Source organism: Mucilaginibacter litoreus, assembly GCF_042676805.1.
Lineage (GTDB): Bacteria > Bacteroidota > Bacteroidia > Sphingobacteriales > Sphingobacteriaceae > Mucilaginibacter > Mucilaginibacter litoreus.
In genome coordinates this window covers 115,344-173,014 of sequence record NZ_JBHTHZ010000003.1, presented here as the reverse complement: position 1 = coordinate 173,014, position 57,671 = coordinate 115,344, and the positions used below count along the sequence as shown (strand labels likewise).

Here is a 57,671-nt window from a genome sequence, read left to right as displayed (position 1 = left end):
TTTTAGCGGCACTAATGCCAAACACACCTATGTGGACTATAGCGAAGTGACTACCAACTATTCCACAGGTACTAATACGGTATTAGTGTACAATGGTAACCGCATGAACAATGCACCTGCCTGGATAGCAAATTCTGAACTTACTTATAAGCCAGCTTACATTAACGGTTTCCGGATCTCTGCCGAATGGCAGCACATCAACCATTACTACACCAATCCGGCTAATACAAAAAGCTATGGCGGATATGATCTGTTTAACGCCCGTACCGGTTTTGATGTAAAGAGCGGTCCGCTGAAAGGCGCAGGTATATGGTTTAATGTGCTGAATTTGACCAACAAGTTGTACGCTACCACTGTGATAAGTAATCAGTACGGCGATACTTACAATGCTGCTCCTCCGCGTATTTACTCGCTGGGTATCAGTTATTCATTTTCAAAATACTGAGCAAATGGCAACAGCAAAACAAAATTTTTATAAATGGCATCGGATACTGGGCTTAATAGCCCTTATCCCTGTTATGATGTGGACCCTGAGCGGCCTTTCGCATCCGTTTATGTCAAACTGGTTCAGACCAACTATCGCACAGGAAGTTTACAAACCCGAACCTTCTAAAATAAAGCCGTCGCTATCTTTAAAGCATGTTTTAGATAAAAATGGCATCAGCGAATTGATCAATTTTGGCTTGATTAACTTCAACAATCATACTTACTACCAGGTTTTAGGTACAGATAGTGTTTACAATTATTATTCCGCTAAAAATGGCGATCTGCTAAAAGATGGTGATAAATTATATGCCATCTATCTTGCACGGTACTTTACGCGGGATAGCACGTCAAAAGTAAAAGGCATTACCCTGCAAAAAGCTTTTGATGATCACTATCAGCCCATCAATCACCTGTTACCGGTTTGGAAAGTGGCCTTTGAGAGGCCCGATGGAATGGATGTTTATGTAGAAACAAGCCAAAGCCGCATGGGTACTTTTAACAACAATACCCGCAAAGTAATGCTTACCGTTTTTGAGCAGTTGCATACCTGGGATTTTTTAGCTGCTTTAGGCGGTGATAAATTCCGGCTGGTGGTGTTGCTTGTAGTAGTAAGCGTCCTGTTTTTATCGTTATTAAGCGGTTTAATAATCTATGGTCTATTCTGGAAAAAATTCAAAACTGCAACTCAAAACCGCCGACGCGATAACCGCAAAGACACCCGATTTGTGCACCGTTTTCACAGGCAGTTGGGCATTATTGTTTCGTTTGTGATGTTCACTTTTACGGTAAGCGCTGCTTTTCACATTATTGTGAAGCTGCACAATATTAAACCGCAAGAAAAAAGCTATAGGCAGGTATTAAAAAGCAGCGATCTCAGCTTTTCCAACCTGCAATTACCTGCCGATAGCATCAAATCTGTTGCGCTGGTAAAAATGGACGGCACTTCCTACTATCAGGTAAGTGATCTTAAAAAGAACATCAGCTATTACAACGCAACCACAGGTAATAGCTTAACAGATGGCGATGCGATGTATGCCCGGTACCTTGCAGGCTTTTACCGCGTAAGCGAACCGGCTATAGCTGAAAAAACACGGGGAACCGTTACTCAGATACGCCAGTTTGATAACGAGTATGGGTTTATCAACAAACGCCTGCCTGTACAAAAAGTAAGTTATTACAATGGCGAGAACTGGTACATAGAAACCACCACATCGCAGTTGGCTACAAAAGTTGCGGGGATAGACCGTGCTGAGGGTTTTTCTTTTATATTTTTGCATAAATACTTTGGTATGAGCTGGGCCGGGAAAAACGTGAGGGATATTGTAAGCATGCTTGCTGCATTAGGTGTGCTGGTGGTCTCGGTATTCGGCTTTGCCGCTTTCATAAAAAACAAATAACTATATGAGAAGATACATAATCGTTTTAGCCGCAATAATAAGCACGCTTAGTTTCGTGGCTTGTAATACATCAACAAATAAAAATTCAAAGGCTACAGAAGCCGCAAAGCCTAAAGGTAAATATTACTGCACCATGCATCCCGAGGTTACCTCTGATAAGCCCGGCACCTGCAGCAAATGCGGCATGGACCTGGTAGAGCGCGACACTACTAAATAACCAAAGCCCCCTAAAGCGGGGCTTTTCATTTTTACCCGGCGCTTACTTTACTACGTGCCAATGTGCTTAATTTAGCAAAAAACTAATTTTATGAAAGTTGAAATCTGGAGTGATGTAATGTGCCCATTCTGCTATATTGGCAAACGCCGTTTTGAGGATGCGCTACAACAATTTGCACATAATGACAAGGTAGAAGTGGAGTGGAAGAGCTTCCAGCTGAACCCCAATATGCAGACCGACCCATCAACAAATATTAATCAGTACCTGGCCGATGCCAAAGGCTGGACAATTGATTATGCCCGGCAGATGAACGCCCATGTGACCCAAATGGCTGCAGAAGTTGGATTAGAATATAATATGGACAACGCCGTTGTTGCCAATAGTTTTAAAGCCCATCGCTTTACCCACCTGGCTAAAAAACATGGCTTAGGCGCGCAAGCAGAAGAACAACTTTTTAAAGCCTATTTTACCAATGGTAAAAACATTGATGATACAGACACGCTGGCGGAGTTAGGCCAAACTATCGGCTTGAATACTGATGAAGTGAAGCAAGCGCTGGATTCAAACCAGTTTGCCGACGATGTGAGGCATGATATTGCCGAAGCACAATACCTGGGCATACAAGGCGTACCATTTTTTGTAATGAACGAAAAATATGCCGTATCCGGCGCACAGGCGGTACCGGTGTTTGTGCAAACACTTGATAAAGCTTTTGAAGAATGGAACGCCCAGCAAAACAAGCCAGGCATGACTATAATTGAGGGTGACACCTGCGATGTAAACGGCAAATGTTAACTACACAGGAAGCTTTTCATCACACCTGTAACTAATAATAGCTCAAATGCGTATAAAAACGTATTTGAATTAATGATGAAGACCCTGATTAAAAGCGCTTTTACTGTTTTATTTATTTCGATTTTTGTTGCTGGCTGCAAGTTAGATCCACCGGTTTATCCAGAAGGTACCGTCATCAATATCCCGGGCAGCAACAATGGCAATAATTCTGGCGATACAGATGTTATAGGCTTGCCTATAGGTGCTGTAGGTGCTGTAAAGGTGCAGGTAGATGGCGGAGATATTATGACTTATGATGGTAGTGCTTCATTTAACGTTACTGCCCCAGATGCAACCTCTGCAACCGGCTCTATCGCAGTACAGGCGCTAAAAGGAATCGAACCTATAATATTATCTATAGAAGCCTCAACTGCCGGCACTCAAGATCTCGCCTTTTTAGGCTTTAGTGTTTACTCTACCGTTAACGGGCCCGACGTTGAAAAAGGAAAAGTACAAATCACTTTACTAAACGCAACTGAGATTCAAGGCTCGTTTAAAACCAACGTAACTGATCTTCAAAATCAACCCCACCAGGTCATTGGCTCTTTCAACATAAAAAAATAAAGATAGGCTTACCTGTATTTTAAACATTTCATAATTTGTGTTACCTTTATCATATCATAGTGTCACAATAACACTATGATATGATCCCAATTTGGAAGCAACACCTATAACCTATAAATTTTCAAGGGGCACGCTGCGCGCAGCAGTAGGCATTATGTTTTTTATGGCCGGCATATGCTTTGCCAGTTGGGCATCACGCATAGCTACCATACAGCAAAACCTTGGCCTTAGCGATGCTGCCCTTGGCGGCGTGTTGTTTGCCTTACCGGTAGGGTTAATGTGTTCATTGCCATTTTCCGGATGGATAATTACTCGTATAGGCAGCCGCAACCTGCTAATAACCGCAGTAGTCACCTATGGCTGTGCGCTTGTTTTCCTGGGGATGTCGCAGAATACATTTCAGTTAATTTGCTGTTTGTTGCTTTTTGGCTTCTCCAGCAATGCTGTTAATATTTCAGTTAATACGCAGGCTGTAGCTGCTGAGGAGCTGTATCAGCGCCCTATTATGGCTTCCTTTCATGGTTTATGGAGCCTTGCCGGCTTTGCAGGCGCGGCAATAGGAACTTTTATGATAGGCAAGCAGATTATTCCATTGCATCACTTTGCACTGATATGGGTATTAATCGTGATTGCTACCCTGTTTTCATCTAAGTATTTAAAAAAAGATAAGCCAACGGAGTCGGGCCCGGTATTTGTAATGCCCGACAGATCTTTGATCAAACTTGGCATAATTGCTTTTTGCTCGATGATATGCGAGGGCGCTATGTTTGACTGGAGCGTTATTTACTTTAAAAAAGTGGTATTAGCACAAAGCGCATGGATGGGGGCTGGTTATACTGCATTTATGCTTACCATGGCAACCGGCCGTTTCATAGCAGATTGGTTTGCGCACCGTTTTGGCTTAAAGCGCACCTTACAACTCAGCGGCTTGTTAACTGCAAGCGGATTAATGATAGCTGTTTTGTTCCCTTACCTGTTAAGCGCGATGTTTGGCTTTTTGCTGGTTGGCTTTGGGGTATCTTCTGTTGTACCATTGGTTTACAGTGCGGCAGGCAAATCAAAAACTATGTCGCCGGGGGTTGCTCTTGCAGCAGTTTCAACAATAAGTTTTATGGGGTTTCTGTTTGGCCCGCCTGTTATAGGTTTTATAGCCGGAATAGCCACATTAAGGGCATCGTTTACACTAATAGCCCTAATGGGTATTTGTGTTACCATATTTTCTACAAAAGCTAAGATCTGATTCAGGCATTATTCAGATCGTTCTCATCCGGATTAAGTATGTACTCAAAATTCTCATATCCGTTATGAAAGTTGAACCTTAACCTCTCGGCTGGCAGACCAATATCCAGTGCTATTGCGGCAAGTGTTGCCGGGAGATTATCACGTATTAACTTCAGATCTGTTACATGCGGCATCTCTACATTAATGTCATCACCATTAGCTGTTATTTCCCAGCCCTTTAAATTTGCACCATTTAAAACATCAATCCACTTTTGCTGATATGCATTCATAACTTATAAATGTTTCTAATTACAACATGAAGCGAAACATTAAGTTTTAATTGGCTGAAGTTACACTGTGTTTAGCGTGAAATATATCTCCCGTACACCGCAAGTGGGGCCAGCCTGTTCTCGAACAAAATACGCGGGTTATTAAAAAACTTTCTAAAGTCAGCTTCACTTACCTGGCCCGGGTATGGTACGTAGTAATGATCTGGCCGCCCATTGCGCCAGGCCATTACATAAGATAATTTATGCCTGGAGATAGCAGGCAATAATACATTTGTCCACCAGTCAGCCTGCGGGATGCGTTCGTAACCGGTTTCGGCCAGGCAAACAAGTTTATGACTCTTTGATGCTATTGCATCTAAGATATCCAAACGCTTGTCAAGGTTTTTCTGATAATCGGCCACGCTGTTATAGCAATAATTATCAAAGCCTATAAAATCAACATACTCATCGCCCGGGTAACGCTGCATAAACTCTGCTTCGCTGTTAAAATCAGCCTCCGAAAATACGATCAACAGGTTATGCAATTGCTTTTTATTACGTATGTAGTCAATGGTAAAGCGCCACAATTCCTTAAACTCTTCTGGGGTACTGGTATTGGCGCACCACCAGAACCAATTGCCTGTAAGCTCATGAAAAGGACGGAATAAAATAGGGATCTGTTCGCCGTTATCGCCTTTCATATCTGCAAGCCATGCCGCGCCTTTATCCAGCCATTGAGTGTAAACCTGATGGTAAGCGCCGCCGGGCAATATTTCTTTTACTGTCCTCATAGAAGTATCCCAGGCACTTTTCCCATTAGCCGGGTTATCCATGTGCCAGCAAAAAGTGTTGATGCCTCCCCGTTCATAAGCTTCTTTCACCAGTTTTTTTTGGTATTTAAAAAGGATGCCATTGATATCTCTAACGCTATCGTGCTCTATTTTTGCCAGGTCCCAACCGTACATTGCAGGATATGATCCGGTAACACTTTTCACATCCGATTGACCATCTACATAACACCACCCTACACCGTAAGCCGTATCATCATGATGGCCAAATATAGCACCTGCGCCAACAAGACGTTGCATACTATTAAATAACTGCCTGGTTTCATGAGTCGCTTTTTTATCGCAGGGATTATATAGCTGTGCAGATGCAGAAGCACCATTAATCATTAATGTAACTGCTAAAAAAAAGGTGTAAATTTTCATTTAGTTTAGAATAGGTTGGCTTACAGCTACTTTACTTAAGCCGACAAGTACTTTATACTTTCAACCTCAAATATAACTTATAAACAGCACGATTGATATTATGCAACACATCAAAATATACGCTATAAATAAAACTATTGGAGATTAGTAGGGTTGAATCATCAACCTCATATAAAGAAATTAATTTACAGATACTTATAGTAATATATGGACTATCACTATTATAATTTACAAATGTGCACTATCTGTGTATCATTACTATCATAGTAAGGGGTATAAATAGTATTACAATAATACTGCATTGGGTTAAACTGCAAAGTTTGGTTTATTTGCTATTTGGTCAAAGCCACCCCACTACTGTAGGCAAAAGCATCTTGAAAAGCTTCAGTAAATTCGTTACTTAAAGCGGGAAGTTTATTAGCATGTTTCCGAAAGTAATGCCCGGCAACAGAGGTGATCAGCGCGGCAGCACCCCCTATTAACATTCCCTGTAACATGCTTTGCTTATTTTTTCTGTATACGGCCGCACCAGCAAACGCACCAGAAGCAAAATTAGCGGCGAGCCGATTTATATCCAGTTGATGTGATTTCTTTTCTACGGCACCATTATGCCTTTCAGCAGCAGATAACAGGCCACTGGCAATGGTTGTTACCGGCGAACAAACAAACTTTAAAACCGGGAAAGATATGGCAGCATAGTTGCCATCGTTATAGTAATTTCCTGCTATCACAGGTGCTGTCGCCGGTTTTATTCCTGCAACGGCTCCTAATCCTAATGTTTGCCAAACCGGCCTTCTGTAGCTACGCATAATGTTCTGGATCTATACCAAAACAACACCATTAAGCCGACTTGGTTTGTAAAAAGACTATTATGGCTTACAAGCCTTTTTTAATGCTATCCTGTTTAGCTTTCTCTTTCTTTTTAAAAAAGCCGCGCAGCAAAAAGTTATGTTGAACTGCCTCCAGGTCGTCATTTAATTTTACAGAGCTTTGCTGCAGATAATTAAGGGTACTTTTCACCTGGTTGGCCGCATGCGCATCATTTAACAAAACACCAAGGGCATTATCTGTAGTGTTTAGCTTATTACTGGCTTTGTTCAGGTTATCTGTAAGCGTAGTAGCATTATTAGCTGCCTGCTGCAATTGAGTAACTGATGCCCTTATGCGGTTAAATGTAACCGTATCAGTCAGCACATTATCGGCGAAGCCACCCTTGGTATTCATTTTTTGGCTAAAGCTGTTAAGTGATCCTGCCATTTGCGCGGCAGTTTGTGTAGCGGCCTGCAGGTTGCGCATAGTTTGCTTTAACTGGTTACCCATGGTACTGTCGGCAAGTAAGGCGCCAACGGTACCCTTACCGGCCAGTATCTGGTGGCTCAGGGATTTAAAATCGGTAGTAATAGCTAACAAATTCTGATTGTTTTGCTGCAGGGTTTTCATTACATCATCAGTAGACAATATCCTTTCTGATTGTAATATATCCCCATCTTGTACTATTGGTGCCTGCGGACTGCCACCATCAATTACAATGATCTTATTACCTATCAAACCGTCAGAACTAATGCGTGCTGCGGCGTTGCGGTGAATGTAGGGTTGGGTAGCGGCATCAATGCTCATTTCTACATCAACCTGCGAAGATTTGGTGAAAGTAATGTTTTTGATAGTGCCGATCTTAACACCCGAGAACCAAACGTTGTTTCCCTTTTTCAAGCCGGATACATCATTAAATACCGAGCTGATATGTATGCTTTTAACAAAGGTTTTTTGTGAACCACCAAGGGTAAGCACACCGAGTATAAACACGGCGACACCCAAAAACACAAATACACCTACTATTATTGATCTTCTGTTTTCTGCTGCATCCATTATATGCGTACTAAATCTATTCTATAAAATTATAATCATAAAAAGGTTTAACACGGGCATCGTCCGTGGCAAAAACCTCATCGAAAGTACCAACACGCTGAAACTGTCCATCTAAAAGCATGGCCACCCTGTCACCTACCATTTTGGCACATGTAAGGTCGTGGGTAATTACAATAGACGATGTATTGAAGCGCTGCTGCACCTCGTTGATCAGTTCGTTGATTTCTATACAGGTAATAGGGTCCAAACCTGCTGTTGGCTCATCATAAAGCATAATTTCAGGGTTCAGTATGAGTGTTCTTGCAATACCAATACGCTTACGTTGCCCGCCAGATAGCTCCGAAGGCATCTGGTTAATGGTTTGCGATAACCCTACTGCGTCTAAAACCGTATGTACAGCCTGGTCTATCTCTTTACGTGTTATGCCCTTACGATTGCGCACTAATGGAAATTCCAGGTTTTTCCGTACCGTCATGCTGTCATAAAGTGCGCTGTTCTGAAATGAAAAACCAATGCGTATACGCAAGGCTTCCATTTCACGCTCCGTTATTTGCGTTACTTCGTTACCCAAAACACTGATTGTTCCGGCATCCGGGTAAAGCAGGCCTGAGATTAGTTTAATGAGCACGGATTTGCCCGTGCCCGAGCGGCCTAAAACCACAAGGTTTTCTCCCTGGAAAAGGTCAAGGTCAATACCACGCAGTACATGGTAATCGCCAAATGACTTTTGCAGCCCCCTGATCTTGATCACTTCGTTACTAAAATCGATATATGCCTTTTGCTTTTCCATTTATTCTTAGCGGAACCATCCGGCTATTTGTACAATTAAAACCTCTTCAATAAAAACCAAAAACATAGCGGTTACTACTGCACCATTGGCGGCTTTGCCAACCCCTTCAGTTCCTTTGGTTGAATTATAGCCCTGGTAACAGCCTACAATGCCAATGGTAAAACCAAATATTATGGCTTTGCTTAATGACGCCCATATATCCACAAAGGTAATAGGCTCAAATGCCTGCTCAATAAAGGTAGCGTAGCTGGTACCTTCATTCTGGTTAATATTTAAAAACCCGCCTAAAAGCGCTATTAATGCTACGTAAGTGGCTAATAAAGGAATGGTAAACGTAGTGGCAATAACACGGGTACATACCAAAAATTTAAAGGGTTTGGTACCTGAAACTTCCATAGCGTCAATCTGTTCGGTAACCCGCATGGAGCCAAGTTCTGCACCGATGCTGGATCCCACCTTACCTGCCGCAATAAGCGCGGTAACCAATGGCGCCAATGCCTTCATTATGGCTATGGATACCAATGAAGGTAACCATGAGGTAGCGCCAAAATCTGTTAACGACGGGCGGCTTTGTTTAGTAAAAATCACCCCGATGATAAACCCGGTCAGCGTGATCAGTGTAAACGACTTAACACCAGTTTCATAACATTGCCGTACTATTTCTTTAAACTCGTAAGGTGGCAAAAAAACCTCCTTAAAAAACCGGAGAATAAAAGCGTAAATACGGTGCAGCATTAAAAAAAAGCCTGCTATACCACTTTTTGCTTTTGATAAGCGCGATGGAGATGGTGGAGATGTAGTTTCTGTGCTTTCCATTAATTCGGCAAAGGTATAACTTAACAAACATATAGATGAGCAGATATCTTAATTTGTTTTAAAAGATGTTCAGAGAAATGTAATAATTGCATATGTAACCTACTACACTTTTTTAAACAAAAAGCATTATGTTTAAGCAGTGATATGCGTGTAAGCCGTGCATAACTGCTGGGAACCGGGCACCTTACCCATTACCCATATATGCCATAAAGTTTGTTTTAAAAGCCAGAAATATTTTGCACGTATATTTAAGGCAGAATTTTATACCATACCTTCGCGTAATATGCAAAGTATTGAAGCCGATTAACAATGCGCGCACGGCAGGATATATTCTTTTTTTAATCGGTTTATAAATAATTTAAACAATTATAAATATTTTTGATTCCACGCTAAGTGAACTGAGGCAACTTGAAACAAGAGTTAACATATACTACCGATCCGGCATCTGCAATAAAAAGCGCAAAACATCAACTATTCGCCGGCTATGGTGCCATGTTACTTGGATACATCACCGAAGTTGTTAAAGATCGTTTGACGGCCGAGCGATACCTTGTAGATATTTTCAGTGGCTTAAAGCCTGAAGACCTGAATATTATTTTAGCTGAGGGCAACAATACGTATTGCAGCTTACTGCAACACGTTCGTAAAAAGCTTGCCTCATTTATAAATACTGTTAATGATTGCAGCCTCAACCCTCAGGATCCCTTAATAGCAGGTAACAGGTTTATTGACCTGATGAACAAAGAGGAGCAGTTTGTTTTTTGCAGTGTACATTATTATGGTAAAACAATTGCCGGTATAGCGGCAGAATTGAACAAGCCTGAAGCAGACGTAAAGCAAATTTTGAAACAATCATTCACCATAATCAGGAATAACCGTAAATGATACAGCAGTACATCAATAGCGGCATCTTAGAAGCTTATGTAACCGGCTCCGCTTCTCCCCAGGAGGTTGAAGAGCTGATGTACATGAGAGTTAAGTACCCGGAGGTGAATACAGCTCTTAACGAGTTGGAAACAGATATGGAGCTATTTGCGCGGCACATGGCCGTCCCTCCGCCTGAGCACATCTGGAATAAAATTTCTGATAATATTGAGGAGATCATCCTGCGCGATAGAAATTTTCCACAGCAGTTTAAAGAGCGCGAGGATAATAAATATAGTAATTTCAGCAAGCCGGATACCGGCCCCGATTATATTGAGGTTGAGGCGCAGTCTAACCACATGAAAGTTCACAAAGCCTGGAGATGGGTATTTGCGGCAGTATTTATACTCGGGAAAATATTTTTGGCGTTTGCTATATATTTTTATCTTGAAAACCGCCAGGCACAGCAGCAGATAAAGGAGCTGAAGACTGAAATGCAGCGCTTAAAACGTTGATACATTCCGGCAAATGAATGTTTAAACGCATTTAAAATCTTATTTTTTTAAATCTTTTTTGACATACAAAAGTTTATTGTAGAGGAGGGATAATAATATATGAAATCGTCAGATAGTAAAAAAGAAGAAGGAAAAGAGATAAAAAAAGAGCAGTCAAAAAAAGCCGGTGAACTTAAGACCGATTTTCCACTCAGCGAAAAAGATGAGGTAAAAAAAGCCGAAACTCGCATGAATCCGGATAAAAAGCAAACTTAACTGATTACTTTACCTTTTAATGAGCTGCTATTTTAACATCACTTGATACTACTGGTTGTTTGATATGTTTACTGCCCATTAACAATACTATTGAAGCTAATGCTGATGCTGCAAACATTAACACTGCCATTGGCAAGGCCGAGTTGCTTTTAAACAGACTAACACCTACAGATACTGCAGAACCTATACACATTTGAAAGGCCCCTAACAGGGATGATGCAATACCTGCATTTTTTTCAAATGGTGCCAGCGATAATGCAGAAGTGTTAGGGCTTATTATACCCACACAGCAAAGCACCATAAAAATCATCGCAATAGTGCCTGTTAAGCCGAAAATATGCTGAGCCGCGCCGGCAACAAACAGTAGGGATATAATTACCATTACTGTAAGGGCTACTTTAACTATCTGCTGGCTTTTGTATTTTGTAATCAAATAACTGTTTACCTGGCTCGAGCCAATAAACCCGATAGATAAAAACGCGAATATCCAGCCATACGCTTTGCTGCTTACCTTAAAAACATCCATAAATACAAGTGGCGAGGATGCTACGTAAGCAAATAAGCCGGAGAACGCTATACCGCCGCTAATTGCATACGTATAAAATTGTGGCTCCTTAATTACCGCTGCAAAGCCTTTTAAAATGGGTTTGGGCTTGAGCGATAAACTTTTATCAGGTTGATAACTATCTGGCAATAAAAAAAACACCGCTGCAAAAATACATACCGCTAAACCGGTTAGGATTATAAAGATAACCTGCCAGCCAACAGTATCTGTAACGTACCCGCCAACAGTGGGCGCTATCATGGGCGAGGCGCCTAAAACCAGTATCAATAGCGCAAACACTTTAGCGTTATCTTGTATAGGAAAAAGGTCGCGTACCATGGCCATGGCGGCTACTGCTGCCGCGCAACTGCCCACCGCCTGAAAAAAGCGCACTACGATCAACATATTGATATCCCTTGAAAAGCAGCAGGCTAATGACGAAATAGTGTACAATACCAACCCGGCGTATAATGGTGGTTTACGACCAAACCTATCCAGCAACGGGCCATAAAGCAATTGCCCGGCGGATATGCCTATAAAATAACTTGATAAGGATAATGCAACCCTTGCAGTACTGGTATGCATCTCCCGTGCTATCTCCGGGAATCCGGGCAGGTACATATCAATTGAGAAGGGGCCCAGCGCCGTTAACGAGCCAAGTATAAGTACTAATGTGGTATAGCGCTTTTTCGTCATCTTGTAACAAAGAAAAGCTTTTTATATTATACCAAGCAGTTAATAAGCTTTAACAGCGTTAAATTTTCAAACGGTTGACAAATCCATTGATATATTACTACTTTTAGGTGCGGCGTTTGGCCCAAGCCATTTATCAACCTTATAAATATAGTATGCTTGTAGTACTCATTTGTATAATACTGCTCATAATTTTGGTTAGCTGGGCAAAAGTAAATCCCTTTTTAGCTTTTCTGTTGGTTTCAATAGCTGCCGGGCTAATGCTGGGTATCCCGGTAAATAAGGTTACATCAGCAGTGCAAAAAGGCATGGGTGACATTCTTGGCGGGTTACTCATCATTATTTGCCTGGGTGCCATGCTGGGCAAACTGGTAGCTACAAGCGGCGCGGCTCAAAAAATTGCTGAAGTACTGGTGCAGGCAGTAGGTGAAAAATATATACAATGGGCACTGGTAGTTGCCGGCTTTATTATTGGCATACCCTTATTTTACGGGATAGGTTTTGTCCTGATGGTTCCGCTTATTTTTTCGGTTGTTTATAAGTACAAATTACCTGCTGTATTTATTGGCTTGCCCATGATCGCTTCGTTATCGGTAACGCATGGTTTTTTACCTCCACATCCATCGCCATCAGCATTAGTGGTGCTTTTTCATGCTAATATGGCCACCACCTTTGTTTATGGTTTGCTGATAGCTTTACCAACCATCGTGCTGGCCGGCCCGGTATTCGCACAAACTTTAAAACGCATTCCATCCCAACCGCTGGCCACTTTTCGGGCCGAAGAAAAACCGCAAGAACAATTGCCAAGTACATTTATAAGCTTTTTTACGGCTTTGCTCCCTGTAATGCTGCTCATGCTTACGGCTTTTTTTCCTTACCTGGGTATTAAAAACGCAGGAGCATTAAAAGCTATGGCTTTCCTGGGTGATCCATCTATTGTTATGCTCATAGCGCTTATTGTAGCTACTTATACGCTTGGAGTTAAACAAGGCACAAGCATGAGCAGCATTGCAGCCAGCTTTACCGATGCAGTTAAAGACATTGCCCTTATACTACTCATCATTGCAGGCTCAGGCGCTTTTAAAGAGGTACTTACCACAGGCGGTGTAAGTAATGAAATAGCCGATCAGTTAAAACAGTTCAATATGCCTCCGCTTGTTTTAGGCTGGGTAATTGCCGCAATTATACGCATAAGCCTCGGCTCTGCTACCGTTGCCGGGTTAACTGCTGCCGGTATTGTATCCGGGTTGGTAACAACAGGCAATGTAAACCCAAACTTAATGGTGCTTTCTATTGGGGCGGGCAGCCTGGCCTTTTCTCATGTAAACGACTCCGGCTTCTGGCTGTTTAAAGAATACTTTAACCTGAGTATTAAGGATACTTTCCGCTCGTGGTCTATGATGGAAAGCCTGGTATCTGTGATAGGGCTTGCAGGGGTGCTTATTATTAACCTTTTTGTTAAATAAGATGAAATTTTCACTTGTTATTGCTGCTATACTTGCAACCTTTAACCTGTTTGCGCAGGATAAACAAGGGCAACTTTTTCCTTCGTTCGATAGCACCAGGATCTATTATGAAGTAAGTGGTAATGGTTACCCGGTTATATTAGTACATGGCTTTACGGGTACCAGCCGGGGCTGGAAAAGGGGTACGCTTTACCCTGCATTGCTAAAACAAGGTTATCAGGTTATTATATTAGACCAGCGGGGTAACGGACAATCAGACAAACCCCATTCAGATACGGCTTACGCCAATGATGCTGAAGCCAAAGATATTATGGCCCTGGCAACAGCGCTCAAGTTAAAAAGCTACGATATAATAGGATACTCCCGCGGCTCTATTATCACATCAAGGGTTATGGTAACAGACAAGCGAGTACATAAAGCTGTAATGGGCGGTATGGGTGCCGACTATACTAACCCAAACTGGCCACGGCGTATACATGCCTATAAGGCACTTATGGGAGATACGAGCCTGCATGACGTAGATGAAATGATGGTGTGGATAGGCAAAAATAATTTTGATAACCTATCCCTGGCATTGCAGCAAAAATATCAGCCCTCAACCAGCCCGGCAGAACTTGCGAAGATAAAAATCCCCGTGTTACTGATTGACGGGAGCGAAGATAAAACCAACGGAGATGTAAGCATCCTCCAAAAGTTTATTCCCGGTGCAAAATATGCTGAAGTTCCGGGTGATCACAATAGTGCTCAAAACACCAAAGAATTTGCTGATGCAATTATCAATTTCCTAAAATAAAAAGATTGGCTTATTATTTGTATAGTGTGCATTATAAATGCAAATACTATGAGAAAGTTAACCATACTATGCAGCCTGATGTTAGCTTTATTAGTTACCATCAACTTTAATGCTGCAGCACAAGAAAAAAAAGGGATCAGCAAACAAGGTAAAGGCGCTATTATAGGGGGTGCAGGTGGCGCGGTAGCCGGTGCACTTATAGGTAAAAGTGTAGGAGGTGCAGTTATTGGCGGCGCAATAGGCGCAGGCGGTGGCTACATTATAGGTAATGAGGCACGTAAACGCGAAGAAAAAAGAAAACGGGAAGCCTATCTTGAACGCCGAAGGGCATGGAAACGGGCACATCCCGGCAAAGCATATCCTTATTAAAATAAAAAAACCCGCGATTGCGGGTTTTTTTATGCCCTTACTTCAACAAGTTTTGAACTTATTACTTCCTGCTTATATTAATGCATATTTACGGTATATGCAATGTGCTTATAAATCAGTATTTTTGTTGCCTGCCATTATGTTATCAATTACCGTATATAATTTTCAGCCTTTCCCACCGTTTAATGGCAATAAATATTGCAGCTACCCTTATTAATTAACTATTTAATATAAACCACTATAATGGTTAAACGCATATTAGTACTGGATGATAATCAGGACATACTTGATATTGTTCATGAAACCCTTACCTACGAAAACTTTGAAGTAAAAAGTACGGGTGAAGGGAACGATGTGATGCCCCTTGTTGAAGAATTTAATCCTAACCTCGTAATTTTAGATTACCGTGTGGCCGGCAGTAACGGCGGCGAAATTTGCCGTGAAATAAAGGCGCACCCCAAATTTGGCAATGTACCTGTAATTATATTTTCTGCATATGTAAACCACGCATCAGATTTATTTGCTTATGGTTGTGATGCGATAATCAATAAGCCATTTGATTTGAATGAGCTGGTTGAAAAAGTAAATAATCTGATAAAAAACTAATCGTAACAACAAGCAGGGATTAAGATGATTATTTTAGCGAATGCTTTTTAAATGGTCTGTTCTCTTATTCCTTGCTTTTATATCCATATCTACGGTGCCTGTAATGGCTCAAAGCCACTACACTACTACTGAATTTTTTGTACAGAACGGACCGTTGCAGTTACAGGTACGTAAAATTACCGAGAACATTTATTCATCACGTAAAAAGATTCCGATACTTTTAGTACACGGCGGCACTGGTGCTATTACTTCGTTTGACCTTGAAACTCCCGACGATGCTTCATTTGGCAAGGCTCTTTCTGATGCAGGCTTCGCGGTTTACCTGATGAACATCCGCGGCTGGGAACGCTCTACAGCGCCGGCCTACCCGCTTAACGATACAGCGTTGGTCGCAGGTTCATGCCAGGAGGCAGCTGCAGATATCGATGCTGTTGTCAGCTACATTTTAAAAGACAATCCCGGCAAAAAGATCAATCTATTCGGATGGGCCACGGGCGGGCATTGGGCATCTTACTACACTACGCTGCATAACGAAAAGGTTTCTCATTTAATAATATTGAATAGCCTGTACGGGGTAAAGTCACCGTGGATTTTTAACCAAGCATTTGCAGACCCTGTAGATTCTTTAAAATTCAATAATTCCATCCCTGTAATGCGTCAGTCTGATGAGCAGGCCATGATTAATATATGGGGCACTGGTACAAACGCCGATACAACTATAAAAGCAGACTCGGCGGTTATCAAATCATTTGCAAAAACCGCGGTAAGTTTTAACACTGAGCATTTGCTTAAGGTGCCCGGAGGTTTCAGGAAAGAAAGTTTTTACATGGCCAATGGAAAAAAGTATTGGGATGCTAAAGATATTGCAGTACCCACGCTGCTCATAAGGGGCGAAAATGACTTTTGGTCGCGCCCAATTGATTTGGAAACTTACTTTAACGAACTGCCTGCCGGCATTGTAAAAAAGAAAATAACCATGCCAAATGCCGGGCATTTTTTATTTCTGGATATATATGGTAACGGCCGCCGAAAGCTCATCATCGCCATTAACAACTTTGTGCGCAAAGACTTATAATAAAAAAGCCGGTACAACTAAATTGTACCGGCTTTTTATCTATCAGGAGAACTGATTATTTAACTTCTTCAAAGTCAACATCAGTTACGTTATCGGCATTGCCTGCCTGGTTGCCTGCGGCTTCTCCTGCATCAGCACCTGGCTGCTGACCAGCCTCTGCAGATGCTTTGTACATATCTTCAGAAGCGGCAGTCCATGCTGTGTTCAACTCAGCCTGTGCTGTTTCTATGTCTGAAAGATTTTTAGCAGAGTAAGCAGCTTTCAGTTTTTCCAAACCGGCTTCAATAGGCGCTTTTTTGTCAGCAGGTATCTTGTCTCCGTATTCTTTAAGCTGTTTCTCGGTAGAGAAGATCAAAGCATCAGCGCCGTTAAGTTTTTCAACTTCTTCTTTTGCTTTTTTATCAGCATCAGCATTAGCCTCTGCTTCTTCTTTCATCTTCTTGATCTCAGCATCGGTTAAGCCTGAAGAAGCTTCGATACGGATCTTTTGCTCTTTACCGGTAGCCTTATCTTTAGCAGATACGTGTAATATACCGTTAGCATCAATATCAAAAGTAACTTCGATCTGAGGTACGCCACGAGGTGCTGGTGGTATACCATCCAGGTGGAAACGGCCTATTGTACGGTTTTGTGAAGCCATTGGGCGCTCACCTTGTAATATATGTATCTCAACTGATGGCTGATTATCAGATGCGGTTGAAAAGGTTTCAGACTTTTTGGTTGGAATGGTTGTGTTTGATTCGATCAGCTTGGTCATTACACCACCCATAGTTTCAATACCTAATGAAAGCGGGGTAACATCTAACAATAACACATCTTTCACTTCGCCGGTTAATACCCCACCTTGTATTGCAGCACCTATAGCCACAACCTCATCTGGATTAACACCTTTTGAAGGAGCTTTACCAAAGAATTTCTGAACGGCATCCTGTATTGCAGGGATACGGGTTGAACCACCTACAAGGATGATCTCGTCGATATCTGATGCGCTGTAGCCTGCATTTTTCAAAGCAGTTTTACATGGATCGATAGTACGTTTGATCAGGCTATCTGCCAGTTGCTCAAATTTAGCACGGCTTAAAGTTTTAACCAGGTGCTTAGGACCTGATGCACCGGCTGTAATGTATGGCAGGTTGATCTCGGTTTGAGTAGAGCTTGATAATTCGATCTTAGCTTTCTCTGCAGATTCTTTTAAACGTTGCAGCGCCATTGGGTCCTGACGAAGATCAATACCTTCTTCGCTCTTAAACTCATCAGCCAGCCAGTCGATTATTACCTGGTCGAAGTCGTCACCACCAAGATGAGTATCACCGTCGGTTGATTTTACTTCGAAAACGCCATCGCCCAATTCCAGTACAGATACGTCATGCGTACCGCCACCGCAGTCGAACACTACGATCTTCATGTCCTTATGTGCTTTATCCAAGCCGTAAGCAAGGGCAGCAGCAGTAGGCTCGTTAATGATACGGCGAACTTTTAAACCTGCAATTTCACCGGCCTCTTTAGTAGCCTGGCGCTGCGCATCGTTAAAGTAAGCAGGCACGGTAATAACTGCTTCAGTAACTTCAGATCCGATGAAATCTTCAGCGGTTTTCTTCATTTTTTGAAGAATCATGGCAGAAATTTCCTGCGGAGTATATTTACGGTCGCCAATTTCAACACGTGGGGTGTTGTTATCGCCTTTTACCACATTATAAGGTACACGTTCAACTTCTTTTGTAACCTCGTTGAACTGGTTGCCCATAAAGCGTTTGATAGAATAAATAGTTTTTGTAGGGTTTGTAATAGCCTGGCGCTTTGCAGGATCACCTACTTTACGCTCGCCATCGTTTACAAAAGCTACAACGGATGGCGTAGTACGTTTTCCCTCGCTGTTAGCAATAACTACAGGCTCGTTACCTTCCATTACAGCTACACAGGAGTTTGTTGTTCCTAAGTCAATTCCAATTATTTTAGACATATTATGATTGATTATTTTTTAATTAGTGTTTGTTTCCTCCTGCTATTTATCAATGCCTGTGCCAATATATTTTTGGCAGATATTTATATAAAATGATGTCAGAGAGGTTACAAACAGTCATACACACCTTACTTTTCGGTGACAGGTTGGCAGGAAAAGTCTATGGTGATGGAGGCTAATAATTGCTTTGAGCTAAGAAACTTTTTTAAACCGGTTCTATCCAGTTACCATCGCTTTTGATGATATCTATTAGTTCATCCAGTGCATTATCGGTATTTACGTTTTTCTTTACCACTTCTTTACCACGGTAGAGCGTTATTTTATCCGGGCCTGAGCCAACATACCCGTAATCGGCATCAGCCATTTCGCCGGGGCCGTTAACAATACAGCCCATTATACCAATTTTTAAGCCTTTAAGATGGCTGGTCCTGCTGCGTATCATTTGGGTAGTGATCATCAGATCAAACAACGTGCGGCCGCAGCTTGGGCAGGATATGTATTCTGTTTTTGAAATGCGTGAGCGTGTGGCCTGTAAAATGCCAAAAGCAGTTGATGTAATTGGCGCCAGCGGCAGTTCGGGAGCATCTATCCATATCCCATCACCAAAACCATCAACAAGCAGCGCCCCTAAGTCTGTTGCCGCATAAAGTTGCAGGTTAGATGTGAGATTTGAGATTTGAGATATTAGATTTCCTTCGGACTTTCCGGCTTCCGACTCCTGGCTTTCAAATACATAGCTCCTTTTTACTATCACCGGCACATCAAGTTCCATTTCCTGCAGTTTCATAAAGAAGCTGCGCTGGTCGGCCATGCCATGCAATTCGTTTGTTTCCAGTACAAAAACCAGTGAGTGGTCGAGCGGTATCAAACCTAAGGCCTCGCTATCCAGGTCGGCATGTGTTATGCGTACCAGGTTAAGTGCCGATGAACGGTTGGCATCTGCCGCTACATATTCTGCAAGCGTAAATACCGGGTGGCAAAGCGTTTTATTGGCCAGCGCCAGCCATGTATTATAGTTATATAATTGCCTTAAGTTACCCGGCATATTGAATGAGGGCAAGCTATCGCCCATAAACACAAAATCTACCGATTGCTCGGCCATGTTGTATTTATCCAGTATCGGCGAATAAATATACCCGGCATCATTTAACACCGCCGGATCTTTTAAATTAGCCTTCGACAGATCCACCACCACCCTTGGTACCATATGCCCTCCTATGAAGGCATTGGCCTCGTAAGTTTCGCGTTTTCTGTATTCATATGGGGAGTGAGCTGAAAGACCAAAGTTGTAAGCTGGAAGTTCATCCTGTTTTACTTTAAGCTTTACGCTTTCAGCTTTTCGTTTAGTATATCTATTCACCAGCGCAATGGCAACGGGTGCTTCTGCTTCGGGCTCTTCGGTTAATGATACACGAACGGTATCGCCAAGGCCATCTTCCAGTAAAGTACCAATACCCACTGCCGATTTAATGCGGCCGTCTTCGCCGTCACCGGCTTCGGTAACACCAAGGTGCAAAGGGTAATTCATGCCTTCGGCCACCATGGTTTCCACCAGTAAACGATAGGCCTGTACCATCACCTGCGGGTTGCTGCTTTTCATGGAAACTACAAGGTTATAGTAGCCCAGGGTTTCGCACATGCGGATAAATTCCATAGCGCTTTCAACCATACCCTGTGGAGTATCGCCATAGCGGCTCATGATACGGTCGCTCAGCGAGCCGTGATTAGTGCCTATACGCATAGCGGTACCGTATTCTTTACAAACCTTTACAAGGGGCGCAAATTTTTGGAATATGCGCTCAAGTTCGGCACGGTACTCCAGGTCGGTATAATCTATCTGGTCAAACTTTTTCTTATCGGCATAGTTGCCGGGGTTAACGCGTACCTTTTCGACGATACGGGCTGCAACCTCTGCCGCATTTGGCGTGAAATGTATATCGGCAACCAAAGGCACATTGCAACCGCGCATACGCAATTGCTTTTTAATTTCGGCCAGGTTATTGGCTTCTTTAATGCTTGGCGCTGTGATCCGCACATATTCGCAACCGGCATCAACCATACGGATGGTTTGCTCAACCGTACCAATGGTATCCATGGTATCGGTAGTGGTCATGCTTTGTATACGTATAGGGTTACTGCCACCCATTGGTACATCACCAATGAAAACCTCGCGGGTCACAAAACGGGAATATTCTGTTAACGAGTTACAATAACGACCGGGCAGCATCTTAACGGCATCAGCATCCATACAGCGGTGGAATTAATTTATGCAAATTTACGAAAGATGTTTTTAACTGTGGTGATGTACGCAATTAATTAACTTTCCTGCATAGTTATTGCTTTCATTAATTTATATTAGGAAAATACCCAAGTATGAACACCATGAAGCAATTTCTGCTCATCATATTTCCTTTAATTGCGCTTTGCTCCTGCAATTCAGATCAGTCTGGTCAAAACCAAAAGCGGCTCAACCAGTCGCCTGCATTAATACAGCAATTCAAACCGGTTATCAATGGCGTTTGGGTTAAGAAAGATTACATCAAAAAAGTAAAGAAAAGCAAGTCGCCACTGGCTGCGGTTGAAAAAGGCAAAGGCATTACAGCGATGTATATTGATACTGCTAAACTAAAAGGAAGCAGTATAAGCATACCGGTTATTTGGAATAATCACGAAGGAAAAAACCTAACCCTGAAATTTGAGCCAGGTAGAAATACCACCACTATTGTTTTAGGGGATGATGAGCTAAGTTATAAGATCAAAAATAACGACACCACGCTTATCATCTATAACTACAATCCCCGGACCAATGAAACCAATTCTGCCCAGTACATCAGAGCTGCTGATAATAAACAGATGAACAACCCATCGTATGGTATGACTTATATGATTAACGAGGCCATTTTATCAGGTACGTATGAAGGGAAAGATGCAAATGGAAAACCCATTAAGGCAACCTTTTACGCGGATGGCAAAGTGACCGGGCTTGATAGGTTAAACACTTACCTGGTGCAAAACGACATGGTTTTAAATCCGGACCGAAGCCACGACGAAATCATATTTAATCCTGATAGTAAGGAGCAGAAGTCCTACTCATTTATCATACATAAAAAAACCCTCAACCTTTACGATGATTCGGAGCGTATCCAATCGAACAAACCCTCTTATACGCTAAAGAAAAAGCGCGGTGATTAACCGCGCTGTGTATTAAGATATTTGTAGATGGCTATCAGGTCCTCGTCACCAAAATTAGCGCTGGCAGCTTCAAAAGTTTTCAGGGCTGCTTCGCCAAGCGGTGTTGTAAGGCCAATATCACGCGATAACTTCAAGTCTTTAACTATATTTTTTAAACTGAAAGCTGCCTTAAAATTATTGCTGATGATTGACTCGCCTTTGAGTTTAGTGTAAGGGTTAGCTATTGCGGCATTCCCCAGCAAGTTCAACAAAGTGGCAGGTTCTATTCCGTTGTTTTTTGCTAATATCACCGCTTCTGCAAGGCCTTGTGTATAAAAGCTTAACAGGGTGTTTATGGCCAGCTTAGCCGCATTACCCGCGCCGGTTTGGCCTACATTAACAGCCATTTTACCCATTGTTTCCAGCATGGGTTTAACAGTTTCAAAAACTTCACCATCGCCGCCAACCATTATTACCAGCTGCGCAGTTTCAGCCTGCTTAACACTTCCCGATACCGGTGCATCCAGATATTTCAAACCAATTTCCTGGCATTTAGCAGCCATCTCTTTACTGATAGCAGGCGACACCGTACTCATGTTAACTATGATCTTGCCGACTGCTTCCGCATTAAGCAGGCCGTCCTCTCCTTCAAAAATATCGCGGATAGCCTTATCATCCGTCACCATGACTATGATTACATCTGTTTGCTGCAAAAGCTCCTTTGGGGTAGCGGCAGCGGAAGCGCCTTGTTCTTTTAAGCCGGCTTCTTTGTCTTTATTTCGATTGTATACGGTAAGCGGATAACCTGCTTTTAATAGTTGTTGCGACATGGGGTTACCCATCAAACCAAGGCCTATCCAGCCAATCTTTGTTTCGTTCATTTTTGTAGTTTTTATATTGGAAATTTCACGCCCGACAAGCGTTCGCATTCTTTCAAAAATCTCTCCTGCACATCCACCCTGCCTGCAGCCGGGTGAAACGTACGTACTTTTTTATGAAAAAAGTACCTGCCTGTAGTCATCGCCTCAAAATCCTCGCTTGTAGCCAGCCACACCTGCGTTTTTGGTGCCTCCTCTAAACTATCCGGGGCACCAGGCCCACCCATCTTTGTGGCAACCCATCCCGGCTCTATAGCGTTGGAGTAAACCCCGGGCCACTTGCGGGCCATGGCAAAGGCCAGGATAACATCGTGCAGTTTTGAGTCGGCGTAAGCATTATATCCGCTCCAGGGCCGCGTTTTCCATTCTAGGTCCTTTAATGTTTCGTCTCCTTCACGGTGCAAACCAGAGCTTAGATAGATCAGCCGTTTAGGTTTTTGGATAAGGCAGGTTAATATATATGGCGCCAGGCTGTTTACGGCAAATACATGCGGCAGACCGTCCGCAGTGTTTATACGCTCCCTTTCGCGGTAGCCTACACCCGCATTATGTATAACGGCATCAAACTTACCCAGCTTATTTACAGCGGTTGCAACTTGCTTAGTCTCAGCGATGCTGGATAAGTCGCCGCATACTACAGTTTCAGCACCTGGCACAGCCGCCATAGCTTCCTGCCCTCTATGCTTATTACGTGCGTGTAAAACCACCTGATGCCCCTCTTTAACCAGCAATTCGGCCGCCATACGGCCCAGCCCATCTGCCGACCCTGTAATAAATACCTTTGCCATGATAATTTTTATTTTATAACAAAGTTCACCGCAAAAGGTAAGCCTGTAATTAATAAAAGATAAAAATAAACAGCGTTATGACGTGATGGCAATAATTTGCTTGTCAAAATAATTTTTCACCAACAGGTTAATAAAGCGCTTAAGATAAGTTTCATTTAAAAATACGTTCGACCAGTTATCAAAACGCTGGGATTGTACGCCAAGATAAAAGAAATACAGGCTTACACCCAAGGCCGGCAGTAATCTTCGTTCTTCGGCGCTAATAGGCAATAGAGTTTCGTAACCGGCAAAAAAGCTTCGCAGCTTCTCATTACGTTCGTTTTCTGCCTTCTCGGTACTGTGCAATTGCAAAACATAGTAAGCTATATCAAGGCAAAGCCAGCCATTACCACAAAAATCAAAATCAAACAAAGTGATATCTCCTGCTTTGCTAATGTTGAAGTTATCAAACCATATATCCAGATGAACTGCACCTTTTCGCAAACTTGTAACATCGGCCTTATGCAACTCATTCAGCAGGTATAGTTGCGTAGATAACATCCATTGAAACTCGTCGCTTTCTTCGGGTAAAAATTGCTTTAAGTGCTTAAATGAATCTTGCAGCAAAACCTCTGGCGTATAAGTAACTCTGTCAAGTTGTAATCCCTGCACGGTTTGATGCATTTTAGCCATGGTCTGGCCTACTTTAAAATGCAGATCTGCCGAAAAGTTGAGATGTTTTTCGCCCTCTGCAAATGAAAATAACACACCATAACGCATACCCTCTGGCGCAGGTAAATATTGAATATAGCCCCCTTCAGCATCTGCAACCGGATAAGAAACCGGAACTGCGTTCCTGTGCAGCAAATTAAGCAGCCTTATCTCCTCTTCTATCTCTTTGGTAGTACGCCAGTTCAGACTATAAATTCTGAATACATACCGGCTATCGCCACTTGTAATTAAGTAACTGTGATTGATACCAGTTTTTAACAGTTTGCAGGTTACATTACTAAGGTTGAACTTTTGTTGTACAAACAAACCTACCGGGCCGGCAGAAAGAGTAGAATTACTTACAGGAAAGTTTTGCATAGCGTCAAGATTCAGATGGGCAAAGAAACAAAAACGTCATCACCCTTAAGGCAATGACGTTATAAAATACCAGACTCAGCTACAGATTATACCGCGTCTGATAGGGAGCTAAAAGTAAAATCGCGTATTTTCATAGGTGGTATCATGTAACTGCGGTAGCTTTCTACGCTTATGCTGCGTTCGGTTTTACCTAAGGCTTCCAGGTTATTCAGCATGATGACAGGGCTTTCGTTAAACCTGAAGTTTTTTACCGGGAACATGATTTTACCATTCTCAATATAAAATGTACCATCACGGGTGAGACCGGTCAGCAACAATGATTGCGGGTCGACCATACGAATGTACCAGAGTCTTGATACCAATATGCCACGTTCAGTACTTTTTATCAGGTCTTCCAGTGTAGCATCGCCACCCTCCATAATAATATTGCCCGGTCCAGGCAGCGGTTGTACGCCTTTCTTTTGAGCCCAGTAGCGTGAATATGACAGGTTTTTCACCACGCCTTTATCAATCCACAATGTTTTTTCACGGGGCAGGCCCTCGCCTGTCCACGTTGATGATGGCAGGTCAGGGTTGAACGGATCAGAATAAATGGTCACTTTCGGATCTACCAGTTGCTCACCCAAGCGGGTGCCACCACCTTTTTTGCTTAAAAAGCTGCGGCCTTCCTCGGCGCTGCGGGCATCAAAGCGAAACATATTCTCCATCATGTAAGTGCCTGCAACCGGCTCTAATATTACCGTGTACTTGCCAGGTTCCAAAGCTTTAGGATTGGCAGATGCATTGGCTTTCATACAGGCTACACGGGTAGCCGCTGCGGTGTCCAGCTTGGTAACGTCGGTAAACCCTTTTGCAGCATAGCCAGAAATGGTACCCGCTTCGTTACGTGTGGTAACCGAAAAAGTAACATCGCTGCTTTTATCATAAGCAAACAAGCCTTTAGAATTAGCCACAGCATAAAATCCTGTTGAGTTCTCTAAAAACCCTGCCGCATTCAGTTTAGCGTCTTTGGTGACCTGCAAGCTTTTACCTACCATTTCGGCGCGGCTTTCGGGCGTCAGGGCAGCGGTATTAGCATTATATCCGATAGATTCTTTGAAGTTTGAAGGCCCGAGCATGGGCATGTACTCCGGGTTTTCTGGCGCCAGTTGTGCCAGCTCTTCCGCCCGGCGGACAACACGTTCTAACGAGGCATCATCAAACTGGTCAATAGTGGCCGAGCCTGCTTTTTTGCCATAAACGGCTGTAACGCTCAGCCCATCTGTGCTAATGTCGCCTGCGGTTGATACAGCATTTAAAGCGTAACGTACGTTACCGCCTTCGCTTCCGCTCAGGCTTACCTCACACTCATCGGCTTTTGAGTAAGCCAATACTTTCTTTAATAAAGCTTGTGCTTGTTCTTTAGTATATATAGGCATATTCTTATCCGATCTTTCTTTTTGTGTTGATTACGTTAACACCATTAAACCTTGCTGTTGATGCACCATGCGATACCGCGCTGCTTTGGCTTGGCTGGCCTTTACCATCATTAAATGAGCCGCCGAGGCGATAGTCGCGTTCATCGCAAACCGCCACGCATGAGTTCCAGAACTCCTGATTATTAGCCTGATACGCCACATCGTTAAGCATACCGGCAATCTTGCCGTTCTTTATCTCGTAAAATAATTGGCCGCCAAACTGAAAGTTATAGCGTTGCTGGTCGATAGAGAAGGAGCCGTCGCCGATGATATAAATACCTTTTTCAACATTTTTGATCATATCGTCTACTGCCAGTGGCGTTTTGCCCGGCTGTAATGAAACATTCGGCATACGCTGAAACTGCACATCCTGCCAGCTTTGCGCGTAGCAACATCCCTGCGACTCGTTAAGACCAATGATATGCGCCTGATCACGAATAGCCTGGTAATTGACTAATACGCCATCCTTAATGATATCCCATTTTTTGCAGGCAACACCTTCATCATCGTACCCAACGGCGCCTAATGACCCCACCTGGGTTTTATCGCCTACAACATTTACGTTCTTACTGCCGAAATTAAATTTGCCCGATTTCCATTTATCCAAAGTAAGAAAACTGGTGCCTGCAAAGTTGGCTTCATAGCCCAGCACCCTGTCAAGCTCAGTAGGGTGGCCTACCGACTCATGGATGGTTAACCACAGGTGCGAAGGATCGAGCACCAGGTCGTATTTACCCGGTTCTACTGTTTTCGCCGTGATCTTTTCAGTAGCTTGTTTGGTGGCAAATTTTATATCCTCCATCATATCGTACCGCTTTTTGTACCGCGGCGTAATGCCGGCTACTTTTTCGCTATCAATCGGGCTAAGGTACTCGTAACCCATACCTACAGGCGAGCTTAGCGAACGGCGTGTCTGGAAAGAATTTGACGCGGAATCTATTTTGGTAACAGAAAACGACGGATAAAGGCGGTGTACATCCTGGTCGATATATGAGCCATCCGTAGAAGCAAAGTATTTTTGCTCGTTTACTGCAAATATCATGGAGTTAACAAAGTTTGCCCCGCCGGATATAGCTGAGGCATTTGCGCCCAACAATAGATCTACCTTTTCTTTGATAGGTACCTCGAAGGCATTTTTCTCAATAGGCGTTTTCCAGCTTACCTCGCCGTATCCTTTTTGTGGCGCCAGCTGAACAGGTGCACTGCCCAGCTTTGCATTAGCTTTTGCTACTGCTACCGCGCGTTGCGCTGTTTTGGCAATGCCTTCTTTAGTTACCTCGTTAGTAGCCGCGAAGCCCCAGCAACCATTTGCTATTACCCGTATACCAACACCAAACGACTCTGTATTCGCTACGTTAAGCACCCGGTTCTCGCGGGTAATAACAAACTGGTTAAGGTAACGGCCTATGCGCACATCAGCATAACTTGCGCCTGCAGATTTTGCAGCGTTAAGCCCCGCGTCAGCCAGTTGTTTTTTCATGCGGACATCAATGCCCTCCAGCGCCTGCTGCACATCAATGCTTTTACCAAAGCCTTTTAACGACGGCAACGCAAATGCGCCCGCGCCAAACCCGGTTAAATAAATAAAATCTCTTCTTCTCAAAGTTTGTCCTCCAATAAAAATTGCCCCATTATAAGGGAATGACGGATTAGTAAGATACTATGGTTATGAAAATTTAGTTTCCACCCAAAGGAAAGTACATGCTGCAAGCAACAGGATATAAAAATATATTTTAGGCACATCAATCAGAACTTTTTGATGTATCTGTTTTGTTACAATTGAATGTAAGGGGTGTGATGCTGCATATTTTTTAGTAGACGCAATCCGTTCCAAGGCCTGTACAGCTTTCCACTCCTGCTGCGGATAGGCGTACCAGTTTAATATCTGATCTCCGGTTTTCAGCGTTTGCCAGCCATATTGCTTTGGCTCATAATTAACCGACCACTGAAAAGGTATCGCCGGATTTTGTGCCGGCGCAAATTGCTCGTCGTTTATTTTTATTGGCAATACGGTATTTTGCCTGTATTGTATTTGAACTGGCGACTTTACAACCGGCAGATTGTTAAATGATAGCTCACTTTGTACATCAGTTTTTTTCTTAGATGCAGCGTTCAGCATAGTAGTCCAGACAGATGCATAATCTTTTTCGTTACCGGCCAGCATCCAGCTGTAAGTATTGTTAAGCGTTGTAAAAATCAATTTACCATAGCCTGCAATTGCAGTAGCCGCCAATATACGGTTGTTAGCTTTTAGCAAAGTTTGTACACCTTCCCTTTCAACCAGGTAAGCTGAGCCGGTAGTCAGCTTTGCAGATTTGCTTTGATCTCCACCAATAATAATGGCCGAAGGTGCCGGTTCTTTTCCCTGAATATTTTCTACCGTAAACTCTGACTGCAGCCAAGTCTTTTTGCCAGTGCTGTCTGCCCGGACAATTAAGCCAAGGCCGGCATCAGTAACCTGTTGTTTTAATGCGGCAGCCTCGGCATCACTCAGGTTTGATAATACTGAAAGGTCGCCAATTAATACGTCGAATTTGCTTAAAGAAGCTGATGACAGGCTGCTGATGGCTGTTTTTTGCAGATTAATGTATTCTGTATTGAATTTATTTTTACTGATGGCTGTCCGCTGTGCAACGCCGTAGCCATTTGTGCCGAGCCAGTTCTTTAAAAACTTTGTTTCAAAATCCGGCGAAGCCGAAAGTATTAATACATTGAGGGGCTTCGCAGGTATAACTTGTAACGGAATACTGCCTTGCAGCGCAGTATCTGCATAAAGCTGATAAATTAACTTACCCGTTGACTTAGGTATGGCCGATAATTTAAAGCTTTGCCGCGACTGTGCCGGAATAACAACCGAATCCAAAGGTGTTGCCAGGCCCTTTAAAACCAGCTTTACCTTTTGTGCCGACGTATTGTTATAAATCCCCTGCACGGTTAAAGCATCACCCGCTTTTAAAGATTCAGGCCAACTGGCGTGCGCGATGCCAGATGGCTCACTTGATGGGTGGAATGAAATAGGAGATTCTTTCAACTGCTCAAGTTCATGATAAGATAACCCGTAACCATAAACATGCAATGCTGCGCCTGGCGGTATGTTACCGATACTGCTTATTAGATGCGCTTTTGAATATTCCTTCTTTATCGCTTTATTCAGTGTAAATATTCCCGTGCCTATCTGTACTTTAATGCTGTCTGGATCAAAACCCTGAGTTAGTAAAATGGCTTTTTTATCTGTATCTATATTTAGTACACGACTAAACTTTAATGGCAATGCAATACAAGCCAAAGCTGCCACAGCAAGGATCACGGCCATTACCCGCCAGATCAATCGCGATTTGTTGGCCCGCTTAATTTCAAGCCAGATAAATATCGCCGCAATTATAACGCAGGTAACAATTACTATGTACGTCCAGCCTGCCTGCATTAACGGTTAATCGGTTTAAGGTTTTTATAATATTGTTTTGATAAACCCATATCTGCCTGCTGTGCCCCTGCAGCAGGGAGCGTTTTCAATGGCGTTAGCGTTCGTTGCAACGCTTTTTCTACCAAGGCTACATCATTGGCGTTTATACTTTGCATTGATAGCAGCCTGCGCATGGCGTTCAATGCCGGCAGGTAAGTACCAGGCTGCGCCGATGCATGCTGGCTCATCTGCTGGTTGGCCTTTTGCAGAATTATTCTATCGGTCGCAGGCACTGCTTTGCCGGGCTGCAATGCCTGCAAAACCGCTACCGCCCTTTTAAGCGATTCATATTTGTCGGTTCCGGGTTTAATCTCTTCTTGGTTCAGGGGCTGCACAACTTTATCCAGTTCGCCACTCAGCCGTTTTTCCAGCTTAAGCGGTGGTGGGTTATAGGCTGTTTTTGCTACATACGAGCGCGATTTTTGCTGCAGGTCCTTCAACAGGCGCAATGCTTTGTAGGCAAAGGGCAAAGCAGCTTGTGGCTTGTACAGGCGCAGTTGCAGTTCGGCCTTCCACATCTCGGTTAGGGTGGCTTTAAGCTGTGCCTTTATAGCCGGCTCAAAAAAACCTGCGTCCTCGGCGTTATCATGATCGTCGGTATACTCTTTTAAAATCTTTTGCGCATTGCTGAAATCAGCCGGATCTGCCGGGTCATTATCCGGTGCGCCAATGGCATCTTCACTTTCTTCGCCTAAAAACTTGCCGTAACGCAGGCGCAACAGCTTTTGATCTATCACCAGATCATTACTCCGTGCGTTGAACTTTTCAACCGATATACTATCCTTGTCTTTCAGTAATTTTTCCGCATCGATGATGATCTGCCGCTCACTCCTAAAAAACTCCGGCTTAAGTGTTGATCCGGTAAGCATACCATTCATGCTTAAAAGTTCGGCCGTATCCTGTATGCTAACGGTATAAACATCCGTACGGCTCAGCTGGTGATAAGTATCCTGCGCCTGTACATAAAAATATAGTTCATCTCCGGGCTCCATTTTTAGCGATGGCAGATCAATAAGTTTTTGCAAGTTGTACTTGGTGGTATGTTGTGCAAAGCTGGCACCAAAAGGTATTTTATATTCGGTGAATTTAACGCCTTCGCCCCGCCCTTTGGCTACGGTGGCAATCAATTGCGCGTTGGTTACTCCATAATCATCGTCGACTGAGGCAGTAACGTTTACCTTTTGCGCCTCTCCGGCATCTATGTAAGTATAAGCTTTGGGCGATTTGACGTGAATTACTGGCGGAGCATCTTTAATAACCTGTATCTGGTACAAATCGCTTAGCTTACCATCCAGTTTTACCTGGTAAAAGCCTGGTTTCACAATCTTTTTTGAAGCCTGCCATACCGTACCATTATTTTGATTACTAAGCTTTAACAGCTCTTTATCATCAAAAACCAGCGACATGTTTTTTACCGCCACATTTGTTTTAATGCGCCATGAAAGTATGGCATTCTCGGCTACAGTGATATTAAACTTGTTCCACTTTAGTTTTTGGGTGCTGATGTACGCTGGCTGCGTTATAGTTATTTCAACCGAACTGATCTGCGGTAACACTACTTCCGGCTTTTCCGGGGCGCAGGTAGCTACTGGTCTGTCAGGCCCATAAAATATCCTGTCTACATGAAAGATCCTGCCTAAGGCCCATATAAAACCCGTGACTATCAACAGGGATACAAAAGCTACCACAAAGCCCTTTGCAAACGGCTTATGCGATACCTTGAGGCCGCCTAATACTTCTTCGGCTTTGGCACCAGCCAATGATTCCAGCACGTTGCGTTCCGCTGCAGGTAAGAGTATGAGGTGAGTGCTTTCTTCCAATTCAGGGTATTGTTTGTTCAGGAAAGCAACTATCCTATCATCACCTATAGCCCATGGGCGGTGTATGAATAAAAGAGCACCTAAAACCAGCACAAATGCAACTATGCCCCATAGCATAGTATGCGATACCAGATAATAACCCAGGGCACCAATATATAAACCGGCATAGGCTGAAAATAAAACATCTTCCAGCACATGGTACACGATCCATCGCCTTCGCAGTTTGTTGATGATATGAATTGCCGTACGCTCAGCCACTAATGGCCTCCCTTCTCCTATGCGCTACTATGCGTTCCGCGATAAATACACCCACCATAAACAGCCAGAAGTATTTGGATATATCGGCTTTTTCGCTTTGGAGTAAAGATGATTTCGGCATAAACTGTTTAACTACCTCCGGCTGTATCTGGCGGTTAGTAAGTATACGTCGCTCGTACTTTGAGGGTTGGTTGTAAGATGTATCAGTAAGCAATTTTAATATCATCACCGGGAAATCGTCGCTCCAAACCAGATCGCTCCACACAGGGTTAAAGCGCGAGTAAAAAGCACATTCATTACCGGCTTTGGTTAACACCGGCTGTCCGAAACCATCTGTCCATACCTTTTCGCCTGTATTTCTTCCAGCAATATGTTTGTAAAGTTTCTGATGCCCGGGATCTATCCAGGAGTTTACACTTTGTACCTTTCCCGGGGCATATCTGAAAAGGGTTTTTGCCGATTTTTTTAGCAAATGGGTAACCGCCTTATCCGACAACCAAAACAACCAGCTTTGGCCCGTAGGAATGCTATTAAAACTATTATATTGTTTAATGATAACTTTTTGCCCGGTAAAGCTTACTGCCGCCCTTAACGCAGCCTGAAGGTATCGGGCATCTAACTGATATTGGTCTGTATAAACAGCTATCCGCAAGGTGGATGTATCCACAACAACCGGATCATTATCGTCGTTTTTAAGACTGATTAATGTGCGTCCGTTTTCTACTCGGATATTGTGAATGGCATCACTCCCATTTTGAATGTAGCGTGTTGTAAATGTTGTTGCTGATGGATTGCTGTTACCTTCAACAACTTTAATTGCGTTTGTATTGGTAAATGATGCCGAAGCGATCCATCTGCTTACAGAATCAGCTGGTGTGTAAATTTGCCAATGCAGGTTTAACCTTACTGTGGGCTTGTTGCCAACAAAGTGCTGAACGCCATTTGGAGTGAAAACATAAACCGGCCGGTTGCTGGCCACACTGTCATCTAACCGTTTGATCAATGTCCAGTAATTGATATCATTAATAGTATCCTTATCTGCCGGGAGCTTACCGGTATCAGTTTTTGCAAAACCCTGGTTAAAGAAATGTAGCTCATGACCTGCCTTGCTAAGCGCATCTACCGTTGGCTTAAACTTTTGATAAGTTTCCTTAAAATTTTCTTTCGGGAGAAGTACCCAGCCTTTTGCCTTTTGTGCCGATATATACTTTTGCCACTCAGGTTGCGCCAAATAAATGGCCAATAGTGCCAGCAACAAACAGCGTAATAGCAGTAACACAACATCCAGCAACTTAAAACTGCGCCTGCTGCTTTTAGATGCTTCTGTTATAAGCGCTATGCTGCCTACCTTTAAGGTTTTGCCCGGCCGGATATTCCACAGGTGTATCAGCACCGGGATAGCCAGCGCGGCCAAAGCAAAAAACCAAATGGGCGACAGGAATTGCATAGGCCTTAAGATCCTTTATTACGTTGAATTAAAAACTCGCGCAATGCTTCATCTAAGGGCTGAGCGATGCTTATCATGCGGTAGGTGATATGTTTACCCAGCAACGTTGTTTTTATTGTTGCAAGATGCTGCTGCAAACGTTCCTTATAAGCTTGCTTAGCCATTTGAGTATTTACCTGTATGCTTTCTCCGGTTTCCAGATCTTCCAATGTAGAGTAGCCTTTATAATCAAAAACAAGCTCATTTTTCCCCATCAGGTGAAATACAATGATCTCGTGCCGAAGGGCAGCTAATGAGTTCAGCAAGTCATATATTTCACCATCATCCTGATACATATCTGTAATAAATATCAATAGCTCCTTTCGGCCGGCACCGGCAAAAAGCTCTTTATAATGCACAAGCCTGGTAAATTTTCCATCCGGCTCCATTTGCCGCAGATGATAAAATAAACGCTGCAGATGCTGCGGGTCGGCCTTTGATGAAAGCGAAAAAAGTTCACCATTTTTAAAAACGTTTAGCCCTACCGAATCGCCTTGTGCGTTAGCCAGATAGGCAAGCGAGGCAGCTAAAAACCGCGCATAATCTATCTTCCTGACACCATTATCATCATGGTTCATGGATGCGCTGGCATCTACCAAAAGCTTAACGGATATGCTTGTTTCTATTTCCGACTCACGGATATAATACCTGTCGCTCCGGGCGAACATCCGCCAGTCGAGCTGCCGCAGATCATCACCTGGTTGATAGCTACGATACTGGCTAAACTCCAGTCCCGGCCCTTTAACTGTGCTTTTGTTAAACCCATTCATAAAGCCATCAATAACCGTTTTTGCCAGTAATGGCAAATCCTTGATGGTCATTAATGTTTTTGGATCGAGCATGAGAAGCCTCCTCTAAATCTCCTCCAATGGAGAAAACTTTAATATTTAATTTTAAGCCCCTCTCCAATGGAGAGAGTGGGGTGAGGCTATTACAAGTCACCCTTCCTTTCTACGACCTTAATTAATTCGGCTGTTACCTTGTCAGACGTGATGCCTTCGGCCTCTGCCCTGAAATTCATCAGGATTCGGTGCCTCAACACCGCCGGTGCCATAGCATGTATATCTTCCATTAACACAGAATAGCGCCCTTTTAGCAGCGCACGTGCTTTAGCTGTTAATATAAGAGCCTGGCCTGCGCGCGGGCCTGCTCCCCACCGTACCCAATCTTTAACATAAGCAACAGGCGTAGTATCCGGCCGGGTAGCGCGTATAAGCTGACTAACGTAGCGGGTCAGGTCTTCATTGATGGTTACCTGCCTTACCAGGGCCTGTGCCTGTATGATCTCTTCGGCCGTAATAACAGCATTAACCGTTGCAGCTTTTGTGCCTGTGGTGCGGTTCAATACTTCAAACTCCTCCTGCTCAGTTGGGTACCCAATTTTTATCAACAACAAAAACCTGTCGAGCTGCGCCTCCGGCAATGGGTAGGTGCCTGCCTGCTCAATGGGGTTTTGTGTTGCCAGTATAAAGAAAGGCTTATCCAGCGGGTAGGTTTGCCCTGCATAGGTTACCTCAAACTCCTGCATGGCCTCCAGCAGGGCCGACTGTGTTTTGGGGGGTGTCCGGTTGATCTCATCAGCCAAAATAATATTGGCAAACAAAGGCCCTTTATTAAATTTAAAAAAGCGCTTGCCCGTAGCATGATCCTCTTCGAGTATCTCCGTGCCGATAATATCTGTAGGCATCAGATCGGGCGTAAACTGAATGCGCCTGAAAGCCAGGTGCAACGCCTGCGACATAGTGCGCACAATAAGCGTTTTAGCCAGGCCGGGTACTCCTTCGAGCAGGCAATGACCACCGGCCAGAAAGGCCACCAGCAGTTCATCCAATATGGCATCCTGCCCTACAATAACTTTTTGTATCTCCGCCTTTAGCTGAGGCAGCTTGGCTAAAAGGGTTTTTATGTTAGTTTCAGTTAGTTCCAATAGTTGTTAGTTTAAGTTAGCTGACTCAGCCGGTCATCACTTCGCCCGACCACTCTCTCTTCGCCATGCGAAAGAGGGTTTCTTTTTAAACTCACTTTTCACCTTCTTTGCTTAGCATAGAGGGTCGACCGGCAACAGCGGAGTCGGGGTGAGTTATCAAACATTAGCCTCCAAGATATTACGCTTTTAACTAATAACCATGCTTTTTTGTCAAAATATCAATTAAGTATCTAAAACTTTACATCCACTGCTGTGCGTTACACTACAGGCACAAAATAATTGTTCTATTTTTAGCAGCGATGGCGCAGGCACAAAAATTTACTTTTACCAGGTTAAGTTACCACAGCGGCGATTGGGATACCGATCAGCGCATGCCATCTAACCTGCTCAACTCGTTGGTAGAGTATACCACCATCCCTATCGACCCGCACGAAAAAGTTATCCCCCTAAGCAGCGATAACATCTTTAACTACCCGTTTTGTTACCTCAGCGGGCATAAATTGGTACAGTTTGATACCAGGGAGAAAATCAACTTTAAAAAATATGTACAAAATGGTGGTTTTGTTTTCGTGGACGATTGTAACCATGATATCGACGGCCTGTTTGCCAAATCATTTGAAGCGCAGATGGCAGCCCTGTTTGGCCCTAACGCCCTCAAGAAAATACCCAACAGCCACAAATTATACAGTTCCTTTTTTAAGTTTGAAAAAGGCCCGCCAACAACCTCCTTTGAGCTGAACGGCTGGGGCGATGACCTGGTGCATGATTATTTGAAAGCCATTGAAATAAACGGCCGCATAGGTGTGTTGTACAGCAGCAAAGACTATGGCTGCGAGTGGGATTACGATTTCAGGAACAAGCGGTTTTTAGCCGAAGATAACACCAAGTTTGGCGTAAATATTATTGTATACGCCATGAATTCCTGATAGCGAATCACTAAATTCAGATGCTATTTTAAACTGGATGATAAACAATTATTACTTATTGATCAATGGTGAGCAGGCAGGCCCTTACACTCAGTACCAATTGATGGATATGGAGCTTAATACGCGCACCATGGTACTTTCACCACTGGCTGCCGACTGGCAGGAGCTTGCAGACCTGCCCGAGTTTGCCTATTATCTGGAAAATAAAGGTGTCTATCTGCCCGTTAAAGCTAACCTGGCTAACTTTTGGTGGCGGGTGCTGGCTTATATTATCGATTATGGCCTGCTTATTATATCGTTTATTATTTTAGGGTCGATATACTACGTGATATATGAGCTTATAAATAAAAGCTACCCGGATAGCGACCTGAACAGTAAAATTGAGAGCCTGATCCAGATGGCGGTGTTTATTATTTATCATGCCCTGTGCGAGTCGTCAAAGTTACGGGGGAGCATAGGCAAGATAGCCTGTAAGCTATGTGTGGTTAACGCTAATGGTGAAAGCCTAACTTTTCAACAGGCACTTGGGCGCAACGCAGGCAAATTATTATCCGGACTTATATTAGGACTGGGATTTTTACGCGTACTTTGGGACGATAAAAGACAAGGCTGGCACGATGAACTTGCGAAAGCTTATGTGATACGCCGCAAATGAATGAATTAATGGAAGATAAGTACTACATATTTAAGAACGAACGCGAAGAAGGCCCATATACTTTGGATGAACTGTTGCAAACAGGCCTTGATGTAAATACCATGGTGCTGTCGCCCCGTGCTAACGACTGGCAGCGGGCATCAGACCTGCCCGAACTTTTTAATTATTTTGAAGCAGAAGGCTATTATTTCCCTACCGAAGATAACCTTGCCGGCTTTGGCTGGCGACTGCTGGCTTACATTGCCGATTCTATCATTATATCCTACCCGGCAGGCTTTTTGCGCCCCGAAAACTTCACCGATGCCTACAACCGTGCCGTAGCAGGCAACCCCTCAATGGACGACCTGTCGGTGCTGATGCAATTCAACATCATAAGCTTTTTGGTGGTGGTGATGTACCATACCATCTGCGAGTTTTCGCCGCTGCAGGGCAGCCTGGGCAAAAAACTATTCCGGTTGGTGGTGGTTGACGAGGATGGCCGCCGCCTGGGCTTTTTCCGCGCGCTTGCCCGTAACGCAGGCAAATTCATATCCGGCCTGGCGCTGATGATAGGCTACCTGTGGTGCCTGTGGGACGACCGCAAACAAACCTGGCACGACAAGTGGTCGAAATCTTACGTGCTGATACGGAACAGGTAGGTTGGTGATTAGTGAGCAGTTTTCTTGTTAAGGCGAGTTTGCCGTACCACTAATTAAGCGCGCAAGTGATAGCGTTTTAGGAGTGTTCACGAACACACAAGTGAACAGCATGAACACCTCTAAACAGCTTATGATCAGACGTTTAATATTTTAGCTGACATTACCGTGTCAGCATTGTTGTTAATCATCATTTGTTTGATTTATAGGCATTTACCCTTGTACGTGCAAATTCAATACTGTTCACATTGTGAACACCTTTTTCACGTGTTTAAAAGTAATGAAATAGCCTTATAATTTTATCACTACCCGTCATTGCGAGGAGGTACGACGAAGCAATTTTCAACTAAAGTGTCATGGTGAGCCTGTCGAACCATTAAACAGGCGTACAGGTCTTCGACATGCTCAGACTGACTCAACTCAAGCCATGTCATTGCGAGGAGGTACGACGAAGCAATCTCCTAAGTTCTTCGTTAGGAATGGCTGTGCTTTATTGATGTCAGTGGATGTTCTTTTTCTTTTGCCGGAAAATAAAAAGAACGAAAAAGAAACCTCGCGGCTGCGCCAGCTTGCTTTTAAAGTTTATGCTGCTGCAGTGCCGGTACTACCCGCAATCTGCCAATGCCGCATTGTGGAAGGGCGTTGGGTTAGTCGTAACAGATTTTATGATGTTTCTAAGCGATGTAAAAATCTATTCTTCGTCAGAAGGGATCAGGGTAAGCGCTTCTTTCGTTATGCGCTGCTACAACTCTACAATTGTTGCTACAACTGTGACCATCTAATACAAACAAGAGGGTATTTTATATATTATTATCAAAACAAGTTGCCAAGACAAAGTATTATATAAATTTTATAAGGACTTACAGATAATAGCTATGTTTTGTAGATGAATTAGTAATCTGTCTCAAAGTCTTAATAAATTCCTGAGTATCTAGAAAATAACTTGGATAAGCTTTCCTTAAAGAATCCAACGAATTTGATGATACCAAAACAACTTGCTTTTTACTCCCATCAGAAATTAAAGCCTCTTCTTTTAAATATTCCATCGATGCTTGTTCAATAGCATTCTTAGGAAATGTTTTAATTCTAACTTCTTTATTAGAAATATCTAAAACGATCAAATGTAAGCTACCTTGCTTTTTATCTGTTTCAATGTTAGATATTACTTCACTAAATCCTTCAAGCTGTGTTATAACTTGCAAGTTTTGAGCATCACTTTTAACTTTTTCAAAGACTTCTTCTTTAGTTAAATGGTTATAAATTGATAAAGTCGGTGTCTTCTCAATATATGCAAAGGCATTTCCAACTAATGAAAAAAAATCAAGCCATTCTTGTGGTCCTTGACTAGATTTTAAAGAGTGATCAATAAATGTTCCCATTGTTTCAACTGCCGTAGCCCAAGCATGTTGCAGTCTGGTCCTAATTTGCAATTCTATCATTAAGCCATCATAATTTGAATTTGTGTTGTTTTTATATTTATAAACTATGTGATAACATCTATAACCTGAATCTTTGGGTTGTTGTATGTAATCTTTTTCACTCTTAATTACATGCTGCAATGGCGCTTTTTTATAAAGTTGTACAATTTTTTCAACATCTTTCATTGTAGGTAAAATGGCTCTTAGTCCACCTATATCTTGCATTTGGGATAACCGCATATTAGGAAATCGTTCTAGCTTTAATAACATTGACGGAGTCCTTTTCAATCGTTGCGAAACTAGATAGTCAATGCCCGTTTTGTTAAGTTTAGTCCTTAATGTAGCTTGAAAAGTGTTTATAGGGTAAGCATGGCAAGATCGAAAATTACCTAATACTTCTAATGCCGAATTTTTTTCTTCAAAACTAGAGTCAGCATTTATTAAAACATTACCGGCCTCATCAATCTGTCTTTTTGAAAATTTTAATACATTATCTTTTAGAGCCATTTTTAAAAAATTACACCTAAAACTAAAAAATATTTACAATTAGTACTAGTATTAATTAAGTATCATTTTGTCAGCTGCCTTACAAATTAAAAATTAAAAAACACTGAGTAATAATTTATATACAACTACCTGAAAACTACTTCCTCTCTCACTGTGATAGATTGAAAAAGTATGTTCTGAAGCTCCAACCCCCACCTTCCATAATGCGGCATTGGCAGATTGCGGGTAGTAGAGACATTGCAACAGCACTGCCTTACAAAGCAAGCTGGCGCGGCCGCAGAGTTTTTTCTTTGGTTCGTTTCTTTTTAGCGGAAAAAAAGAAATGAACATCCACTGGCATTAATACAGCAAACCCATTCCTCACGAGAACTGGCTGAAGAGATTGCTTCGTTCCTCGCAATGACGTAACTTGTGGTATGTCCGTCGAGCTTGTCGAAGACCTGTGCGCCTGTTAGTGGTTCGACAGGCTCACCATGACATTTTGGATGGAGATTGCTTCGTTCCTCGCAATGACGTAACATCTGTTTGTGTCAGTCTGAGTTTGTCGAAGACTTGTACGCCTTATTAGTGGTTCGACAGGCTCACCATGACACTTTAGATGAAGAGATTGCTTCGTTCCTCGCAATGATATAACTTGTATTTATATTGTGTCAGGCTGAACTTGTCTAAGACCTGTACGCCTGGCTCATGGTTCGACAGGCTCACCATGACACTTCACTTGGAGGTTGCTTCGTCGTACCTCCTCGCAATGACGGGTTGGGATCCAAGCGCTGAAAACCCACCCCTTACCCCTCCCAAGAGGGGAACTCATTTGCACACCTGCACAATTACACACCCGCTACCCTCATCCCCGCTTCTCACAATATCCATCCAAATCGCTATATTAGGCACTTAATCTTATTACGTTGAAAAGAAAAGACTTCCTTTATCTTACCGGCATGGGCATCAGTGCTTCCATGCTGAGCAGGTTTACGGCCATGGGTTCGCCCGTGGTGCCCGGAACCGCCCTGCGGGATGTTGATGTCGCCATAAAAAAACGCATGGCCGATGTTGCCCTTAATGCCGCCCGCGCCAAAGGTGCCACCTATACCGATGTACGGCTGGGCCGCTCGCTTAACGAGTATGTGGTAACCCGCGACCGCAACATCGAGAACATTGTGGATACCGAATCGTACGGGATGGGCATACGCGTTATCGCCAACGGCTGCTGGGGCTTTGCCGCTACCGATAAGCTGGATAATGACAGCATTGCCCGCGCTGCCGAAACCGCTGTGGCCATTGCCAAAGAAAACTCGCGCCTGCAAAGCGAGCCTGTGCAGCTGGCCCCGCAAAAGGGCTACGGCGAGGTGAGCTGGAAAACACCCATAGAGCGCAATGCCTTTGAGGTGCCTATGAAGGAAAAAACCGATTTGCTACTGTCTGTTAACGATGCCGCGTTTAAAAATGGCGCCAACTACGTTAACTCCATCATATTTATGGTGAACGAGCAAAAGTATTTTGCATCTACCGATGGCTCTTACATCGACCAGGATATACACCGCATCTGGCCGGTATTTGGCGTTACCAAAATAGATGATAAGACAGGCAAGTTTGAAACCCGCAGCTCGCTGAGCGCCCCACGCGGGATGGGTTTTGAATACCTGATGCCGATGGAAAGCGAAAAGATCAAGAGCCAGACCACCCTGTACCGCAACCGGTACGACATGAAAGAAGATGCTGCAGCGGCAGCCTTGCAGGCAGCCCAAAAGCTAAAGGCAAAATCTGTTGTGCCGGGCAAGTATGATCTGGTGCTCGATCCATCGCACCTGTGGCTGACCATCCACGAGTCGGTTGGCCACCCTACCGAGCTTGACCGTGTATTGGGCTACGAAGCCAACTTTGCAGGTACCAGCTTCCTTACGCTGGATAAATGGGAGTCGAAGAAATTTAACTTCGGCAGTAAAAATGTAAACATAGTGGCCGATAAGCTGCAACCGGGTTCGCTTGGCGCTGTTGGTTACGATGATGAAGGCGTAGGCACTAAACAATGGGATATTATTAAGGACGGCGTACTGGTTAATTACCAGGCCATTCGCGACCAGGCGCATATCATCGGTTTAAAAGAGTCGCAGGGATGCTGCTACGCGCAAAGTTGGAAAGATGTACAGTTCCAGCGCATGCCAAACATCTCGCTGCAACCAGGTAAAGCGCCGCTATCTCCTGCGGATATGATCAAAAATGTAGAAAAAGGTATCTATATCATCGGCGACAGCTCATTCTCTATCGACCAGCAACGTTATAACTTCCAGTTTAGCGGGCAGTTGTATTACGAGATCAAAAACGGTAAGATAGCAGGTATGCTGAATGATGTGGCCTATCAGGCCAACACCCGGGAGTTCTGGAACTCGTGCGTGGGCGTTTGCGATAAAAACGATTACCGCCTTGGCGGATCATTCTTTGACGGCAAAGGCCAGCCAATGCAGGCCAGCGCGGTATCGCACGGCTCATCTACAGCGCGTTTTAACGGAGTGAATGTAATTAACACAGCAAGAAAAATCTAAACCGATGGCCATATTAACAGAACAGGAATGCCGCACCTTGTTAAGCAAAGTGCTTAGTTATTCAAAAGCTGATGAATGCCAGGTTAGCATTTACAGTTCAGATTCGGCAAACATACGCTTTGCCCGCAATAACGTATCAACCAGTGGCGCTATCAGCAGCAGCAGCATGGCCATTTCATCGGCCTTTGGCAAAAAGCTGGGCGTTATCACTTTAAACGATTACAGCGACGAGTCGATACAAAAAGCCGTTAAACGGTCTGAAGAGTTAGCACAATTCGCGCCCGAGAACCCGGAATATATGCCTATGCTTGGCCCGCAAACCTACCCTGCGCACGGCCAAACTTATGTTGATACCACAGCGGCCATTACCCCTGCACAGCGCAGCAAATGGGTTGAAGACAGCCTTAACACAGCCAAACAGAACAAGCTTACTGCTGCCGGCTTTTTGCAGGATAGCGCGGCAAGCAGCGCCATGATGAACTCTAAAGGTTTGTTTGTGTACAACCGCAGTACCAATGTAAACTTCTCGGCCACTATGCGCACGGCGGATGGGCAGGGCTCGGGCTATGTTACTAAAGATTATAACGATGCAGGTAAAATGGATGTAGCTGCCTTTTCGGCAATAGCCGCTAAAAAAGCAGCCGGGTCTGTAGGCGCTAAAGCCATTGAACCGGGTAAGTACACCGTAATTTTAGAACCTGCCGCAGGCATTGTTTTGCTTGAGCAATTGTACGGCAGCCTTGATGCCCGCAGTGCCGACGAAGGCCGCAGCTTTTTAAGCCTGCCCGGTGGCAAAACACGCCTGGGCGAAAAAATGGTGGATGAACGTGTAAACATCTACGCCGACCCTACCAACCCCGATTTGCCCGCTACCACTTACGATGGCGAAGGTATGCCTTTAGATAAAATGAGCCTGATAGAAAAGGGTGTGGTGAAAAACTTAAGCTACTCGCGTTACTGGGCACAAAAGAAAGGTGTAAAACCTGTGCCTTACCCGGCTAATATCATTATGGATGGCGGCACGCAAACGCTTGAGGAACTGATAAAAGGGACTGAAAAAGGAATACTGGTTACCCGTTTATGGTACATTCGCCCGGTAGACCCGCAAACCTTGCTTTATACCGGCCTTACCCGCGATGGTACTTTTTACATAGAGAACGGCCAGATCAAGTTCCCGATAAAAAACATGCGCTTTAACGAAAGCCCTGTTATTATGCTGAACAATCTTGATGCTTTGGGTAAAACCGAGCGCACGGTAAGCGGCGAAAGCAGCCAATCCGCCCTGATACCGCCCATGCGCATCCGCGACTTTACTTTTACTTCATTATCCGACGCGGTGTAGTTGAGGGTTACAAGTTTGCAGCTTGCAATAAAAAAGCGGTGGTTTAGGCCATCGCTTTTTTTGTGGGGCTGCGCAGACTGCTTCGTTTCTCGCAATGACGTCACTTGTATTGAGTCAGTCTGAGCTTGTTGAAGACCCGCACGCTTGGTAGTGGTTCGACAGGCTCACCATGACACTTTAGTTGAAGATTGCTTCGTTCCTCGCAATGACTTAATTCATGTTGAGTCAGTCTGAGCTTGTCGAAGACTTGTGCGCTTGGTTAGTGGTTCGACAGGCTCACCATGACACTTTAGCCGAAGATTGCTCCGTTCCTCGCAATGACGTAATTTATGTTGAGTCAATCTGAGCATGTCGAAGACCTGTGCGCCTGGTTAATGGTTCGACAGGCTCACCATGACACTTTAACCGAAGAGATTGCTTCGTTCCTCGCGATGACATGGGAAGAAATTTCGAGCTTGACAAACCCAACGCCACCGTCCTTGAATGCGGCATTGGCAGATTGCGGGTGGTACAGGCACTCAAATACTACTGCCTTTCATAGCAAGCTGGCGCGGCCGCAGAGTTTTTCTTTGGTTCGTTTCTTTTTGCGGAAAAAAGAAATGAACATCCACTGGCGCAGATACAACACAACCATTCCTAACGAAGAACCGGCTGAGGAGATTGCTACGTTACTTACAGGAATGATGCGTAGAGAATATTCACTTTAACTATCCAGGCGGTCTTTAACAACAAGCGTGTCGGCTATCATATCATGCAGGCATTGCTGTTTCTTATTAAAGAAGCATAGGAAATATCCAATAAAGAAAATGGCCACAGAGGCCAGCTTGGCCATATTACGTATAATGGCTTTCGAAGCAGTGATCTGTTCGCCGTAGATATCTGTTACCCTTATCTTAAGCAGCTGCTTGCCGTAGGTTCCGCGCGCAGGGCCGCTTTCCATTTTAATACTGTAGATGAACCGAACCAAGGGTGTTAAGGCCACGATGCCAATGGTTATGGCGAGCCTGATGTTTTTGTTATCATCTCCGGGGAGTATAACAAAAAGCAATAGCATGGCCATAAAAGCTATCAGTATCAACACCCCGAAGATCAGCAGCCAGTCGATGGCCGAGGCTATGGCACGCTGATCAAAACTTCCAAAGTACTGTAAGGGCAAAGGGCGTTTTGCAAAGCCAAATAGCTGCCTCAGGGCAGCTATTTCGTGTGCTTCTTTATAATCCGGCATAGCCAGTGTTTTTACAAAGTCGCCGGGCTTGATGTTTTGTAGCTGAAGTTGCTCAACGGTAAAAGGCCCCTCGGGCTTGCCGTTTACAACCAGCAGGTATTTTTCATGGGTTGCAGGGTCGGTAGGAAGATTATTGCCGGAGGATTGCATCGTCATCAAATTTAAAGATTATTCAGCATCCTGCCGGCAATAATTATATGGAATTAGTAACGGCTCACTTTAAAGTCGGACAGGCCGCCTTTCATGATAATGTATATCTTGTTGGTTGCGCTGTTAAAACCAGGGGTTTCGTAATTACCGCCATTGGTTTTGGTAAAACCCTGAAAATTATCTGATGACAATCCGGAATTTGAAACGATCTGGCAGGCAGCTCCCTGTGGCACTTTGATATCCACTTCAGATACACCTGTTGATACCTCAACCCTTGTAGCGCTTACCGGCATACCCATTTTAATTTCAAATGAACCGGCGCCGCCATTTAAAGTAAGGTTCCTCACCCTGTACCTGGACAGGTCGAAATCAACTTTAGTTGCACCTGCCTTGATATTGATGTTCCAAACAGGTTTTGTGCTCAGTTTGATATCGGCAGAGTTGGTATTGTCGCTATCCCATTGGATATGGCCTTTTTTATCTTTCATGCGCAGCTCCAGTACAGGTATGTTACCTTCCATTGTATTGGTATACAAAAAGCGGTTAAAGTACTCTTTGGTGGTGGCTTCAAACAATTGCGCGCTGGTATCTTTAAGTGTGTAAAGGGTACCGCCGCCATAAACGTTCAGCTTTGCCTCGGTAATGCCTGGTTTTAAGGGTTCGCTGTAGGTACTGCTGCCCTGTACTTTGGTTATAGATCTGCTGGTATCGCTATCATTGTCGTCGTCGTCATTATCAAAATCATTATCGTTATCATGCCTGTGCCATCCATCATCACTCAACCGCCAATGCCTGTCGAACGGAGAGAACCAGCGGTTTTCAAAATGGCCAAATATCAATAAACCAAAACCTAATATTACCACACCTATCTTAAGGGCTGTTGCCCAGGCGCTTTTATTATTGGCAAATACCAGGTTAACGCCCACCATGATCAAAAATATTGGCCACAAGTGCCATAGGTTGCTCCAGTGGAAATTAATAACATTATAGTTATCTAAAAGAAATATCACGCCTATTGCTACCAGGATAAGGCCCGGAACTAATTTTTCGCTTCTCATGACTTATATGTTTTGAGTGTTGTCGTTCTGTTTGTCGTTGGCTGTATAATCTGTATCGACAGTATTATTTGATGCTGCTTTATCCTGCTCGTTAAAGCTTTGCTGTTCCCAGGGTTTCTTTTTACCGCTGAAGATGATGGCCAAACCGGCTGCAACCAATACTACCGGCCACAAAAGTTCAAAATCCAGCTCGGGTATAAAATCAAAGTTATCTATCAAAAATATCGACCCCAGTACAATAAGTATCACGCCGAAGATAACGCCCGCATTTGATTTTTTTGGCGGCTGAAACATAAATGGCTGGCCAGGCTGGTTTACAGGCGGCACGGTATAATCAACCTTTACATCACCATAAGTTGGCTGACCGTAATTGGGCCCATAGCCAGGTGTAACGCCGGGTTTAAATGGATTTTGGTAACCAAACGGACGTTTTGGAATCACGATCCATAAAATGATGTAGGGTAAAAAGCCAACGCCTTTTAAAATAAGGGCCAGCAAAAATATCACCCGTACTATTGATGTATCTACATTAAAATACTCGGCCAGGCCTGCGCAAACACCACCAATTGCTTTGTGCTGTTCGTCTCTGTAAAGTTTCTTTTCCATTTTCTGTTAGTATATAGTTTGAATGTTGGTTATTATAATTGCCCGCCTGCAGGTTTTATAATCACTTCGTCAACATTTGCCCCGGCGCTCATATTTAATATGTTTATGATTGCCGATGCTACATCCTCCGGAAGAACCATTGTATCCTTATCAACCTCTACACCCTTCCACGAGTCTGTTAATGTTGAGCCCGGGATTACCGCGGTGACTTTAACACCGTGTGCCTGCATTTCGAGCCTCATTACCTTATTAAGACCTAACAGTGCATATTTTGTTACGCTGTACACCCCGGCCTCTGCTATGGGGTTTATACTGGCTACAGAGCATATATTGAAAATATGCCCTTTACCGACAGAAACCATCTGTTTACCGAAGAAACGGTATAGTTCATAGGCCGGCATGAGGTTGGTATCCATCTGCGTTTTAAAGCTGTCTTCGCTATCATTAAGTATGGAAACATGCTTGTACATACCCACATTATTCACCAAAATGTCGATAAAACCCAGTTTTTTCTCGGTGAAAACAGCGAATTTTTTTACATCATCGGGCTTACTGCAATCGGCAACAAGGGTAATAACAGTAATATCGGGGTTGATTTGCCTTAGCTCATTGTCAAAATCTGATAATTCTTTCTCATTCCGAGAACAAATTGCCAGGTTTATTCCTTGTTTAGCAAAAGCAATTGAAACCGCGCGGCCAATGCCTTTGGTGGCGCCGGTAATAAGTGCATTTTTCATCATATATTGATCGTATAAAGTTATAAGTGATTTATCATAAGCTATAAGCTTTAATTAAAAAATGTATTTTTAGCAGAATTTAAGGCTATCTATGTTTCAAAGTTTAGGAAAATATATACTGTTACTACGGCTTAGTTTTAAACGGCCTGAAAAATTTAAGGTTTACTGGGCCGAAATCATGCGCGAGATGGTATCAGTAGGTATTGGTTCATTGGGTATCATCAGCATCATTTCTGTATTTATCGGTGCGGCTACTACCATACAGGTAGCCTTTCAGCTGGCAAGCCCTTTAGTCCCTCTCAGCATTGCAGGTAAAATATCGCGCGACTCAAATATACTTGAGTTTAGCCCTACGATATCATCGCTGGTATTGGCAGGCCGGGTAGGATCTAATTTTGCATCGCAGATAGGCACCATGCGTGTAACCGAGCAGATTGACGCGCTGGAAATAATGGGTGTTAATGCCCCGGGGTATTTGATATCGCCAAAAATCATCGCCGGCATATCTATGGTGCCTATACTGGTGATCATATCCATATGCCTGGGTATTACCGGCGGGTACATTGCCTGTTTAACCGGCGGCGAAATTACCCCTGCAGATTATATAACAGGTGTGGTTGATGGTTTTGACGGCCTTACCATTAAAGTGGCCCTTGTTAAGGCGTTTGTATTTGGTTTCCTGATAGCTTCTATATGCTCTTACCAGGGCTTTTATACAAGCGGTGGTGCACTTGAAGTTGGCCAGTCGGCAACACGGGGTGTGGTTTTTAGTTGCGTTTGGATATTATTTGCTGACCTTGTTATTACCAGTTTAATGCTATGATTGAAGTTAAGGATATTTATAAAACTTTCGGTGAAAACGAGGTACTAAAAGGCATATCGTCAACTTTTCAAACCGGCAAAAACAATCTGATCATCGGCGGCTCAGGATCTGGTAAAACCACCCTGCTTAAATGTATCGTAGGGTTGCATGACCCCACCAAAGGACAGGTGTTTTTTGATGACGAAAACTTTACCGACATGGATTTTGAGCAACGCGTACCCATACGCACCCAGATAGGTATGCTGTTCCAAAACTCGGCTTTGTTCGACTCCATGACCGTCGAGGAAAACATTATGTTCCCGCTTAACCTGTTTACCAACCAAAGCATGGCCGAAAAGCGCGACCGTGCCAACTTTTGCCTGGAAAGGGTTAACCTTAAAGGCCGTAACAAACTGTACCCATCAGAACTTTCTGGCGGTATGAAAAAGCGTGTAGGTATTGCCCGCGCAATTTCTATGGAGCCTAAATACTTGTTTGTGGACGAGCCAAACTCGGGACTGGACCCGAAGACATCTATCCTGATAGATGAGCTGATTGACGAACTAACAACCGAATACAACATGACCACCGTTATTGTAACGCACGATATGAACTCGGTAATGGGCATTGGCGAGCACATCATCTTTTTACACCAGGGCAAGAAATGGTGGGAAGGCAGTAACAAAGAAATTGCCCACACTGATAATAAAGAGCTTAACGAGTTTGTATTTGCCAGCAAGTTTATGCGGGCTGCAAAGGAAAAACTGTAATATTACCGCTCTTTATCCGTACCACAACCCGACTTTGCGAAACCAGTTTTATTTGCTTTAATGTAGCAGCCAAACTATTAAGCCGCGATCTTATTTAACATGCCACGAAAAATAAAGTAATGAAAGGGCAGCATGGAGTACCAGTAAAGGCGGCCCAGTAAACCAAGCGGCCTGAAAGTGGCTGTTTGTTTTACACAATTATCTTCGCCTATTTTAAACTCAAGCCAGGCTTCTCCAGGCACTTTCATCTCGGCATATAAGAGCAGCCGCTTTTCCTCGCGATTGCTGTAGATAACGCGCCAAAAATCAAGCGCCTCGCCCGGTGCTACTTCTTTTGCATTCTTACGACCGCGCCTCAGCCCCACGCCGCCAAAAAGCCTGTCTAAAAAACCCCTGAACTCCCAGAGCCAGTTGGCGTAATACCAGCCAGACCGGCCGCCGATAGAAAAAATGCGATCAAGCGCCTGCTGCGGATTTTTAGTGGTTTGCCGTTGTTTATCTTTAAAAACACCAAACTCCGGCACTTTAATGTAATGTGACAGGTGCTGTGTAAACCTGTCGGTAAAAGCAGAGTCGTTCCAACTGGAAAGCACAAGGTTTTGCTCTATCTTATCAAACGCAATACGTATTGCTTCTTTATAAGGGATAAGGCTGATATTTAACCGGCCTGACAGATCATTAGGCCGCCCAACAACATCTATCTTCATACTTTCCACCAGGTTTTTAGCCAACGCGTAAGATGTAGAAGTGACAAAGTACAACCAGTACGAAGACAGCTTGGGTGTCATTACCGGTACGGTAAATATGCGGCGTTTAAGCTTACGCACTTCTGCAAATTGCAGTAGCATCTGTTTATAGGTAAGCGTGTCGGGGCCGTAAATGTCAAAGTTTTGCCCGTAAGTATCTTCCCTGCCGAGCACGCCTGATAAAAACTGCACCACATTGCGTATGGCGATGGGCTGGCATTTGGTGTTTAACCATTTGGGAGCTATCATCACGGGCAGTTTTTCAACCAGGTCGCGAATGATCTCGAAAGAGGCGCTGCCCGAGCCTACAATAATGCCGGCCCTTAATGCAGTAAGCGGCACCCTGCCCTGGCCAAGACAGGCTTCGACCGCTTTGCGCGAACTTAAATGTTTGGACAGTTCTTCTTCGTTAACAATACCACCCAGGTAAATCAACTGTTGCGCGTTGGTTTGGTTCAGGTAGCTCACAAAATTTTCTGCCGAGCGTTTCTCCTTATCGCTAAAGTTGGTACCGGCCATGGAGTGTACCAGGTAATAAGCCGCATCAATATCTTTGGGCAAGGCTTTCAATGAGGCTGCATCAAGCAGGTCGGCTTCTGCAACACTAACGTTAGCAGTTTTTAAAGCATCGGTACTAAAGCGGCTTTTATCGCGCACAACGCATATTACCTCATGGCCTTGCTCTGTAAGCATAGGCAATAGCCTTTTCCCTATATAGCCGCTTGCACCCGTTAGGAGTATTTTCATAGTTGTTTAACACCTGCATTAAATGGTTGTTTTACTGATGCTTGATAGCATAAGTTGTAATGGTAATGAATCCGCGTTAGGGATTGCAGCGGATACAGGCCAGTGGGTAAGGCCTGCAGGCGTATGAGCGTAAAGCCCGGGCCAAAGGCAACGCCCTATGTAATATTCCGAACACCAAAATATTCTTACCAAGACAACAAAAAGGTTTATTGTGCGATTCCTTCCCTGGGGGAGGAGGAGGTTGGGGTTAATCTGCCATAAGGTTTTATAATCGTGTAAATCCATCCCGGCTACCATATCATCAGCCATACCCTCCCAATACAGAGAATTGATTAATTGCGATTAAGTATACCAACTACATATTATGTTACTTAACAATAAACTTATAATCAATCATTTGTAAAAAGCTGCTTTAGTTTTTTTATCCCACAAAATAGCCGTATCTTTGCGCAAAATTTATAAGGCGGCATTTCATGCAAAAAATCAGAAATATTGCGATCATCGCACACGTTGACCACGGTAAAACTACGTTGGTTGACAAAATTTTACACAGCTGCGCTATTTTCCGCGACAACCAGGAAACCGGCGAGCTAATTTTGGACAACAACGATCTGGAGCGTGAGCGCGGTATCACCATCGTTTCTAAAAACGTATCTGTACGTTATAAAGATGTAAAAATCAACATTATTGATACCCCGGGCCACGCCGATTTTGGCGGCGAGGTTGAGCGTGTATTGAAAATGGCTGATGGCGTTTTATTACTTTGCGATGCATTTGAAGGCGCGATGCCTCAAACCCGCTTTGTAACCCAAAAGGCTTTGGCCCTTGGCCTTAAACCAATTGTGGTGGTAAACAAAGTGGATAAAGAAAACTGCCGCCCTGAAGAAGTTTACGAGCAGATATTTGAACTGTTCTTTAACCTTGAGGCTACCGAAGAGCAACTGGATTTCCCGGTTATCTACGGTTCATCTAAACAAGGTTGGATGAATACCGACTGGAAAGTACCTACCGATAATATATTCCCGCTGATGGACGCGATTTTGGAGAACATCCCTGCAGCGCCGGAAAATGAAGGTACTTTGCAAATGCAGATCACCTCGCTGGATTATTCTTCTTTCGTAGGCCGTATCGCTATCGGCCGTGTAGCACGTGGTACTATCAAAGAGAATCAACCGGTATCTCTGGTAAAACGTGACGGCAAAATTGTTAAATCGCGCATTAAAGAACTTTATACTTTCGAGGGCCTGGGTAAGGTAAAAGCTACCGAAGTAAAATCGGGCGATATTTGTGCTGTTGTGGGTATTGAAGGCTTTGAAATTGGTGATACCATCGCTGATTTTGAAAATCCTGAACAACTGGAGGTAATCAAAATTGATGAGCCTACCATGAACATGATGTTCACCATCAATAACTCGCCTTTCTTTGGTAAAGAAGGTAAGTTTGTTACCTCTCGCCACCTGCGCGACCGCCTGTACAAAGAAATGGAGAAAAACCTGGCGCTTAAGGTTGTTGAAACCGATTCGCCTGACTCATACCTGGTGTATGGCCGCGGTATCCTTCACTTGTCGGTACTGATCGAAACCATGCGTCGTGAAGGTTACGAGCTGCAGGTAGGCCAGCCACAGGTAATTGTTAAAGAAATTGACGGCGTTAAATGCGAGCCGGTAGAAACACTGATCGTCGACGTTCCGGGCGATGTTGCCGGTAAGGTAATTGAGCTGGTTACCCAACGTAAAGGCGACCTGCTGGTAATGGAGCCAAAAGGCGATTTACAGCACCTTGAGTTTGAGATACCATCACGAGGCATCATTGGTTTGCGTAACAACGTACTTACCGCTACTGCTGGTGAGGCAATTATGGCACACCGCTTTAAAGCATACGAGCCATGGAAAGGTACTATTCCTGGTCGCTCCGCCGGTGTATTGATATCTATGGAAAAAGGGCAGACAACTGCTTATTCTATTGATAAACTGCAAGACCGCGGCCGTTTCTTTGTTGATCCGGGTGTGGATATTTACGAAGGCCAGATCTTGGGCGAGCATATCCGCGATAACGACTTGGTGATAAACGTGGTGAAAGGCAAGCAGCTGACCAACATGCGTGCATCAGGTTCTGATGATAACGTGCGTATAGCACCGGCCATTAAATTCTCTTTAGAGGAATCAATGGAATACATTCAGGCCGATGAATACATTGAGGTTACACCACAAAGCATGCGTTTACGTAAGATCTATCTAACCGAGAACGAGCGTAAAGTGAATGCTAAGAGGTTTGTGAATCAATAATTGACAGATAAAGCAAGATACGGGAGCCGGCTAATTAGCCGGCTTTTTTTATTTGCTGTCTATATTCTTGTATCTTAGCTCCCGTTTCTTTTAAGAATATAATGCGTATACCCAGCATCCCAGGATTTGATCAGCAGGCGTTAGAAAAGTATTTTAAAAATACGGGGATGTCATTCATTGGCAAGGTGGGCAGCCTTATTATTACCATGCTGGTAAACATCAAAATCGCCAACTACCTGCATTCAACCAACTTTGGCATATTAAACGGGGCAATTACTTACGTGTATTTTTTCCAGGCGGTTACTTCGCTCGGCCTCGATTATTATATCGTAAAAGAACTGCACCAGTTTCCTGAAAACCGCGACCGTATATTAGGAACGTCATTCAGGCTTAAGTTAATGGCTGGCCTTGTAGCCCTGCCGCTTATTTTTTTAGCTTACCAGGTATATCCGGCCAGGAGTACGCCGTATTTATTTGTACTGATATTGTCTTTCACCGGTATTATTCAGTCAGTCAACATTGTTGACCCTTACTTTCAGTCGCAGGTACAGTCCAAATACATTATGCAGGTTCAGGTTGTTTCTTACCTGATATCTGCTGTCATCAAACTTTCGCTTATCTATTTTTTTAAAGCGCCTGTTCTTTGGTTTGTATACGCGTTTTTATTTGATTGGGTATTGTTATCTGCCGGGTATATCATTACCTATCAACGCAAAGGGCGAAGCATTACGCAATGGAAGTATAACGGTGAACTGGCCCGTAAATTAGTATCCTACTCGTGGCCGCTGATCATATCGGGTGTAATGGTTTCCATTTACATGCGGATAGACCAGATCATGCTGCAGAATATGCGCAACGCTGCAGAGGCCGGCGCTTATGCCACAGTAGTACGCTTTAGCGAGGCTTGGTACTTTATTCCGTCGGTTATAGTAAGTACCCTTTTCCCCGCCATTTTAAACGCCCGCCGCGACGATATAAACCGCTATAAAAGGCGCTTGCAAAACCTTTATGACCTGATGGTATATATCAGCTTGCCTGCAGCGATAATCATCAGTTTTGCCGCGCCGCTTATTTACAAATTATTTAAACCCGAATACGCGTATGCCGCGCCGGTGCTGGCGGTACATATATGGTCTGGCGTGTTTGTATTTTTGGGCGTTGCCAACGGCCAGCAGTTGATAGCCGAGGATTACGTACGCATGAGTTTTATACGTACCGGTTTTGGGGCGATAGTGAACATCTTGCTTAACCTTCTGCTCATCCCTAAAATGGGTATTATGGGGACGGCGATTGCCACATTGATTGCATACGCCTGCTCCACTTTCTTTATCATTTTAATACCAAAATTAAGCAGGCAGGGAATCATGATGTTAAAATCATTATTTTTGGTTTCACTGTTTCAAAAGATTTTTATCTTCGAAAAAAAATAAAACCTTATCATGAAGAAGCCAAATATTTTTGTACTTGCTTTCACTTTACTTGCCGCCGTATTTAATTCTTGTGTAAAACCTCAGGAAGCTATTGACGACCTTAAGCAATCATGCTTATATGATGATAAAACCGACTATTTTAAAAAATGGGCAAACACTGTGACTACTATTGATAGTGTAGATGCATCGGGTTCAATAGTTAATACTCAAACAACTTATCCAATTGGATATTTTTGGATAAATGCAGATGGAACATATAAAGTGTTGAGTAATGAAGCCCCAAGAAGTGGCGTATGGGATGTTACGACAGATTGTAAATTTGCACTTGATGCCAACTCACCCATGGTAAAGCAATTTGAAGTTATCTCATTAACAACAGATTCACTTATAATTCGCCGTAAAGAAGGGCCTAAAACTTACACTCAGCATTATGTTGCATTTAATTGTTTTGATTTGGACAAAATGCTTAAGCAATGGGATAATACCGAAACAGAGATTCAATATTATAACGAAAATGGTAGTTATTCTTCTTATATTATTCATCCCGCAGGATATTTCACCTTATCAACCAATACATACGAGCGCTTTAGTGATGGAGATTTTCTTGCCGGTAATTGGAAGGTTGATAACGAATGCCGCTTAGTGTTAGATCCGGGTACAAACTTAGAGCGGTCGTTTGAAATACAAAAATTAACAAACGATTCATTAGTTATATGGCGTAAGGATTTAGTTAACCGTACTAATTATCTTCAAAAATATATTAAACATCAATAATTTGCTTAAAAAACAGGGTTCTTAAGGTTTTTGCAACAAGTTGATAACCCTGTTTTTTTAAAAAGCTGTATACTTCAGACTCAAGTAAACTTTCAAGATTCATCCTGTCTTCTACTGCAATATACATTGGCCGGTATTTTTCCCAGCTATTAGATTGTAAAACTGCAAGGTCAAATCCTTCAACATCTATTGTCAGAAAATCTATTTGTTGATTTTTTGGCAGATAGGTATCAAAAACATCTTTCAGCGGCCAGGTTTCTATTGATACTTCCTTAATGATTTTATATTTGGTAGCAGCATTATTCCTTTCAAGTGATATTTCCTTTGAAAATCCGTTTAAAGCTGGCTCGTTAAAACAATAAAATGATAGCTTGTCTTTCAGCCGACTGATGCCTATGTTAAGATTAATATCCTTTCTCCGAAAAATATTAAAAGCCTTTATTGCGCCTGGTGTTGGTTCAATATTTATACCACGCCAGCCTTTTTTGTAAAAATATAGTGTGTTTGAAAATCGGTAAGGATGATGAGCACCAACATCAACAAAAAAACCTTTATAATTTTTTTTACCCTCATAAAACGACCGTAATACCATATCCTCACCTTCCTGGGAGTAAGACACGTAGCTCTGAAAATAATTTATAGGCAAAAACTTTGCAAGTGTTTTCTTCAAATTGAACATCTTGCTAAATTAATAAATATGTTCAATAGATAATGTTGAAATAACTGCCTTGTATTTGTGTAATTTTGAACACTCAATATTTCTTAACTAAAATATCTTATTGTTTTGGCCTCTCCTGCTCCCATAGCCTTATTTGTTTATAACCGCCCGCAACACACGCGCGATACGCTTAATTATCTGCAAAAAAACGAACTGGCTGCTGATTCTGAACTTTACATTTTTTCGGATGCGGCCAAAACCGATAAAGATATACCCGCAGTTGAAGATGTGCGCAAAATAGCAGCTGCCGTTACAGGGTTTAAGGCCGTACATTTTATTGCCCGCCAGCAAAACCTGGGCCTGGCCAACTCTATTATCAGCGGGGTTACCCAACTGGTTTATGATTATGAAAAGGTGATTGTGTTTGAAGACGATTTGCTATCCTCGCCGCATACCTTAAGCTACTTTAATAATGCATTAGAGCATTACAAGCATAATACAAAGGTCATGCACATCAGTGCCTATATGTTTCCGCTTGAGGACGAAACGCTGCCTGAAACCTTTTTTTTCCGTGCGGCATTTAGTTGGGGTTGGGCAACCTGGGCGCATGCCTGGAAAAATTTTGAGCCGGATATAGATAAACTAATGGCGCAGTTTGATCAGAAAATGATCAATGATTTTTCCATAGAGGGTACCATGAATTTTTGGAAGCAGATGCTTGACTTTAAAGCCGGAAAAAATAATTCATGGGCCATACGCTGGTATGCATCAATATTTCTAAAGAACGGGCTTACCCTTAACCCCTTAAAATCTCTCATTCATAATATTGGGCATGATGGCACAGGTACGCACTCTAACATCGAGAATACTTATGGTGTGCAGATATCACAGCAACCTGTTACTTATTTTCCGGAGATATTACACGAAAATACACAGGCTTACAATGCTATTAAATATTTTTTAAGTAAAAGAAAAGGTTCTGTGCTGCAACGCCTGTTAAGGTATGGTAAGCAGCTGAAAAACAAATACCTTACTAAACAATAGGGTTATTAACAAAAAAACAACCTTTTTACTATTTGTTAATAAATATTATTTCACATAATTAATACTACATAGTAGATAGATATTATATTTGTATTAATTGTTATCTATCTACTCCAACCAATTGTTCTTTATGATAAATAATGAGGTCAGTAAAAACACGGAAGAGAAAGCGTTTTAGTTTTCTCTTTTTTTGTTTATAAAACATTGGTGCAATATTGGGTGTTATACCAATAAAATTCTAAACCAATGAAAGAAGACAAAGATACCAGCCCTGCCGAAAAAGATGGCAAATATGAGTTTGATATACATTATTCTGGTCGCGATTTAAGCTGCAAAGTAGAAAAAGAGCAAAACAAGTTTATTGTTAATATAGATAATAACATACACGCCGAACTTACCTTGCAGGAAGATGGATGCCTGGTACAGACTAATGGAAGTGAACTGCCCGACTCTGCAGTTGATTATATCAAGAAACGTATCTTGGGCTAAGCCCTTTATTACATTAAAGCATAAGGCACTGTTTAAGCAGTACTTATGCTTCTTTATTTTTTTGCCACACCTCAATGCATTTAACAAACGTTCAATACCTTAATCAAACGCTCCGCATATTATTACTTTTTATACTCGTTTTTGGCATCTTGTATGTAGGATCGGTAGTGCTTATACCACTCACTTTCGGGATGGTAATGGCCATGCTCCTGCTGCCGGTTTGCCAATGGCTGCAAAATAAAGGGCTTAGTAATGGTTGGGCATCGGCGCTAAGTATAGTAGCCTTGCTTTTGGTAATAGGGGGCGTTATCGCGCTTTTACAGTATCAGTTAAGCGATTTGCTGGAAGACCTGTCGAAAATAGAAAAACGGGTTGATGAGCTTGTAAAGGGGGTGAAAAACTATATCCAGCAAAATTTTGGCATATCACATACCGAGCAGCAAAAAATAATAAAAGAACAACAGTCTGACGGGATGGGCAAGGTTACAGGCGTTGTTACCGGGCTGGTAAGCTCAATGGCAGGTATAATGGTTGACGCCATATTGGTTATTGTTTATACTTTTTTGTTTATTTATTACCGGGCTCATTTTAAAAAATTCATCCTGCGCCTTTTTAAGCCCGAAAGCCGTGACACTACTGCCAAGGTACTGGATAACGCCGGCAAAGTAACCCAAAGTTATTTGGGCGGGCTGGCGTTAATGATAGTGATGCTGTGGATAATGTATGGCATTGGTTTTAGTATAGTAGGAGTTAAAAATGCTATTTTCTTTGCTATACTCTGCGGCATTCTGGAGCTGGTACCTTTTGCAGGTAACATTACAGGCACATCAATTACCGTGTTAATGTCGCTGGCACAAGGCGGCGATACCAAGGTAGTTATAGGGGTATTGATTACCTATGGCTGCGTACAATTGCTGCAGACCTATATTCTTGAACCCCTTGTAGTAGGCGACAGGCTAAACATCAACCCATTATTTACCATTTTGATCATTGTAGTGGG

General features: G+C 43.3%; 56 protein-coding genes (2 of these 56 cut by a window edge). 30 read left to right on the top strand and 26 right to left on the bottom strand.

What is annotated here, in order from left to right; genetic code table 11:
* The 6 genes from ACFQZX_RS06670 to ACFQZX_RS06645 form a co-directional block, all read left to right on the top strand.
* On the top strand, positions 1-445 hold the end of the coding sequence (locus ACFQZX_RS06670; protein ID WP_377112900.1) for a TonB-dependent receptor domain-containing protein. Its footprint begins 1,904 nt before the window's first position; 445 of the gene's 2,349 nt are visible here — the last part of the coding sequence; the start codon falls outside the window, past its left edge; the stop codon is at positions 443-445.
* Between the two features lie 4 nt (positions 446-449).
* Positions 450-1,883 (top strand): PepSY domain-containing protein, encoded by a 1,434-nt coding sequence (locus ACFQZX_RS06665; RefSeq protein WP_377112898.1) that lies wholly within the window; start codon positions 450-452, stop codon positions 1,881-1,883.
* Between the two features lie 4 nt (positions 1,884-1,887).
* On the top strand, positions 1,888-2,100 hold the full coding sequence (locus ACFQZX_RS06660; protein WP_377112895.1) for a heavy metal-binding domain-containing protein: 213 nt from the start codon (positions 1,888-1,890) through the stop codon (positions 2,098-2,100).
* A gap of 90 nt (positions 2,101-2,190) precedes the next feature.
* Complete coding sequence (locus ACFQZX_RS06655; RefSeq protein WP_377112893.1) at positions 2,191-2,895, top strand: DsbA family oxidoreductase; 705 nt, start codon at positions 2,191-2,193, stop codon at positions 2,893-2,895.
* Between the two features lie 72 nt (positions 2,896-2,967).
* Complete coding sequence (locus tag ACFQZX_RS06650) at positions 2,968-3,498, top strand: hypothetical protein (protein ID WP_377112891.1); 531 nt, start codon at positions 2,968-2,970, stop codon at positions 3,496-3,498.
* Positions 3,499-3,589: 91 nt separating this feature from the next.
* Positions 3,590-4,738 carry an MFS transporter gene (locus ACFQZX_RS06645; protein WP_377112888.1) on the top strand — a complete coding sequence of 383 codons (1,149 nt, stop codon included), beginning with the start codon at positions 3,590-3,592 and terminating at the stop codon, positions 4,736-4,738.
* A 1-nt stretch (position 4,739) separates the two neighbouring features.
* Here ACFQZX_RS06645 and ACFQZX_RS06640 read toward each other — a convergent pair whose 3' ends face one another.
* The 6 genes from ACFQZX_RS06640 to ACFQZX_RS06615 form a co-directional block, all read right to left on the bottom strand.
* Positions 4,740-5,009 (bottom strand): hypothetical protein, encoded by a 270-nt coding sequence (locus tag ACFQZX_RS06640; protein WP_377112885.1) that lies wholly within the window; start codon positions 5,007-5,009, stop codon positions 4,740-4,742.
* Positions 5,010-5,080: 71 nt separating this feature from the next.
* Complete coding sequence (locus ACFQZX_RS06635) at positions 5,081-6,199, bottom strand: glycoside hydrolase family 26 protein (RefSeq protein WP_377112883.1); 1,119 nt, start codon at positions 6,197-6,199, stop codon at positions 5,081-5,083.
* A 332-nt stretch (positions 6,200-6,531) separates the two neighbouring features.
* Positions 6,532-7,008, bottom strand: a complete 477-nt coding sequence (locus ACFQZX_RS06630; protein ID WP_377112881.1) for a DUF4126 family protein — start codon at positions 7,006-7,008, stop codon at positions 6,532-6,534.
* A gap of 67 nt (positions 7,009-7,075) precedes the next feature.
* Positions 7,076-8,065 (bottom strand): MlaD family protein, encoded by a 990-nt coding sequence (locus ACFQZX_RS06625; RefSeq protein WP_377112879.1) that lies wholly within the window; start codon positions 8,063-8,065, stop codon positions 7,076-7,078.
* 16 nt (positions 8,066-8,081) lie between these two features.
* Complete coding sequence (locus ACFQZX_RS06620) at positions 8,082-8,855, bottom strand: ABC transporter ATP-binding protein (RefSeq protein WP_377112877.1); 774 nt, start codon at positions 8,853-8,855, stop codon at positions 8,082-8,084.
* Positions 8,856-8,861: 6 nt separating this feature from the next.
* A complete protein-coding gene (locus ACFQZX_RS06615; RefSeq protein ID WP_377113463.1) occupies positions 8,862-9,590 on the bottom strand; it encodes an MlaE family ABC transporter permease in 729 nt (242 codons plus the stop codon).
* A gap of 489 nt (positions 9,591-10,079) precedes the next feature.
* On the opposite strand from ACFQZX_RS06615, the gene ACFQZX_RS06610 reads away from it, so the two are divergent.
* From ACFQZX_RS06610 to ACFQZX_RS06600, 3 genes are all read left to right on the top strand, one after another.
* Positions 10,080-10,556: a hypothetical protein gene (locus ACFQZX_RS06610; protein ID WP_377112874.1), complete on the top strand. Its 477-nt coding sequence runs from the start codon at positions 10,080-10,082 to the stop codon at positions 10,554-10,556.
* The gene (locus ACFQZX_RS06605; RefSeq protein WP_377112871.1) at positions 10,553-11,050 is read left to right on the top strand and encodes a hypothetical protein; all 498 of its coding nucleotides are present in this window, start codon (positions 10,553-10,555) and stop codon (positions 11,048-11,050) included. The genes ACFQZX_RS06610 and ACFQZX_RS06605 overlap by 4 nt, the downstream gene beginning before the upstream one ends.
* A gap of 99 nt (positions 11,051-11,149) precedes the next feature.
* Positions 11,150-11,305: a hypothetical protein gene (locus ACFQZX_RS06600; protein WP_377112869.1), complete on the top strand. Its 156-nt coding sequence runs from the start codon at positions 11,150-11,152 to the stop codon at positions 11,303-11,305.
* A gap of 16 nt (positions 11,306-11,321) precedes the next feature.
* Here ACFQZX_RS06600 and ACFQZX_RS06595 read toward each other — a convergent pair whose 3' ends face one another.
* Positions 11,322-12,545 carry a multidrug effflux MFS transporter gene (locus ACFQZX_RS06595; RefSeq protein ID WP_377112866.1) on the bottom strand — a complete coding sequence of 408 codons (1,224 nt, stop codon included), beginning with the start codon at positions 12,543-12,545 and terminating at the stop codon, positions 11,322-11,324.
* 152 nt (positions 12,546-12,697) lie between these two features.
* On the opposite strand from ACFQZX_RS06595, the gene ACFQZX_RS06590 reads away from it, so the two are divergent.
* From ACFQZX_RS06590 to ACFQZX_RS06570, 5 genes are all read left to right on the top strand, one after another.
* Entirely contained in the window at positions 12,698-14,008 is a 1,311-nt protein-coding gene (locus ACFQZX_RS06590; RefSeq protein WP_377112864.1) for a gluconate:H+ symporter, read from the top strand.
* Position 14,009: 1 nt separating this feature from the next.
* On the top strand, positions 14,010-14,801 hold the full coding sequence (locus ACFQZX_RS06585; protein WP_377112862.1) for an alpha/beta fold hydrolase: 792 nt from the start codon (positions 14,010-14,012) through the stop codon (positions 14,799-14,801).
* Between the two features lie 48 nt (positions 14,802-14,849).
* A complete protein-coding gene (locus ACFQZX_RS06580) occupies positions 14,850-15,170 on the top strand; it encodes a hypothetical protein (protein WP_377112860.1) in 321 nt (106 codons plus the stop codon).
* 243 nt (positions 15,171-15,413) lie between these two features.
* On the top strand, positions 15,414-15,776 hold the full coding sequence (locus ACFQZX_RS06575; protein ID WP_377112857.1) for a response regulator transcription factor: 363 nt from the start codon (positions 15,414-15,416) through the stop codon (positions 15,774-15,776).
* A gap of 40 nt (positions 15,777-15,816) precedes the next feature.
* The gene (locus ACFQZX_RS06570; RefSeq protein WP_377112854.1) at positions 15,817-16,851 is read left to right on the top strand and encodes an alpha/beta hydrolase; all 1,035 of its coding nucleotides are present in this window, start codon (positions 15,817-15,819) and stop codon (positions 16,849-16,851) included.
* Between the two features lie 55 nt (positions 16,852-16,906).
* Here ACFQZX_RS06570 and dnaK read toward each other — a convergent pair whose 3' ends face one another.
* A complete protein-coding gene (gene dnaK, locus ACFQZX_RS06565) occupies positions 16,907-18,811 on the bottom strand; it encodes a molecular chaperone DnaK (RefSeq protein ID WP_377112852.1) in 1,905 nt (634 codons plus the stop codon).
* A 205-nt stretch (positions 18,812-19,016) separates the two neighbouring features.
* The gene (gene ispG, locus ACFQZX_RS06560) at positions 19,017-21,059 is read right to left on the bottom strand and encodes a (E)-4-hydroxy-3-methylbut-2-enyl-diphosphate synthase (protein WP_377112850.1); all 2,043 of its coding nucleotides are present in this window, start codon (positions 21,057-21,059) and stop codon (positions 19,017-19,019) included.
* Between the two features lie 134 nt (positions 21,060-21,193).
* On the opposite strand from ispG, the gene ACFQZX_RS06555 reads away from it, so the two are divergent.
* On the top strand, positions 21,194-22,003 hold the full coding sequence (locus ACFQZX_RS06555; protein WP_377112848.1) for a hypothetical protein: 810 nt from the start codon (positions 21,194-21,196) through the stop codon (positions 22,001-22,003).
* On the opposite strand, the gene ACFQZX_RS06550 is transcribed toward ACFQZX_RS06555, so the two are convergent.
* From ACFQZX_RS06550 to ACFQZX_RS06505, 10 genes are all read right to left on the bottom strand, one after another.
* Complete coding sequence (locus ACFQZX_RS06550) at positions 22,000-22,863, bottom strand: NAD(P)-dependent oxidoreductase (protein WP_377112846.1); 864 nt, start codon at positions 22,861-22,863, stop codon at positions 22,000-22,002. The two genes, ACFQZX_RS06555 and ACFQZX_RS06550, sit on opposite strands and share 4 nt — an antisense overlap.
* 11 nt (positions 22,864-22,874) lie before the next feature.
* Complete coding sequence (locus ACFQZX_RS06545) at positions 22,875-23,648, bottom strand: SDR family NAD(P)-dependent oxidoreductase (RefSeq protein WP_377112844.1); 774 nt, start codon at positions 23,646-23,648, stop codon at positions 22,875-22,877.
* Positions 23,649-23,723: 75 nt separating this feature from the next.
* A complete protein-coding gene (locus ACFQZX_RS06540; RefSeq protein ID WP_377112842.1) occupies positions 23,724-24,716 on the bottom strand; it encodes a phosphotransferase enzyme family protein in 993 nt (330 codons plus the stop codon).
* Between the two features lie 86 nt (positions 24,717-24,802).
* Entirely contained in the window at positions 24,803-26,134 is a 1,332-nt protein-coding gene (locus tag ACFQZX_RS06535; RefSeq protein ID WP_377112839.1) for a TldD/PmbA family protein, read from the bottom strand.
* Between the two features lie 4 nt (positions 26,135-26,138).
* On the bottom strand, positions 26,139-27,776 hold the full coding sequence (locus ACFQZX_RS06530) for a TldD/PmbA family protein (protein WP_377112836.1): 1,638 nt from the start codon (positions 27,774-27,776) through the stop codon (positions 26,139-26,141).
* 63 nt (positions 27,777-27,839) lie between these two features.
* Positions 27,840-29,597 carry a hypothetical protein gene (locus tag ACFQZX_RS06525; protein ID WP_377112833.1) on the bottom strand — a complete coding sequence of 586 codons (1,758 nt, stop codon included), beginning with the start codon at positions 29,595-29,597 and terminating at the stop codon, positions 27,840-27,842.
* A complete protein-coding gene (locus tag ACFQZX_RS06520) occupies positions 29,597-31,714 on the bottom strand; it encodes a DUF4175 family protein (RefSeq protein ID WP_377112830.1) in 2,118 nt (705 codons plus the stop codon). The genes ACFQZX_RS06525 and ACFQZX_RS06520 overlap by 1 nt, the downstream gene beginning before the upstream one ends.
* On the bottom strand, positions 31,707-33,161 hold the full coding sequence (locus ACFQZX_RS06515; protein WP_377112827.1) for a BatA domain-containing protein: 1,455 nt from the start codon (positions 33,159-33,161) through the stop codon (positions 31,707-31,709). Before ACFQZX_RS06515 ends, ACFQZX_RS06520 begins: the two co-directional genes overlap by 8 nt.
* A gap of 5 nt (positions 33,162-33,166) precedes the next feature.
* Positions 33,167-34,021 carry a DUF58 domain-containing protein gene (locus tag ACFQZX_RS06510; protein ID WP_377112824.1) on the bottom strand — a complete coding sequence of 285 codons (855 nt, stop codon included), beginning with the start codon at positions 34,019-34,021 and terminating at the stop codon, positions 33,167-33,169.
* Between the two features lie 110 nt (positions 34,022-34,131).
* On the bottom strand, positions 34,132-35,127 hold the full coding sequence (locus tag ACFQZX_RS06505; protein WP_377112821.1) for an AAA family ATPase: 996 nt from the start codon (positions 35,125-35,127) through the stop codon (positions 34,132-34,134).
* Between the two features lie 299 nt (positions 35,128-35,426).
* Between ACFQZX_RS06505 and ACFQZX_RS06500 the strand changes: the two genes are divergently transcribed.
* The 4 genes from ACFQZX_RS06500 (at position 35,427) to ACFQZX_RS06485 (ending at position 38,125) form a co-directional block, all read left to right on the top strand.
* Positions 35,427-36,053 (top strand): DUF4159 domain-containing protein, encoded by a 627-nt coding sequence (locus tag ACFQZX_RS06500; RefSeq protein ID WP_377112818.1) that lies wholly within the window; start codon positions 35,427-35,429, stop codon positions 36,051-36,053.
* A gap of 37 nt (positions 36,054-36,090) precedes the next feature.
* Positions 36,091-36,708 (top strand): RDD family protein, encoded by a 618-nt coding sequence (locus ACFQZX_RS06495; RefSeq protein ID WP_377112815.1) that lies wholly within the window; start codon positions 36,091-36,093, stop codon positions 36,706-36,708.
* 8 nt (positions 36,709-36,716) lie between these two features.
* Positions 36,717-37,346 (top strand): RDD family protein, encoded by a 630-nt coding sequence (locus tag ACFQZX_RS06490; protein WP_377112813.1) that lies wholly within the window; start codon positions 36,717-36,719, stop codon positions 37,344-37,346.
* A gap of 581 nt (positions 37,347-37,927) precedes the next feature.
* Positions 37,928-38,125 carry a hypothetical protein gene (locus tag ACFQZX_RS06485; protein ID WP_377112810.1) on the top strand — a complete coding sequence of 66 codons (198 nt, stop codon included), beginning with the start codon at positions 37,928-37,930 and terminating at the stop codon, positions 38,123-38,125.
* Positions 38,126-38,203: 78 nt separating this feature from the next.
* Here the strand turns inward: ACFQZX_RS06485 and ACFQZX_RS06480 are convergent, their stop codons facing one another.
* Positions 38,204-39,268, bottom strand: coding sequence for a hypothetical protein (locus ACFQZX_RS06480; protein WP_377112807.1), 1,065 nt, complete (start codon positions 39,266-39,268; stop codon positions 38,204-38,206).
* 905 nt (positions 39,269-40,173) lie between these two features.
* On the opposite strand from ACFQZX_RS06480, the gene ACFQZX_RS06475 reads away from it, so the two are divergent.
* The 3 genes from ACFQZX_RS06475 (at position 40,174) to ACFQZX_RS06465 (ending at position 43,857) form a co-directional block, all read left to right on the top strand.
* On the top strand, positions 40,174-41,808 hold the full coding sequence (locus ACFQZX_RS06475; protein WP_377112804.1) for a TldD/PmbA family protein: 1,635 nt from the start codon (positions 40,174-40,176) through the stop codon (positions 41,806-41,808).
* 4 nt (positions 41,809-41,812) lie between these two features.
* Positions 41,813-43,150: a TldD/PmbA family protein gene (locus tag ACFQZX_RS06470; protein WP_377112801.1), complete on the top strand. Its 1,338-nt coding sequence runs from the start codon at positions 41,813-41,815 to the stop codon at positions 43,148-43,150.
* Positions 43,151-43,605: 455 nt separating this feature from the next.
* A complete protein-coding gene (locus ACFQZX_RS06465; RefSeq protein ID WP_377112798.1) occupies positions 43,606-43,857 on the top strand; it encodes a hypothetical protein in 252 nt (83 codons plus the stop codon).
* Here the strand turns inward: ACFQZX_RS06465 and ACFQZX_RS06460 are convergent.
* From ACFQZX_RS06460 to ACFQZX_RS06445, 4 genes are read right to left on the bottom strand one after another with little or no spacing between them, the layout of a single operon-like run.
* Complete coding sequence (locus tag ACFQZX_RS06460; RefSeq protein ID WP_377112795.1) at positions 43,854-44,531, bottom strand: RDD family protein; 678 nt, start codon at positions 44,529-44,531, stop codon at positions 43,854-43,856. The two genes, ACFQZX_RS06465 and ACFQZX_RS06460, sit on opposite strands and share 4 nt — an antisense overlap.
* A 47-nt stretch (positions 44,532-44,578) precedes the next feature.
* Entirely contained in the window at positions 44,579-45,583 is a 1,005-nt protein-coding gene (locus tag ACFQZX_RS06455; protein WP_377112792.1) for a LiaI-LiaF-like domain-containing protein, read from the bottom strand.
* A 3-nt stretch (positions 45,584-45,586) separates the two neighbouring features.
* A complete protein-coding gene (locus tag ACFQZX_RS06450; protein WP_377112790.1) occupies positions 45,587-46,189 on the bottom strand; it encodes a PspC domain-containing protein in 603 nt (200 codons plus the stop codon).
* Between the two features lie 32 nt (positions 46,190-46,221).
* Positions 46,222-46,929, bottom strand: a complete 708-nt coding sequence (locus tag ACFQZX_RS06445) for an SDR family oxidoreductase (RefSeq protein WP_377112787.1) — start codon at positions 46,927-46,929, stop codon at positions 46,222-46,224.
* Between the two features lie 88 nt (positions 46,930-47,017).
* On the opposite strand from ACFQZX_RS06445, the gene ACFQZX_RS06440 reads away from it, so the two are divergent.
* Positions 47,018-47,749 (top strand): MlaE family ABC transporter permease, encoded by a 732-nt coding sequence (locus ACFQZX_RS06440; protein ID WP_377112784.1) that lies wholly within the window; start codon positions 47,018-47,020, stop codon positions 47,747-47,749.
* Positions 47,746-48,498 (top strand): ABC transporter ATP-binding protein, encoded by a 753-nt coding sequence (locus tag ACFQZX_RS06435; RefSeq protein ID WP_377112781.1) that lies wholly within the window; start codon positions 47,746-47,748, stop codon positions 48,496-48,498. Before ACFQZX_RS06440 ends, ACFQZX_RS06435 begins: the two co-directional genes overlap by 4 nt.
* A 77-nt stretch (positions 48,499-48,575) precedes the next feature.
* Here ACFQZX_RS06435 and ACFQZX_RS06430 read toward each other — a convergent pair whose 3' ends face one another.
* Complete coding sequence (locus tag ACFQZX_RS06430; protein ID WP_377112778.1) at positions 48,576-49,991, bottom strand: SDR family oxidoreductase; 1,416 nt, start codon at positions 49,989-49,991, stop codon at positions 48,576-48,578.
* 473 nt (positions 49,992-50,464) lie between these two features.
* On the opposite strand from ACFQZX_RS06430, the gene typA reads away from it, so the two are divergent.
* The 3 genes from typA (at position 50,465) to ACFQZX_RS06415 (ending at position 54,480) form a co-directional block, all read left to right on the top strand.
* Positions 50,465-52,276: a translational GTPase TypA gene (gene typA, locus ACFQZX_RS06425; protein WP_377112775.1), complete on the top strand. Its 1,812-nt coding sequence runs from the start codon at positions 50,465-50,467 to the stop codon at positions 52,274-52,276.
* A 101-nt stretch (positions 52,277-52,377) separates the two neighbouring features.
* On the top strand, positions 52,378-53,706 hold the full coding sequence (locus ACFQZX_RS06420; protein WP_377112772.1) for a flippase: 1,329 nt from the start codon (positions 52,378-52,380) through the stop codon (positions 53,704-53,706).
* Positions 53,707-53,715: 9 nt separating this feature from the next.
* Positions 53,716-54,480: a hypothetical protein gene (locus ACFQZX_RS06415; RefSeq protein WP_377112769.1), complete on the top strand. Its 765-nt coding sequence runs from the start codon at positions 53,716-53,718 to the stop codon at positions 54,478-54,480.
* Here the strand turns inward: ACFQZX_RS06415 and ACFQZX_RS06410 are convergent.
* Positions 54,467-55,159 carry an FkbM family methyltransferase gene (locus ACFQZX_RS06410; RefSeq protein ID WP_377112767.1) on the bottom strand — a complete coding sequence of 231 codons (693 nt, stop codon included), beginning with the start codon at positions 55,157-55,159 and terminating at the stop codon, positions 54,467-54,469. The genes ACFQZX_RS06415 and ACFQZX_RS06410 overlap by 14 nt on opposite strands.
* 105 nt (positions 55,160-55,264) lie before the next feature.
* Here ACFQZX_RS06410 and ACFQZX_RS06405 point away from each other — a divergent pair, with 105 nt between their 5' ends.
* The 3 genes from ACFQZX_RS06405 to ACFQZX_RS06395 all read left to right on the top strand — a co-directional run.
* Positions 55,265-56,182 (top strand): sugar transferase, encoded by a 918-nt coding sequence (locus tag ACFQZX_RS06405; RefSeq protein WP_377112765.1) that lies wholly within the window; start codon positions 55,265-55,267, stop codon positions 56,180-56,182.
* Positions 56,183-56,428: 246 nt separating this feature from the next.
* On the top strand, positions 56,429-56,671 hold the full coding sequence (locus ACFQZX_RS06400; RefSeq protein WP_377112762.1) for a hypothetical protein: 243 nt from the start codon (positions 56,429-56,431) through the stop codon (positions 56,669-56,671).
* A gap of 74 nt (positions 56,672-56,745) precedes the next feature.
* Positions 56,746-57,671, top strand: the 5' portion of a protein-coding gene (locus ACFQZX_RS06395) for an AI-2E family transporter (RefSeq protein ID WP_377112759.1). It continues 178 nt past the right edge of the window; the window shows 926 of its 1,104 coding nt (coding positions 1-926); its start codon is at positions 56,746-56,748; its stop codon lies off the right edge, out of view.

Bases quoted from the DNA above. Each gene is read 5' to 3' on its own strand.
- ACFQZX_RS06665 (WP_377112898.1), top strand. From the start codon at position 450: ATGGCAACAGCAAAACAAAATTTTTATAAATGGCATCGGATACTGGGC.
- ACFQZX_RS06660 (WP_377112895.1), top strand. From the start codon at position 1,888: ATGAGAAGATACATAATCGTTTTAGCCGCAATAATAAGCACGCTTAGT.
- ACFQZX_RS06655 (WP_377112893.1), top strand. From the start codon at position 2,191: ATGAAAGTTGAAATCTGGAGTGATGTAATGTGCCCATTCTGCTATATT.
- ACFQZX_RS06650 (WP_377112891.1), top strand. From the start codon at position 2,968: ATGATGAAGACCCTGATTAAAAGCGCTTTTACTGTTTTATTTATTTCG.
- ACFQZX_RS06640 (WP_377112885.1), bottom strand. From the start codon at position 5,009: ATGAATGCATATCAGCAAAAGTGGATTGATGTTTTAAATGGTGCAAAT.
- ACFQZX_RS06635 (WP_377112883.1), bottom strand. From the start codon at position 6,199: ATGAAAATTTACACCTTTTTTTTAGCAGTTACATTAATGATTAATGGT.
- ACFQZX_RS06630 (WP_377112881.1), bottom strand. From the start codon at position 7,008: ATGCGTAGCTACAGAAGGCCGGTTTGGCAAACATTAGGATTAGGAGCC.
- ACFQZX_RS06625 (WP_377112879.1), bottom strand. From the start codon at position 8,065: ATGGATGCAGCAGAAAACAGAAGATCAATAATAGTAGGTGTATTTGTG.
- ACFQZX_RS06620 (WP_377112877.1), bottom strand. From the start codon at position 8,855: ATGGAAAAGCAAAAGGCATATATCGATTTTAGTAACGAAGTGATCAAG.
- ACFQZX_RS06615 (WP_377113463.1), bottom strand. From the start codon at position 9,590: ATGCTGCACCGTATTTACGCTTTTATTCTCCGGTTTTTTAAGGAGGTT.
- ACFQZX_RS06605 (WP_377112871.1), top strand. From the start codon at position 10,553: ATGATACAGCAGTACATCAATAGCGGCATCTTAGAAGCTTATGTAACC.
- ACFQZX_RS06600 (WP_377112869.1), top strand. From the start codon at position 11,150: ATGAAATCGTCAGATAGTAAAAAAGAAGAAGGAAAAGAGATAAAAAAA.
- ACFQZX_RS06595 (WP_377112866.1), bottom strand. From the start codon at position 12,545: ATGACGAAAAAGCGCTATACCACATTAGTACTTATACTTGGCTCGTTA.
- ACFQZX_RS06590 (WP_377112864.1), top strand. From the start codon at position 12,698: ATGCTTGTAGTACTCATTTGTATAATACTGCTCATAATTTTGGTTAGC.
- ACFQZX_RS06585 (WP_377112862.1), top strand. From the start codon at position 14,010: ATGAAATTTTCACTTGTTATTGCTGCTATACTTGCAACCTTTAACCTG.
- ACFQZX_RS06580 (WP_377112860.1), top strand. From the start codon at position 14,850: ATGAGAAAGTTAACCATACTATGCAGCCTGATGTTAGCTTTATTAGTT.
- ACFQZX_RS06575 (WP_377112857.1), top strand. From the start codon at position 15,414: ATGGTTAAACGCATATTAGTACTGGATGATAATCAGGACATACTTGAT.
- ACFQZX_RS06570 (WP_377112854.1), top strand. From the start codon at position 15,817: ATGCTTTTTAAATGGTCTGTTCTCTTATTCCTTGCTTTTATATCCATA.
- dnaK (WP_377112852.1), bottom strand. From the start codon at position 18,811: ATGTCTAAAATAATTGGAATTGACTTAGGAACAACAAACTCCTGTGTA.
- ispG (WP_377112850.1), bottom strand. From the start codon at position 21,059: ATGGATGCTGATGCCGTTAAGATGCTGCCCGGTCGTTATTGTAACTCG.
- ACFQZX_RS06555 (WP_377112848.1), top strand. From the start codon at position 21,194: ATGAAGCAATTTCTGCTCATCATATTTCCTTTAATTGCGCTTTGCTCC.
- ACFQZX_RS06550 (WP_377112846.1), bottom strand. From the start codon at position 22,863: ATGAACGAAACAAAGATTGGCTGGATAGGCCTTGGTTTGATGGGTAAC.
- ACFQZX_RS06545 (WP_377112844.1), bottom strand. From the start codon at position 23,648: ATGGCAAAGGTATTTATTACAGGGTCGGCAGATGGGCTGGGCCGTATG.
- ACFQZX_RS06540 (WP_377112842.1), bottom strand. From the start codon at position 24,716: ATGCAAAACTTTCCTGTAAGTAATTCTACTCTTTCTGCCGGCCCGGTA.
- ACFQZX_RS06535 (WP_377112839.1), bottom strand. From the start codon at position 26,134: ATGCCTATATATACTAAAGAACAAGCACAAGCTTTATTAAAGAAAGTA.
- ACFQZX_RS06525 (WP_377112833.1), bottom strand. From the start codon at position 29,597: ATGCAGGCAGGCTGGACGTACATAGTAATTGTTACCTGCGTTATAATT.
- ACFQZX_RS06515 (WP_377112827.1), bottom strand. From the start codon at position 33,161: ATGCAATTCCTGTCGCCCATTTGGTTTTTTGCTTTGGCCGCGCTGGCT.
- ACFQZX_RS06510 (WP_377112824.1), bottom strand. From the start codon at position 34,021: ATGACCATCAAGGATTTGCCATTACTGGCAAAAACGGTTATTGATGGC.
- ACFQZX_RS06500 (WP_377112818.1), top strand. From the start codon at position 35,427: ATGGCGCAGGCACAAAAATTTACTTTTACCAGGTTAAGTTACCACAGC.
- ACFQZX_RS06495 (WP_377112815.1), top strand. From the start codon at position 36,091: ATGATAAACAATTATTACTTATTGATCAATGGTGAGCAGGCAGGCCCT.
- ACFQZX_RS06490 (WP_377112813.1), top strand. From the start codon at position 36,717: ATGGAAGATAAGTACTACATATTTAAGAACGAACGCGAAGAAGGCCCA.
- ACFQZX_RS06485 (WP_377112810.1), top strand. From the start codon at position 37,928: ATGCTGCTGCAGTGCCGGTACTACCCGCAATCTGCCAATGCCGCATTG.
- ACFQZX_RS06480 (WP_377112807.1), bottom strand. From the start codon at position 39,268: ATGGCTCTAAAAGATAATGTATTAAAATTTTCAAAAAGACAGATTGAT.
- ACFQZX_RS06470 (WP_377112801.1), top strand. From the start codon at position 41,813: ATGGCCATATTAACAGAACAGGAATGCCGCACCTTGTTAAGCAAAGTG.
- ACFQZX_RS06460 (WP_377112795.1), bottom strand. From the start codon at position 44,531: ATGACGATGCAATCCTCCGGCAATAATCTTCCTACCGACCCTGCAACC.
- ACFQZX_RS06455 (WP_377112792.1), bottom strand. From the start codon at position 45,583: ATGAGAAGCGAAAAATTAGTTCCGGGCCTTATCCTGGTAGCAATAGGC.
- ACFQZX_RS06450 (WP_377112790.1), bottom strand. From the start codon at position 46,189: ATGGAAAAGAAACTTTACAGAGACGAACAGCACAAAGCAATTGGTGGT.
- ACFQZX_RS06445 (WP_377112787.1), bottom strand. From the start codon at position 46,929: ATGATGAAAAATGCACTTATTACCGGCGCCACCAAAGGCATTGGCCGC.
- ACFQZX_RS06440 (WP_377112784.1), top strand. From the start codon at position 47,018: ATGTTTCAAAGTTTAGGAAAATATATACTGTTACTACGGCTTAGTTTT.
- ACFQZX_RS06435 (WP_377112781.1), top strand. From the start codon at position 47,746: ATGATTGAAGTTAAGGATATTTATAAAACTTTCGGTGAAAACGAGGTA.
- ACFQZX_RS06430 (WP_377112778.1), bottom strand. From the start codon at position 49,991: ATGAAAATACTCCTAACGGGTGCAAGCGGCTATATAGGGAAAAGGCTA.
- typA (WP_377112775.1), top strand. From the start codon at position 50,465: ATGCAAAAAATCAGAAATATTGCGATCATCGCACACGTTGACCACGGT.
- ACFQZX_RS06420 (WP_377112772.1), top strand. From the start codon at position 52,378: ATGCGTATACCCAGCATCCCAGGATTTGATCAGCAGGCGTTAGAAAAG.
- ACFQZX_RS06415 (WP_377112769.1), top strand. From the start codon at position 53,716: ATGAAGAAGCCAAATATTTTTGTACTTGCTTTCACTTTACTTGCCGCC.
- ACFQZX_RS06410 (WP_377112767.1), bottom strand. From the start codon at position 55,159: ATGTTCAATTTGAAGAAAACACTTGCAAAGTTTTTGCCTATAAATTAT.
- ACFQZX_RS06400 (WP_377112762.1), top strand. From the start codon at position 56,429: ATGAAAGAAGACAAAGATACCAGCCCTGCCGAAAAAGATGGCAAATAT.